At 75.1% G+C, this 47,495-nt stretch carries 12 protein-coding genes and 1 pseudogene; 6 read left to right on the forward strand and 7 right to left on the reverse strand.

From position 1 onward, the window contains the following. A partial coding sequence (locus tag AB0B33_RS45800; RefSeq protein ID WP_360784250.1) for a class II fructose-bisphosphate aldolase occupies positions 1 to 237 on the forward strand: 237 nt, incomplete at its 5' end. Positions 238 to 244: 7 nt separating this feature from the next. On the opposite strand, the gene AB0B33_RS45805 is transcribed toward AB0B33_RS45800, so the two are convergent. Further along, entirely contained in the window at positions 245 to 685 is a 441-nt protein-coding gene (locus tag AB0B33_RS45805; RefSeq protein WP_360784253.1) for a PTS sugar transporter subunit IIA, read from the reverse strand. A 316-nt stretch (positions 686 to 1,001) separates the two neighbouring features. Between AB0B33_RS45805 and AB0B33_RS45810 the strand changes: the two genes are divergently transcribed. From AB0B33_RS45810 to AB0B33_RS45825, 4 genes are all read left to right on the forward strand, one after another. Next, positions 1,002 to 3,824: an AAA family ATPase gene (locus tag AB0B33_RS45810; protein WP_360784255.1), complete on the forward strand. Its 2,823-nt coding sequence runs from the start codon at positions 1,002 to 1,004 to the stop codon at positions 3,822 to 3,824. 159 nt (positions 3,825 to 3,983) lie between these two features. Continuing rightward, positions 3,984 to 6,200: an AAA family ATPase gene (locus tag AB0B33_RS45815; RefSeq protein WP_360784257.1), complete on the forward strand. Its 2,217-nt coding sequence runs from the start codon at positions 3,984 to 3,986 to the stop codon at positions 6,198 to 6,200. Beyond that, the gene (locus AB0B33_RS45820) at positions 6,187 to 6,936 is read left to right on the forward strand and encodes a helix-turn-helix transcriptional regulator (RefSeq protein WP_360784260.1); all 750 of its coding nucleotides are present in this window, start codon (positions 6,187 to 6,189) and stop codon (positions 6,934 to 6,936) included. The genes AB0B33_RS45815 and AB0B33_RS45820 overlap by 14 nt, the downstream gene beginning before the upstream one ends. A 4-nt stretch (positions 6,937 to 6,940) precedes the next feature. Then, positions 6,941 to 9,613, forward strand: a complete 2,673-nt coding sequence (locus tag AB0B33_RS45825; protein ID WP_360784264.1) for an AAA family ATPase — start codon at positions 6,941 to 6,943, stop codon at positions 9,611 to 9,613. A gap of 32 nt (positions 9,614 to 9,645) precedes the next feature. Here the strand turns inward: AB0B33_RS45825 and AB0B33_RS45830 are convergent. Continuing rightward, positions 9,646 to 10,350 (reverse strand): annotated as a pseudogene (locus AB0B33_RS45830) (carbamoyltransferase C-terminal domain-containing protein); the annotation flags it as partial. 156 nt (positions 10,351 to 10,506) lie between these two features. After that, positions 10,507 to 37,929 carry an SDR family NAD(P)-dependent oxidoreductase gene (locus tag AB0B33_RS45835; protein WP_360784266.1) on the reverse strand — a complete coding sequence of 9,141 codons (27,423 nt, stop codon included), beginning with the start codon at positions 37,927 to 37,929 and terminating at the stop codon, positions 10,507 to 10,509. 338 nt (positions 37,930 to 38,267) lie between these two features. Here AB0B33_RS45835 and AB0B33_RS45840 point away from each other — a divergent pair, with 338 nt between their 5' ends. Then, the gene (locus tag AB0B33_RS45840) at positions 38,268 to 39,092 is read left to right on the forward strand and encodes a DUF2306 domain-containing protein (protein WP_360784269.1); all 825 of its coding nucleotides are present in this window, start codon (positions 38,268 to 38,270) and stop codon (positions 39,090 to 39,092) included. Between the two features lie 69 nt (positions 39,093 to 39,161). Here AB0B33_RS45840 and AB0B33_RS45845 read toward each other — a convergent pair whose 3' ends face one another. Genes AB0B33_RS45845 through AB0B33_RS45860 form a run of 4 tightly spaced genes read right to left on the reverse strand, consistent with a single transcriptional unit; the run spans position 39,162 to position 47,377 of the window. Further along, on the reverse strand, positions 39,162 to 39,569 hold the full coding sequence (locus AB0B33_RS45845; protein WP_360784272.1) for a hypothetical protein: 408 nt from the start codon (positions 39,567 to 39,569) through the stop codon (positions 39,162 to 39,164). A 1-nt stretch (position 39,570) separates the two neighbouring features. Further along, positions 39,571 to 39,981 (reverse strand): hypothetical protein, encoded by a 411-nt coding sequence (locus AB0B33_RS45850; protein ID WP_360784274.1) that lies wholly within the window; start codon positions 39,979 to 39,981, stop codon positions 39,571 to 39,573. Between the two features lie 10 nt (positions 39,982 to 39,991). Further along, complete coding sequence (locus tag AB0B33_RS45855) at positions 39,992 to 46,117, reverse strand: type I polyketide synthase (RefSeq protein ID WP_360784277.1); 6,126 nt, start codon at positions 46,115 to 46,117, stop codon at positions 39,992 to 39,994. Positions 46,118 to 46,120: 3 nt separating this feature from the next. Further along, positions 46,121 to 47,377, reverse strand: a complete 1,257-nt coding sequence (locus AB0B33_RS45860) for a beta-ketoacyl reductase (protein WP_360784280.1) — start codon at positions 47,375 to 47,377, stop codon at positions 46,121 to 46,123. Positions 47,378 to 47,495: the final 118 nt, after the last annotated feature.

The following is a 47,495-nucleotide window of genomic DNA, read 5'->3' on the forward strand; positions in this document are numbered from 1 at the left end:
GTGTCCTACGGCGTGGTGAAGATGAACGTCGACACCGACACCCAGTACGCGTTCACCCGCCCGATCGTGGACCACTTCTTCAAGAACTACGACGGAGTCCTGAGGATCGACGGCGAGGTCGGCAACAAGAAGGTCTACGACCCGCGCTCGTACCTGAAGGCCGCCGAGGCCGGCATGGCGGCGCGGATCGTCGAAGCCTGTGAAGCGCTCGGCTCGGCCGGCACCCGGCTGAAGTAACCGATTTTCACGCTTCCCGGAGGATCCGGGTGATTTCCCCCGGATCCTCCGACGCGCGCAGGACGTCCAGGTGCGTCGGGTGGACGAGCAGCGCGGTGATCCGGCAGAGGATTTCGACGTGCTCGGCGGCCGGCGCGGCGATCGCGATGCACAGCGAAACCCGTTCGCCGTCCCACGGCACGGGAGTGGTGAACCGGGTGAACGCCAGCCCCGGGTTCACCAGCAGGTAGTCGTGGACGTGCAAACCGTGCGGAACGGCCATCCCGTGCCCGAGGTAGGTCGACGCACGGCGTTCCCGCGCGTGCAGCGAGTCCCGGTATCCCGTGTGGACGGAGCCGGAGGTTTCGAGCGTTTTCCCGATGTGCGCCAAGGCTTCCCAGCGGGTGGCGGCCCGGACCCCGAGCTCCACCGAGCGCACGGACAGGGACAGCACTTTTTCGTTCGTCACTGAGGGTTCTTTCTGGGGGATGCGGAGAAAAGACGGCCGGGTCACGTCGTCGTGCGCGCTCACCGTACGCCACGCGAACGCGATCCGGCGAAAACCCGGTCGCGCGTCACACCATTCGAAAAAATTACGCGAAAATACTTCGAATCCGTTATCGGATGTCCTGTCAAGCATTTCCGCGGAAATCTGGGGAAAACCGGGCCCGCGCGGCCGCTGCCAGGCGCGCAGGAGCCCGGTGCCGCGCGCGTCGGGCCGATGGGCCAGGCTGGGAACGCCCGCCGGACTCCCGGCCGGGCCTGCGCGCGCGGACGGGAGAAACGTGGCTGTTCGGAGTGGGGTGCGGGGATCGGCCCGGCCGGAGCTGGCGGGCCGGGACTGGGAACTGCGGGTGCTCACCGACCGCGCTCGCGCCGCCGCCCTCGGCGAAGGGCAGGCGGTGCTGCTGCGCGGGCCCGCCGGGATCGGCAAGACCGGCCTGCTGGCCGTCGCGCTCGACGAACTGGACCGGACCGCCGCCACCGTGCTCACCGTGACCTGCGCCGACACCGGCGGCGGGGCCTACGAAGCGGTCCGGACGCTGTTCGGTCCACTGTGGCCACGCGGGGACGCCGGCGAGGCCGGCCTGCTCAGCGGCAGCGCCCGGCTCGCGCTGCCCGCGCTCGCGCCCGACCGCGTCGACGGCTCCGCCGACACCTACTCCGTCATGCACGGCCTCTCCTGGCTGGTGGCCGGCCTGGCCGCCCGCGGCCCGGTCGTCCTCGCGGTCGACGACGTCCAGTGGTGCGACGAGACCTCCTTGCGGTGGCTGAGCTTCCTGCTGCGCCGGGCCGAGGACCTGCCGGTGCTGGCGCTGATGGCCCAGCGCACCGGGCCGGGCGAACCGGGCCCCGCGGTGCTCGCCGAGATCGGCACGGCCGTGAACTGCCTCGCCGTCGACCTCGCGCCGCTGGCCGAGGACGCGGTCGCCCGCGTACTGGCGGCCGGGTTCGGCGTGCCACCGGACCGGGAGTTCGTCCGCCACGCCGTCGACATCACCGGCGGCAACCCGTTCCTGCTCGACCGCGTGGTCGGCGCGCTGCGCGACCGCGTGCCCCCGGACGCCGGGCACGTCGGCGTGCTCGACGAGCTCGGCCGGGAGGCGGTGGTCCGGCCGCTGCTGGACCGGCTGTCGCCGGACGCGCTGGCCGTCGCGCGCGCGATCGCGGTGCTGGGCGGCGAAGAGCTGGAGACGATCGCCGCGCTCGCCGGCACCCGGCCCGGGCCGGCCGGCCACGCCGTGCGCGCGCTGCGCGAGGGCGAGCTGCTCGAACCCGACCGGCTGGACTACGCCCACGACCTGATCCGCACGGCCGCGCTGAACACCGCGTCACCCGCCGACCTGGCCCGGCTGCGCGAACGCGCGGCCACGCTGCTCAACGACAGCGGCCGCTCCAGCGAGGAGGTCGCCGTCCACCTGCTGGTGCTCGACGGGCCGCCGCAGCCGTGGATGGTCACCGTGCTGCGGGAAGCGGCCGCGGCGGCGGAAAGCCGGGGCGCCCCGGCGGCGGCCGCGCGGTACCTGACGCAGGTGCTGCGCGCCCACGAGGACGACGTCACCGTGCTCGTGCACCTGTCCCGGGTGCTCGGGCAGACCGACCCGGCGGCGTCGCTGAAGCACCTCGAACGCGCGTTGCGGCTGGTGGCCGATCCGCGGCGGCGGGTGCCGATCGTCATGCAGTACGTCATGGTGTCGCTCGGCGCCCAGAACTCCCGGCGGTCCTACGCGCTGGCGACCGAGGTGGCCGACGCGCTGGACGCCGTCGCCGGTCCCGACCCCTCCCCCGCCGACCGGGCGCTGCGCATGGTCGGCCAGTCGGCGCTGCTGCTGTCCGGATTGGACGAGAAGGCCACCGTCGCCCAGGTCGGCGCCCGGTTCCGCGACGTCGTCCCGCCGCCGGGCGACACCGCCGAGGAACGCGAACTGCTGGGCATGCTCTCGTCGCTGGGCACGCTGCAGGGCCGCCCCGCCGCGGAAGTCACCGCCCAGGCCGCGCAGGTGCTGCGCATCGGCGACGTCGCCCCGGGCGGCTGGGCCGTGCTCGGCGCCGTGCTCACCCTCTACCTCGCCGACCGGCCCGAGCCGGCGCTGGCGGCGCTCGGCGGCGTGCTCGACCACGCGCAGCGCCGCGGCCAGGGCTGGACCTACATCCTCGGCGCGACCACGCGGGCGCTCGTCCACCAGTTCTGCGGCAACCTCACCGACGCGCTGGCGGACGCGCAGTACGCGTTCGACGTCATCACGCAGGAGCGCTGGGCGCCCGGGACCGCGATGCCGCAGGCGGTGCTGGGCTCGCTGCTGGTGCGTCACGGCGACCCGGCCGGCGCGGAGCGGGCGCTGGCCGCGATCGAGCGGCCCCGGCTCGAGCACTTCACGCTCGAGTACCACTGGTACCTGGTCGCGAAGGCCCGCGCCCGGGCCGCCGTGGGCGACGTCGAAGACGCGCTCGCCGTGTTGCGGACGTGCGGGGAAAGCCTGGCGGGCAACGGGATCGGCAACCCGGTGCTGGCGCCGTGGTGGTACGAATCGGCGGAGCTGCTGGCCGGGCTCGGCCGCCGGGCCGAGGGCGAGGCGGTGCTCGACGACGTCGAGCCCGCGGTCCGCCGCTGGGGCACGAACCGGGCGCTGGGCATGCTCGAGACGTCGCGCGGGGTGCTCGCCGACGGCGACGCGGCGATCGAGCGGCTGCGCGACGCGGCGGAGCTCCTGGCGGATTCGCCCGCGAAGGTCGAGCAGGCGAAGGCCGAGTACCTGCTCGGCAGGCGGCTGCTGGCGCGCGGCGACGCCGAGGGCGCGCGGGACCGGTTGCGCCGGTCGATCGACCTTTCCGTGCGCAGTCGTGACAAGCAGCAGCTCGGCCTTTCGCTGCCGGCGCTGGCCGAGGCGGGCGGCCGGATGCGCCACGGCACGGATTCGCCGTCCGACGCACTGACCGGCAGCGAGCGGCGGGTGGCCCAGCGAGCCGCGGAGGGCGCGACCAACCGGGAGATCGCGGAGTCTTTGTTCATCACCCAGCGGACGGTCGAGGTGCACCTGACGAGCGTCTACCGGAAGCTCGGCATCGGCGGCCGTGCCGAACTGGCGGAAGCGTTGCGCGACCACTGAGTCACGCAAGGTCGCGGATTGCCCGGCCGTCCCCGCGAATTCTGGCCGGGCGGGCAGAGCTCCGGCGTGCGGTGGCCGCCCCGGTGTCGAGACCGCTATGGCGGCTTAGGCTGCCCTCGGCCCGGCTCGACGTCGACCGGCCGCGGAGGAGGTCGTCCCGTGCGCGAACCGCGTCTCGTCGGCCGGGAGCGCGCGGTGAGCGTGCTCGACGACCTGGTGGCGGGGCTGGGCCGGGGGCTCGGGGCGACGGTGGGGATCTCCGGTGCCGCGGGAGTCGGGCGGACGGCGTTGCTGCGGCGGGCTCTGGGCGCGGCTCCGGGTGCGTCGGCTTCTTGTGTGCCGGACGGGGTTCCGTTCGGGGCGGTGACCCAGCTCGCGTCGGCTTTGGTGCCGCCGGCGGATTTCGGTGACCTGGTGGGTGCGTGCTTGGCCGACCCCGAGCGTGCCGCCGGGCTGCTGTGTGACGCGTTCGCCGGGTTGGCGCGCGAGCGGGCGCTGGTGCTGGCGGTCGATGATCTGCAGTGGGCGGACGAGTGGTCGCTGCGGTGGTTCACGGAGATGGCCGGGCGGACGGCACCGGTGCTGCTGATCGCGACCGCGTACGAGCCGGTTGCGGTGGGGCAGCGGATCGCGGTGGGGCCGTTGGGGCCGGCGGAGACGACGACGTTGGTGCGGCAGCTGCTGGGTGAGCTGCCGGCGGAGGTGGAGACGGCGGTGCTGGCGGTCGTCCGCGGACGACCGGCGGTGCTGCACGACCTGGCTGCGACGCACGGGCCCACGCCGGCGGAGTGGACCCCGGCTCGGGTGGCGGCCGCGGGGCGGGAAGTCGTGTCGGTGCGGGCGGCGCGGATCCGGCGTGGCCTGCCGCCGGGGGCGCTGGCGCTCGTGCGGGCGATGTCGGTTTCGGAGCGGCTGGACGTCGTCGCGGCGGTCGGGCTGGCCGAGTTGCCGGCGGCGGACGTGCCCGGTGCGTTGAGTGCGCTGGAGGCGAGCGGCCTGGTGGCGGACGGGCGCCCGGCGGAGCCGCACCTGGCGGCCGATGTGCTGGCGGAGCTGGCCGAGCCGGAGCGGGACGGGCTGTACCGCCGCGGTGCGGAACTGGCGCACCGGAGCGGGGCGGGTGCGCTGGTCGCGGCGGAGCTGCTGCGCGCCGCGCCACCGGTCGGCGAGCCGTGGGCACGAGCGGTGCTCGAAGAGGCGGCGGAACAGTGGTCGGCCCAGGGCAACCCGGTGGCGGCGGCCGATTCCCTGCGGCGTGCGCTGGCCGAGCCTGCCTCCGCGAGCGACCGGGCGGCGCTGCTGGTCCGGCTGGCTTCGGCGGTGGTCCGCCGCGAACCCGACCACGCCGACCGCCGGCTGGTCCAGGTCCTGGCGGAACCGGCACTGGCCACCCTCCCGGCCGCCACGACGGCCGCCGACCTCCTCCTGGCCCGCGGGGACGCGGAAACGGTGCACCGCCTGGTGGCGGAACCGGGCCGGGCGTCCACTGTGGACCCCGCATTGGTGGCGCTGGGGAGGCTCGCCCGCGAGGAAGCCGCGGCCGATCCGGAGATGCCGGTACCCCCGCTACCCGGCCCGGACGCGATCGACGGTGACGCGGGCCAGAACCCGGCCCCCACCGCACCGGCACCCGACCCGGCCACGATCGGCCCGCATGCATTCCGCGGCAGCACACCAGTACCCGAACCGCACGCATTCAGCGGTAGCGCGGGCCAAAACCACACCACCACGCCAGCACCCGACCCACACGAACTCGATCGCGACACGAACGAAAACCACACCACCGCGCCAGTACCCGAACCGCACGCACTCCGCAGCAGCACAGGCCAAAACCACACCACCACGCCAGCACCCGACCCACACACACTCGATCGCGACACAAACAAAAACCACACCACCGCACCCGCACCCGACCCGCACGCACTCCGCGGCAGCACAGGCCAAAACCACACCACCACGCCGGCACCCGACCCGCACGCCCTCAGCCGTGACGCGAGCGAAGACCGCATCCGCTTCGGCCGCCCAACGCGGGCACCATCCGCACCACCCGCCATCGGCACGCCCCCGGCCAGGGCGCTCCCACCCTTCCCCCGCGCGCAAGATCCCGCCTCCGCCGGGGTCACCGCCTTCCGGCTGGCTGTCCGGGGGGGAACAGCGGGGCGCCGTGCTCGACCTTGCCGCGCAGGCGCTCGTCGTGCGGGAGGAAGCTCCCCTCATGCCGCGGATCGCCGCTTGCCGGGCGTTGGTCTGCGCCGGGGTCCTCGCCGAGGCCACCGACGCCCTGACCGTCGTCATCGCGGCCGCCCGGCGGCGGGATGCCCGGGCCGCCGCCGCGCGGGCGTTGGTGCACCGGGCCGCCGCCGTGCTGAGGGATGACCGGCCTGAGGAGGCCCTCCGCGACCTCGCCGCCGCCGATCGGGAGCTGCCCGTTCGCTGCTGGCACCCGCTCGCCATGCCCGCCCGGGCCGCCGTCGAGATCACCGCGCAACTGCGGCTCGGACGGCTCGAACACGCCCGGCACCTCGCCGCCGAGCCACTCCCCCGCGGCAGCGAGCACGGAGCCGCAACTGCGTTCCTCCGGCACGCCGAGGCCGAACTCGCCCTCGCCGAAGACGACCCCGGCACCGCCCTCCACGCCGCCCTGGAGTGCGGCCGGGTGCTGCGCTCGCGCGGCTGGGTCAACCCGATGGTCGCCGCCTGGCGGACGACCGCGAGTCTCGCGCTGCGCCGGCTCGGAGACCACGGGGCCGCCGCCGCGCTCGCCGCCGAGGAGCTGGCCCTCGCCGAACGCTGGGGTACCGCCGCCGCGCTCGAGCCGTTGCGCGAGCGGGCCTCCGCCGGGCTCCGGCGGACCGTGCCCGCGCCACGGCGGCCCGCCGACCCGCTGCCCGCGCCGCGGTTCCCGGCCCGGCGCCCCGACGCGCTGTCGCCCGCCGAACGGGACGTCGCCGAGCTCGCCGCCCGCGGGCTGGCCAACCGGGAGATCGCCCGGGAACTGTCGATCGCGCTGCGGACCGTCGAACTGCGGCTGACCAAGGTCTACCGCAAGCTCGGCCTCAAGGGCCGGGCCGCGCTCGCGGATCACTGGCCCACCCGGACGCCGGGGAGCTGACGCGATGCTGTTCGAACGCGAAACGCAGGAAGCCGCGCTCCGCGAAACCGGTGAAGTCGTTGCCGTACGTGGGGAAACCGGCACTGGACGCTCGGCGCTGCTCCGGCTCTTCGGCCGCCTCGCCGCCGACGGAGGTGCGCGGGTGCTGCGGGCGGGTGGGGCGCCCGCCGAGCGGGACCTCCGCTTCGGCGTCGTGCGGCAGCTCGTCCTGCCCCTGGTCGGCGACCCGTGCGCGACCGGCCTGCCACCGATCGCCGCGAAACTGCTCCAGTCGGCGGCCGGGCCGGACTGCAGCGGCGCCGTGCCGCTGCTCCACGGGCTGCACGTCCTGCTGGTCTCGCTCGCCGCCCGCGAGCCGGTCGTCGTGCTGGTCGACGACGTGCGCTGGGCCGACGAACCTTCGGTGCGCGCCTTGGCTTTCCTCGCCGGCCGGCTGCGCGGGACGCGGGTGCGGCTCGGGGTCGTGCTGCCCGACAGCCCGCGTGCGCCGGCGCTGCAGGAGATCGCCCGGATCGCCGGACCGGGCGTGCGAGCCCACGCGCTGTCGCGAAACGGCACGCGCCGGGTGGTCGACGCCCGGCTGGACGCCGACCCCGCGTTCGCGACCGCCTGCCACGAGCTCACCGGCGGCCGGCCGAAGGACCTCGACGAGCTGTTGTCCCGCGCGTTCGCCCACCGGCTCACCGGCCGGGCCGTGGACTGCGTGCCGCTGCGTCAGCTCGGAGCCTCCGTACAACGGGAACGGCTGCGGCTGCTGGTGCGGCGGGAACCGGAGGTCGGAGCGCTGGCGCGGGCCGTCGTCACGCTCGGGCGGCACGCGGAACCCGAGCTCGTCGCGCGGCTGGCCGGGCTGGACGCGGCCGCGTGCGCCGAAGCTCGCGCCCTGCTCGGTGCCGCGTGGCTGGGCACCGCCGTCGACGAGCGGCTGGTGCCCGAGCCCGCGCTGGTGCGGGTGGTCGAGGAGACGCGGAGCGCGGCGGACACCGCGGCCGCGCACCGGGCCGCGGCCACTTTGCTTGCCTCACAAGGGTTTCCGCCCGAGCACGTCGCCGCGCAGCTGCTCAGCGTCGACGCCCTGCGCGGTCCCGAAGACGTCACGACGCTGCGGACGGCGGCCGTCGCGGCCCAGCGCCGCGGCGCCCCGGACCTGGCCGCGCGCTACCTGCGGCGCGCCTTGCTGGACCTGCCGCCCGACGACCCCGGCCGCGCCCGGCTGCTGACCGAGCTGGCCGCCGCCGAACCCGATCCGCGGGCGGCCGTGCGGTACCTGGTGCAGGCCGCGCCGCTGCTGCCCGCGGGCCGCGAACGGGCCGAAGCGGTCGCCCGGATCCCGCTCACCGCCGCCGCGCGCGGGCCGCTGGTGACCGACCTGGTCCGGACGGCGACCGGCGTCGACGACCCCGACCTCGTGCCGCGCCTGGAAGCCCGGGAGTGGTTCGCCGCGCTCGAAGAGCCGGGCCGGGCGGCCGCGGCGGCGCGGCGGCTGCAGCAGCTGCCCGACCGGCCGCGCAACCCCGGCGACCGGGAGCTGCGCGCGGTGCTGCTGCTGGCCGCCACGCTCGGCGGGCGCGTCACCGCCGCCGAAGCCGCCCGCCACGCCGGTGTCCTGCTGGACCACGAGCCGGCCCGGACCGTCCGGGCCGGCACCGCGCTGCGGATCGTCCCGCTCGTGCTGATCGCCGCGGGCCGGCCGGACGCCGTCGCGCCGTGGCTGGCGTCGGCGGGCGGGCCGCGGGCCACGACCGCGACGCGCGTGCTCGTCGACGTCCACCAGGCGCTGGCGCTGCTGTCCCGCGGCCGGTTCGCCGAAGCCGCGGACCCGGCGGAGCGGGCGTTCCGCGCGGCCGAGCCGGGCGGCTACGACGTCTTGGCGCTGCCGGCCACGACGGTGGCGCTGGTCGCGGACTCGGCACGCCGCCGCGACCTGGCGCGGCAGGTGCTCGAAGACCTCCCCGACAGCGACGACCTCGCCGTGTTCGCGGTCCGCCGCGGCCTGCAGGGGATGCTGGCCGCCCGCGAGAACCCGGACGCGGCGCTCGCGCAGTTCCTCGACCGCGGCCGCCTGCTGGACCGGGCGGGCTGGCGCAACCCGGCGATCTACGCCTGGCGCGGGTCGGCGGCGCTGCTGGCCCGGCGGCTCGGCCGGACCGAGCAGGCGCGGCAGCTCGCCGAGGAGCACCACCGCCACTCCGTCGCGTGGGGCGCGCCCGCGATCGTCGGGCGGTCGCTGCGGGTGCTCGCCGCACTCGCCGGCCGGCGGCACGCGATCGAGCTGCTGCGGGAAGCGGTCGAACTGCTGGACGGCGCACCGGACGAACTCGAAGCGGCGAAGGCCTGCGCCGACCTCGGCACCTGCCTGCGCGAGACGGAACCGGAGGCGGCACGGCGGTTGCTGTCCCGCGCGCGGGAGCTGGCCGAAAGCTGCGGCGCGGGCCGGCTCGAAGCACGCGAGGACGGCACGTTCGGCCACGCGGAGCAGCCCCGGCCCACGGTGGAGCTGACCGCGGGCGAGGCGACCGTCGCGCGCCTGGCGGCCGGCGGGCGGACGAACACCGAGATCGCGGGCGAGCTGAGCATCAGCCGCCGGGCCGTCGAGAAGCACCTGACGAGCCTGTACCGCAAGCTGAAGATCGACGGCCGCGCCCAGCTCGCCTCGGTGCTCGGCGCCGGGTCGTGAGTGAGAAACAGGGTTGGAACACTGTTTCTCACTCACGAGCTCTTTGGAGCACGGGCGGTCGTGGTCCTCCCGGCACTGGTGGTACGCGTCGGGGCCAGGTCCGGCGCCAGGTCGCCGAGCCGCGTGCTGCCGTCGAGCCGGGTCAGCAGCTCGTGGGTCTCCGCCAGCACCGGGCCGCCCGGGTGGTCGAGGTACACCTGGTGCACGGTCTCGCCGCCGGTGCGGGTCGTCGTGCGCAGCCGCGTCACCGGGCGGAACGCGAAGACCAGCTCGGCCGGCGGCGCCGCCCGGTCGAGGCCCGGGCGGACGACGAAGGCGCCGACCACCAGGTAGTCCAGGTCGGTGGTGAGGAACGTCGTCACGGCGTCGGCGACGGTCTGCACGATCGGCTCGGCGTTGTTGTCGAACGACGTGTTGAGCACCACCGGCGTGCCGGTCGCGCGCCCGAACCCCTCGATGAGCGCGGGTTCGCGTCCGCTTCGACGACCTGCACCCGCGCGGTGCCGTCGACGTGGGTGACCGCGCCGAGCTCCTCACGGCGGTCGGGACGCACCTGCAGCGCGAACGACATGAAGTCGAAGTTGCCGCGCGTCGCGGGGATCTCGAAGTACTCGGCGGCGGCTTCGGCGGCCACCAACGGCGCGAACGGCCGGGTCGGCGAGGATGCTGCGGTAGCCGAGCGAGCGCGGCCCGAACTCCGACGCGCCCTGCACCCAGCCGAGCACCGAGCCTTCCGCGAGCCGCTGCGCCGACCGCGGCGATCTCCTCGGGTCTCACGTCCGCCTTCGCCCGGCAAGGCTCGCACCGCTCCGGCCGGGAACTTCGTGGTCTGCTCGATCCGGTTGAGCCGTTCCTCCTCGACCGCGGCGACGAGTTCGCCGTCGCGGATGCGGTCAGTCGCCGGCTCCGAGCTTCTCGTCCAGCAGCGCGAACATCTCGTCGTCGCTGGCCTCGTCGAAGTCGAAGCCGTCGTCGACGTCGTCGCGCCCGCTCCACGCCCCGCGCACCTGCTCCAGGCGCGCGGTGATCTCCTCGTGGGCGCCGGGGTCGATCGCGGTGTCCCGCAACGCCTTCTCCAGCCGGGCCAGGTCCGCGAGGATCGCCTGCTCCGGCTTCTCGTCCGGGGCGAGCAGTTCCGCCAGGTGCGCGGCGAGATCGCGGGGGGTCGGCTGGTCGAAGGCCAGCGTCGCGGGCAGGGCCAGGCCGGTCACCGCCGTGAGACGGCGGCGCAGCTCGACCGCGGTCAGCGAGTCGAAGCCCAGCTCCGTGAACGCCTGGTCCGGCCCGACGCTGTCCTGGTCGCCGTGCTCCAGTACGACCGCGACGGCGTCGGCGACCACGTCCAGCAGCAGCTCGATCCGCTCCGCCGCGCCGAGCCCGGCGAGCCGGGGCGCGAGGTCGGGCACGGCCGCCGCCGGACGGGCCGTGGCCGGCCGCGGCGGGACGAGAGCGCGCAGCACCGGCGGGACGTCGTCGAGGGCGCGCAGCGCGGGCAGGTCGAGGTGCACCGGCACGACGAGGGGGTCGGTGCACGCGCGCACGGCGTCGAACGCGGCCAGGCCGTCTTCGGGAGCGAGGAGCCCGACGCCGGCGCGGGCCAGCCGCCGGATTTCCGCTTCGGGCAGGGCCGCGGTCATGCCGGTCTCGGCCGTCCACGGTCCCCACGCCAGCGACACCGCGGGCAGGCCGCGGCGCTGCCGGTGGACGGCGAGCGCGTCGAGGACGGCGTTCGCGGCCGCGTAGTTCGCCTGCCCGGCCCCGCCGAACGTGCCCGCCAGCGAGGAGAACAGCACGAACCCGGCGAGGTCGCGCCCGGCCGTCAGCTCGTGCAGGTGCCGGGCGCCGTCGGCCTTGGGCCGCAGCACGGTGTCGAACCGCTCCGGCGTCAGCGCGCCGACGACGCCGTCGTCGAGGACGCCGGCCGCGTGCACGACGGCGGTGAGCTCGAGGCCGTCGAGCAGCGCCGCGACCGCCGAGCGGTCCCCGACGTCGCAGGCCCGCACGTCGGCTTCGGCACCGAGCTCGGCGAGGTCGTCGAGGAGGCCGGGTTCGGCGCGGCCGGACCGGCTGACCAGGACCAGGTGCCGGTGCCCGCCGGCGGCGAGGCGGCGGGCGACCAGCGCACCGAGACCGCTGGTGCCGCCGGTGACGAGCACCGCCCGGTCGCGGTCCCACTCGGTGCCGGGCTCGCCCGGGGTGGCCCGGCCGACGCGCGCGGCCGAGACGGCGCCGTCCTTGATGGACAGTTCCGGTTCGCCGTCGCCGAGGAAGTCCCGCGCCGGCGCGGATCCGTCGGAGTCGACGAGTACGAACCGGCCCGGGTTCTCCTGCTGCGCGGACCGCACCAGGCCCCAGACGGCGGCCGCGGCGAAGTCTTCGCCGTCGAGCGCACCGGCGGTCCGCACGACCAGCTTCGCCGCGGCGAACCGCGGTTCGGCCAGCCACGCCTGCACGAGCGCCAGCACGTCGGCCGTGGCAGTGCGGACGTCCGCTCCCGACGGGACGGTCACCTCGACGAACTCGGGCACCACGGCCAGTCCGTCCAGCGCGTACCCCGAAACCGTGACGACTTCGGCGGGTGCGGGCACGACCGGCACCCAGTCCAGCCGGTAGAGGTGCGCGGCCTGCGGCTGCCCGGCTTCGCGCACGGTGAGCCCGTCGACCGACGCCACCGGTGCGCCGGACGCGTCGGCGATGGCGAGGCTGATCGTGTCCGGGCCCGCCGGGGCGAGCCGGACGCGCAGGTCGGCGGCGCCGGCGCGGTGGACGGACACGCCGCGCCAGGTGAACGGCAGCGCGGGCGGCGCGCCGGGGTCGGCCACCAGCTGGGCGTGCAGGACGGCGTCGAGCAGCGCCGGGTGCAGGCCGAAGCCCTCGGCCTCGTCGACGCGGACTTCGGCGAACAGCTCGTCGCCGCGCCGCCACAGCGCCTTCAGGCCCTGGAACGCCGGGCCGTAGGTGAACCCGCGGTCGGCCAGCGCGTCGTAGGCACCGTCCACAGTGACCGGTACCGCGTCCGCGGGTGGCCACTCCCCCGCCTCGAACGCAGGCGCCGGATCCGGGGTGACGACGCCGGTCGCGTGCCGGGTCCAGGTGCCGTCGTCGCCGCACGAGTGGATCTCCACCGGGCGGTGGCCGTTCGCGCCGGGCGCGCCGGCCGCGACCTGCACGGTGACCCCGCCGGTCAGGACCAGCGGCGCCAGCAGCGTCAGGTCGTCGACGCGCGGGCAGCCCGCCTGGGTGCCGGCGTGGCGGGCCAGTTCGAGGAACGCCGTGCCGGGCACGAGGGTCGCGCCGAAGACGGTGTGGTCGGCCAGCCACGGCTGCGCGGACGCCGACAGGCGGCCGGTGCTGACGAGCGTGCCGGTCCCGGCGACCTCGACGGCCGCACCGAGCACCGGGTGCCCGCCCCCGCGCCGGTCACCGGCCGGGCGGGCCGGCGGCCAGAACCGCCGGTGCTCGAACGGGTACGCGGGCAGGTCGGCCCGCGGCCCCTCGGTGGCCCAGCCGACGTCGAGCCCGGAGACGTGCAGCCGGGCCAGCGCGGTCAGTAACGTCCGGTCTTCGGCGCGGTCGCGGCGGGCGACCGGGACGACGACCGCGTCGGGGACGTCGACCAGGCCGGCCAGCACGGCGTCCGGCCCGACCTCGACGAACCGGGTCACCCCGGCCAGCCGCTCGAGGGCGTCGGCGAAGCGGACGGTGTCGCGCACGTGCCGGACCCAGTACGCCGGGTCGGTCACGTCGCCCGAAGCGATCAGCGGGAGCTTCGGCTCGGCGAAGCTGAGCCCGGCGACGACTTCGCCGAACTCCGCCAGCATCGGGTCCATCAGCAGCGAGTGGAACGCGTGCGAGACGCGCAGCCGGCGCTGCTTGCCGAACCGGGCCGCGACGGCGGCGACCGCGTCTTCGTGGCCGGACAGCACCACCGACGCCGGCCCGTTGACCGCCGCGAGGTCGGCGCCCTCGCCCAGCAGCGGGCGGATGTCGGCTTCGGCCGCCTGGACGGCGATCATCACGCCGCCTTCGGGCAGCGCGCCCATCAGCCGGGCGCGGGCCGACACCAGCGCACAGGCGTCGTCGAGGGTCAGCACGCCGGCGACGTGCGCGGCCGCGATCTCCCCCACCGAATGCCCGGTGACGAAGTCCGGGCGCACGCCCCGCGACTCGAGCAGCCGCGCCGCGGCGACCTCGAACGCGAACAGCGCCGGTTGCGTGTATTCGGTGCGGTGCACGCGTTCGTCGGCCAGCGCGGACCGGACGGCCGGGTCGAGCCGGTCGAGGACGTCGTCGTAAGCGGCGGCGAAGACCGGGAAGCGCGCGGCCAGCTCGCGGCCCATGCCCGGCCGCTGCGCGCCCTGCCCGGAGAACAGGAACGCGGTCGGCCCGGCGGTGGCCACGCCGTCGACGACGTCCGGCGACGGTTCGCCGGCGGCGAAGGCGGCCAGCGCTTCGGCGGGCCGTTCGGAGACGACGACCGCGCGGTGCGCGAACCGGGAGCGCAGGCTCAGTGCCCGGCCGACCGCACCGGCGGGCAGGTCGTCCACTGTGGACGTCAGGCGGATCGCGTGGGCGCGCAGCGCCGCGGCCGAGCGCGCGGACAGCGACCAGATCGCCGGCCCCTCGAGCTCTTCGGCCGGGGCGGCCACCTCGGGCGCCTGTTCGATGATCACGTGCGCGTTCGTGCCACTGATCCCGAACGACGAGATCCCGGCTCGCCGCGGCCGGGCCGCCGACGGCCAGGCCCGGCTCTCGGTGACGACCTCGACCGCGCCCGCCGCCCAGTCCACATGGGACGACGGAGTGCCCGCGTGCAGGCTCGCCGGGACGACGCCGTGCCGCATCGCCTGGATCATCTTGATGATGCCCGCGACGCCGGCGGCGGCCTGGGTGTGGCCGATGTTCGACTTCACCGAGCCCAGCAGCAGCGGGGTTTCCCGGTCCTGGCCGTAGGTCGCCAGGAGCGCTTGGGCCTCGATCGGGTCACCCAGCGCGGTCCCGGTGCCGTGCGCCTCGACGACGTCGACGTCCGAAGTGGACAGACCGGCGCCCGCGAGCGCGGCGCGGATGACCCGCTGCTGCGACGGGCCGTTCGGGGCGGTGAGGCCGTTGGACGCGCCGTCCTGGTTCACCGCGGAACCCTTGACCACGGCGAGGATCCGGTGGCCGTTGCGGAGCGCGTCGGACTGCCGTTCCAGGACCAGCAGGCCGACGCCTTCGGCCCAGCCGGTGCCGTCGGCGTCGTCGGAGAACGCCTTGCAGCGCCCGTCCGGTGAAAGCCCGCGCTGACGGGCGAATTCGACGAACGTCGCCGGGGTCGCCATCACGGTGACCCCGCCGGCCAGCGCCAGGGTGCACTCCCCCGACCGCAGCGCCTGGCTCGCCCAGTGCAGCGCCACCAGCGACGACGAGCACGCCGTGTCCACGGTGACCGCCGGGCCTTCCAGGCCGAGCGTGTAGGCGACGCGCCCGGATGCGACGCTCGGCGCGCTGCCGTTCCCTTGCTGGCCTTCGTAGTCGCTGCCGGCGAGCAGGCCGCCGTAGTCGCTGTACATCACGCCGGCGAACACGCCGGTCGCGGACCCGCGCAGGGTCGCCGGGTCGATGCCCGCGTGTTCCAGTGCCTCCCACGACGTCTCGAGCAGCAGCCGCTGCTGGACGTCGGTCGCGACGGCCTCCCGCGGGCTCATGCCGAAGAACGCGGCGTCGAAGTCCGCGGCGCCGGCCAGGAACCCGCCCGCCCGCGCGTAGGTCGTGCCCGGGTGGTCGGGGTCGGGGTCGTAGAGCGCGGACAGGTCCCAGCCGCGGTCGGCGGGGAACGGGCCGACGGCGTCGCGCCCGGCGGCGACCAGCTCCCAGAACTCGTCCGGCGACGCGGCACCGCCCGGGTAGCGGCAGCCCATGCCGACCACGACGATCGGGTCGTCGTCGCGGGCGCGGACCGGGCGGGTCCCGGCGGCCGGTGCGTCGGCGCCGGTCAGCTCGGCCAGCAGGAACGCGGTGAGCGCCGCGCTGTTCGGGTGGTCGAACACGAGCGTCGTGGGCAGCCGCAGGCCGGTCGCGGTGGCGAGCCGGTTGCGCAGTTCGACGCCGGTGAGCGAGTCGAAGCCCAGCGCGGAGAACGCGCGGGACGGCTCGACGGCCGCGTGGTCGGCGTGCCCGAGCACGGCCGCGACCTGCGCGGTGACGACGTCAGCGACGACTTCGTGGCGCTCGGCTTCCGGCAGTCCGCGCAACCGCTCGGCGAGCCCGCCGGTGGCGGCCCGGCGGGTGGTCGCGCGGACCAGCCCGCGCAGCGGAGCCGCGATCTCGCCGGACGCGGTCGCGGCGAGCCGGACCGGCACCAGCGCCGGCGTCCCGGCACCGACGGCCGCGTCGAACAGGGCGAGGCCGTCTTCGGCGGTCAGGGCTGTGATGCCGGCCCGGGCCATCCGCGCGACTTCGGCGCCGCTCAGCTCGGCCGTCATGCCGCCGACCCCGGCCCACGGGCCCCAGGCGAGCGACACCGCGGGCAGCCCGCGAGCGACACGGTGCTCGGCGAGGGCGTCGAGGTAGGCGTTGGCGGCGGCGTAGTTCGCCTGTCCCGCGCCGCCGATCGTGCCCGCGACCGAGGAGAACAGCACGAACCCGTCCAGGTCCGCGGTCAGCTCGTGCAGCAGCCACGCGGCTTCGGCCTTCGGGCGCCACACGCGCGCGAACCGCTCGCCGGTCATCGTTTCGACCGTGCCGTCGTCGAGGACGCCGGCCGCGTGCACGACGGCGGTCAGGCGGTGGCCGTCGAGGACCGCGGCGAGCGCGGCGCGATCGGTGATGTCGCAGGCGGCGACGGTCACGTCGGCCCCGGCTTCGGTCAGCTCGGCGACGTCGGCCTGTCCGCTGCGGCTCAGCAGCAAGAGGCGGCGCATACCGTGCTCGGTGACCAGGTGCTTCGCCAGGAGGCGGCCCAGGCCGCCGGTGCCGCCGGTGATCAGGACGGTGCCGTCGGGGTCCCAGCCGAGCGGCGCCGGTTCCGCGGGCGCCTTCGCGAGCCGCGGGACTTCGACGACGCCGTCCCGCACGCGGGCCTGCGGCTCCCCCGTGACCAGGGCGACGTCGGCCGGATCGGCGCTGTCGACCAGGGCGAACCGGCCCGGGTGCTCGGACTGCGCCGCGCGGACCAGGCCCCACACCGCGGCGGCGTCGAGGTCGGTGCCGTCGGTGGCGCCGGTGGTGTGGAAGACGAGTTCGGCGTCGCGGGGCTCGGCGAGCCAGTCGCGGACCAGGTCCAGAGCCCGCGCGGGACCCTCGGCCGTGACGACGACCCGCTCCGGCCGCTCGACGCGGGCCGGGGTGGCCGGGACCCAGTCGAGCCGGAACAGCGCGTCCTGAGTGCGGGTTGCCGTCGCGGGCCGGAACGTCACCGCGTCGACCTCGGCGACCGCTATGCCATCCATGTCCACAAAGGACAGGGAGACCGTGTTGTCGCCGACGGGGGTGATGCGGACGCGCAGGACCGGCTTGCCCGTGGCGTACCGGCGGACCCCGCGCCAGCTGAACGGGACGTGCGGCCGGTCGTGCCCGGCGGTGAGCGCGACCGCGTGCAGGGCGGCGTCGAGCAGGGCCGGGTGCAGCCCGAACGCCGCGGCCGGCTCGTCGCCGAGGCTCAGCTCGGCGAAGACGTCGTCGCCGTGACGCCAGGCGCGGCGCAGGCACTGGAACGCGGGCCCGTAGCCGAGGCCGAGCGCGGCGAGGCGGTCGTAGGCGTCGGCGAGGTCCAGGACCTCGGCTGCTTCGGGAAGGGTGGCGTCCCGTCGCACCGCCGAGGTTTCCGGTTCGAGGACACCGGTCGCGTGCCGGGTCCAGGCACCGTCGCCGCCTTCGGGGCGGGAGTACACGCCGAAGTCGCGCAGCTCGTCGATGCCCGGTTCGGCCACGCGGACCTGCAGGTGCACGGCCGTGTCCGGCGGGATGACGAGCGGTTCGAGGACGGCCAGCTCGCGCACGGCGCCCATCGTCAGGGCCAGCTCGGTGAAGGCCGCGCCGGGCAGGACGGTCGAGCCCAGCACGGTGTGGTCGGCCAGCCACGGCTGCGCGGCCAGGGATAGCCGGCCGGTGAGCAGGCGGCCGGTGCCGTCGGCGAGGTCGACCGCGCCGCCGAGCAGCGGGTGGCCGGTCGCGCCGAGCCCGAGTCCCGCGGGGTCGCCGGCGCCGTGGCGGGGCGCGGGCCAGAAGCGTTCGTGCTGGAACGCGTAGCCCGGCAACGGAACCGCGCGGCCGTCGGCGAGGCCGGGCCACTCGACCGGCAGGCCGGCCGCGAAGAGGCGGGCGAGCGCGGTGCGGAAGGTGCGGGGTTCGTCGCGGTCGCGGCGCAGCAAGGGCACGACCACGGCGTCGTCGTCCGCGGCGAGCCCGGCGAGGACGGCGTCCGGGCCGACTTCGACGAACTTGTCGACGTGCCACGCCCGCAGCGCACCCAAGGCGTCGGCGAAGCGGACCGTGTCGCGGACCTGCCGCACCCAGTACGCCGGATCGGTGACGCTTCCGTTCGCCACCACGGGAATCGCGGGTTCGCGGTAGGTCACCCCGGCCGCGGCTTCGCCGAACTCGGCGAGCATCGGGTCCATCAAGGACGAGTGGAAGGCGTGCGAGACGGAAAGCTGTCTGGTGTCGACGAAATGCGCCGCGATCGCCGCGACGGCGTCCTCGGGCCCGGAGAGCACGACCGAGCGCGGGCCGTTGACGGCGGCCAGGCCGACCCCGCCGGTGAGCAGCGGCCGGACGTCGTCCTCGGCGGCCCGCACGGCGACCATCGCCCCGCCGGGCGGCAGGGCCTGCATCAGCCGGCCGCGGGCGGTGACCAGCCGGGCCGCGTCGGCCAGGGAGAACACCCCGGCGACGTGCGCGGCCGCGAGCTCGCCGATCGAGTGCCCGGCGACGTAGTCCGGGCGGACGCCCCGCGCGGTCAAGGTGTGGAACAGCGCGACTTCGACGGCGAACAACGCCGCCTGGGCGTACTCGGTCCGCTCCAGCGCGGCCGCGTCTTCACCCCACATGACGTCGCGGACCGCCGGGTCGAGTTCGGCGAGCACGGTGTCGAGCGCGGCCGCGAAGTCGGGGTCGGCGGCCAGCTCGCGGCCCATGCCGAGGCGTTGGGAACCCTGACCGGAGAACAGGAACGCGGTCCTGCCGGGCGCGGGCGTGCCGGTGACGACGTCCGGGTGGTCGATGCCCTCGGCGAGCGCGATCAGTGCGTCCTCGCCGAAGACGACGGCCCGCTCGTCGAAGCGGGCGCGGCCGCGGGCGAGGGTCCACGCGGCGTCGCGCGGGTCGCGGTGTCCGATGTGGACGCCAAGCCGTTTTGCCTGCGCGCTCAGTGCTTCCGGCGTTTTGGCACTGACCAGCCACGGCACCTCGGGCGCCGGTGAGCGCTCGGGTGCCGGACGCGGCGCGGGCTGTTCCAGGATGACGTGGGCGTTCGTGCCGCTGATCCCGAACGACGACACGCCGGCCCGGCGCGGACGTCCGGCGTCGGGCCAGGCCGTCTCCGCGGTGGCCAGCTCGACGGCGCCCGCGGTCCAGTCGACGTGCCCGGACGGTTCGGTCACGTGCAGGGTCCGCGGCACGACGCCGTGGCGCATCGCCTGGACCACCTTGATGATCCCGGCGACCCCGGACGCGGCTTGCGTGTGCCCGAGGTTCGACTTCACCGACCCCAGCAGCAACGGCGTTTCGCGGTCCTGGCCGTAGGTCGCAAGGAGAGCCTGGGCTTCGATCGGGTCGCCGAGGGTGGTGCCGGTGCCGTGCGCCTCGACGACGTCGACGTCCTCTGTGGACAGGCCGGCGCCGGCGAGCGCGGCGCGGATGACCCGTTGCTGCGACGGGCCGTTCGGGGCGGTGAGGCCGTTGGACGCGCCGTCTTGGTTCACCGCGGAACCCTTGACCACGGCGAGGATCTCGTGGCCGTGGCGCTCGGCGTCGGAAAGCCGTTCCAGGACGAGGATGCCGACGCCCTCGGACCAGCCGACGCCGTCCGCGCTGTCCGAGAACGGCTTGCAGCGGCCGTCGGTCGCGAGGCCGCGCTGGCGGGAGAACTCGACGAACGCGGTCGGCGTCGACATCACCGTGACGCCGCCGGCGAGGGCGAGGTCGCAGTCCCCGGAGCGCAGGGCCTGCGCGGCCCAGTGCAAGGCGACCAGCGACGACGAGCACGCCGTGTCCACGGTGACTGCCGGGCCTTCGAGGCCGAGGGTGTAGGCGACCCGGCCGGAGGCGACGCTGCCCGCGCTGCCGCTGGTCTTGTAGCCCTCGGCGTCTTCGCCGCCGTCGAGCAGGCGGCTGTAGTCGCCGTACATGACTCCGGCGAACACACCGGTGGCGGAGCCGCGCAACGATGACGGGTCGACGCCCGCGCTTTCCACCGCGGCCCAGGAGGTTTCGAGCAGCAAGCGCTGCTGGACGTCGGTCGCGACGGCTTCGCGCGGGCTCATGCCGAAGAACCCGGCGTCGAAGCCGGCGGCGTCGTGCAGGAAACCGCCGTGGCGGGTGTAGGACGTGCCGGGGTGGGCCGGGTCGGGGTCGTAGAGGGCGTCGAGGTCCCAGCCGCGGTCGGCAGGGAAGCCGGTGACGGCGTCGCCGCCGGCGCGGACCAGCCGCCACAGGTCCTCGGGCGATTCGACCCCGCCCGGGTAGCGGCAGGCCATGCCGACGATGACGATCGGGTCGCCGTCGACGGCCTTCGCGGTGGGTGCCGCTTCGGCCGGTGCGTCGCCGGCGAGGTGGTCGGCGAGCGCGCCGACGGTCGGGTAGTCGAAGACGAGCGTCGCGGGCAGCCGCAGCCCGGTGGCGGCGGTGAGCCGGTTGCGCAGCTCGACGGCGGTGAGCGAGTCGAACCCGAGCTCGGAGAACGACTTGGCGGGGGTGATCCGCTCGGTACCGCGGTGGCCGAGGACGCGCGCGACCTCGTTCGCGACGACGACCGCGGCCTCGGCCCGGCCACGCAGCCGCCGTTCCGCCACTCGGCGCGCGGTGACGCGCACGAGACCGCGCAAGGGGTACGGGAGGTCTTCCCTTCGGCGCAGGACGGCCTTGTCCAGGCGGACGGGCAGCACCACGGGCGCGCCGTCGGCGAGCGCGGCGTCGAAGAGCGCGGTGCCCTGCTCGATCGTGAGCGGCGGGTAGCCGGCGCGGGCGAGCCGGTTCACGCCGCTGTCGCCGAGGTCGGCGGTCATGCCGGAGGTGGGGACCCAGGGGCCCCAGGCGAGGCTCACGGTGTGCGGGCGGTGGCGGGCGAGGGCGTCGAGGAACGCGTTGGCAGCGGCGTAGTTGCCCTGGCCGGGGAGGCCGAGGGTGCCGGAGACGGAGGAGAAGAGGACGAGGGTGGTGGTTTCGCCGACGAGTTCGTGCAGGTACCAGGCGGCTTCGGCCTTGGGCCGGTGGACGGCGGCCAGGCGCTCGGGGGTGAGGTCGGCGAGGAGGGCGTCGTCGAGAACCCCGGCGGCGTGGACGACCGCGGTGACGTCTCGGCCGTGGAGGAGTTTTCGGAGCGCGTTCCGGTCGGCGACGTCACAGGCGGCGATGCTGACTTCGGCGCCGGCTTCGGTGAGTTCGGCCGCCAGTTCGGTGGCCCCGGGGCTGTCGGTTCCGCGGCGGCTGACGAGGAGCAGGCGGCGCGTCCCCCGCTCGGTGACCAGGTGCCGGGCGATGACGGCACCGAGTCCGCCGGTGCCGCCGGTGATGAGGACGGTGCCGTCGGGGTCCCAGGAGGCGGCACTTTCACGTGAAAGTGCCGGGGTCAGGCGGGCGGCGAGGAGGGATTTGCCGCGGAGGGCGAGCTGGGGTTCTTCGCTCGCGAGGGCGGCGAGGAGGAGATCGCCGGAGACGGACAGCGGCTCGGTCGAAGGGAGGTGGCCCGCGGCAAGGTCCGTCGGCTGCGGGTCGGCCGAAGCGAGGTCGCCCGCGCCAAGGTCTCCCGACGGTGGCTTGGCCAGCTGCGGCTCGGCCGGCTGGCGCTTGGCCTCGGCGAGGTCACCCGGCTGCGGATCGCCAGCGGAGACCGGCAGTGGGTCGGCCTCGGAGAGGGCGCCCGGCAGCAGCTCGCCCGCGGAAACCGGCAGCGACACGGCCGCACCCACGTCGCCCGGCAGCAGCTCACCCGCGGAAACCGGCAGCGACTCGGCCGCACCCACGTCACCCGGCAGCAGCTCGACCGCGGCCGAGGCTGTCAGCTGCGGGGCCGGGGCCGGCTGGCTTGGCAAGTCCACCAGGCCGAAGCGGCCCGGGTGCTCAGACTGTGCCGCGCGGATCAGGCCCCATGCCGCGGCCGCTGGGATGTCCGTTCCGTCCGTTGCGCCGCGGGTCAGGAAGACCAGCTTGCCCGTCTCCGACTCCGCGACCCAGCGCTGGGCCAGCTCCAGCGCCCGGCAAGTCAGGTCGTGCGCTGAAGCCGGGACGTCCGCCTCACCGGCGAGGCACGTCACCACCAGCGGCGCTCCGGTGAGGTCCGCGATGGTGGGCAGCGCCAGCCCGAACGGGTTGTCGCCCCAGAGGAGCGCCGAGGGCGTCTGTGCGGGGGACGGTACGGGGGTCCAGTCCAGCGTGAACAACGCGTCCGTGCGCTGCGCCGCCGCCGGGCGGTGTTCTCGCAGGTCGAGGGCGTCGATTGTGGCCACTGGGGTGCCGTCGGGGGCCGTCAGTGACAGGGCGTCGCCGCGTACGTGGACCCTCAGCGCCACCGCGCCCGACGCGTGCAGGGACACGCCGCGCCACGAGAACGGGAGCACCCGGGTGGGTGTGCCGGGGCGCAAAGTGAGGGCGTGCAGGGCCGCGTCCAGCAGGGCCGGGTGCACGCCGAACTCCGCCGCCTCCTCGTGGTGCTCGGCGTCCAGCTCCACCTCGGCGAACACCTCGCCACCACGGCGCCAAGCCGCGCGCAGGCCGCGGAACCGGGGGCCGTACTCGAAGCCGTCCGCCGCGAAGTCCGGGTAGAAGTCCTCCAGGGCGACCGGCTCCGCGTCCGCGGGCGGCCACTCCTCGGGGCCGGGAGCGGGAGAAGGCGACGCCGGGCTCAGGGTGCCGGTCGCGTGCTCGGTCCAGGAGTCCTCTTCGGACTGTCGCGAGTGGATGGCGACCACACGGGTACCGCCCTCCCCCGGCTCTCCGACGCGCACCTGCACCCGCGCGGGCACCACCAGCGGGACGGCCATCGTCAGCTCGTCGAGCCGCGGGCAGCCGCACTCGTCGCCCGCGCGGATCGCCAGTTCGGCCAGGGCCGTGCCCGGCAGGAGCGTCGTGCCCGCCACCACGTGCTCCGCCAGCCACGGCTGTGCGGCCACCGACAGCCGGCCCGTCAGGACGAGTTCGTCCGAGCCGGCCAGTGCGACGACGTCGTCGAGCAGCGGGTGCGCCCTCGTCCCCGGTGCGCGGACCGGTCGCGGCGCGGGCCAGAACCGCTCGCGCTGGAACGGGTACGTGGGCAGCTCCACCGGCCGGCCGGGAGCCGTCGCGGATCGCCAGTCGACGTCGACCCCGGCCACGAACAGCCGGGCCGCGGCCTCGGTGAACGCGGCTTCCTCGCCGCGGTCGCGCCGCATCAGCGGCACCGCGAGACCCTCGGGCACCAGCGCGGACAGCACGCCGTCCGGCCCCGCCTCGACGAACCTCGTCGCGCCGGATCCGGTCAACGTCGTGACGGCGTCGGCGAACCGGACCGCCTCCCGCGCGTGCCGCACCCAGTAGTCCACAGTGGTCGGTTCCACCGTGGAATCCACAGTGGAGACGAAGGGAATTCGCGGAGAAGAAAAAGTCAATCCACGAAGGACTTCGGCGAACTCCGCGAGCATCGGCTCCATCAACGGCGAGTGGAACGCGTGCGACACCGCAAGCCGACGCGTCTTCTCGAACCGGGAGGCCACCACGCCGACCGCCGAGGTCGTTCCGGAAAGGACGATCGATCGGGGCCCGTTGACGGCGGCGATCGCGACGTCCGGGCCGAGCAGCGGCCGGACCTCCTCCTCGCTCGCCACCACCGCGACCATCGCGCCGCCGTCGGGCAGTGCCTGCATCAGCGCGCCGCGCGCGACGACCAGGCGGCACGCGTCGGACAGCGAGAACACCCCGGCGGCGTGCGCGGCCGCGATCTCCCCGATCGAATGCCCGGCGACGACGTCGGGCGCGATGCCCCATGACTCGGCCAGCCGCACCAATGCGACCTGCAGGGCGAACAACGCCGGTTGCGCGAATTCCGTGCGGTCCAGCCGGGTCTGGTCGTCGCCACGCACGACGGCCACGACCTCGGGGCCGAACTCCGCGAGCACGGCGTCGTACGCCGCCGCGAAGACCGGGAACCGGCGGGCCAGTTCGCGGCCCATGCCGGTGCGCTGGCCGCCTTGGCCGCTGAACACGAACGCGGTCTTCCCGGGCACGGCGGCGCCCGTGACGGCGGCCGGGTGGTCGAGCGTCAAGGCCTCTCGGGTGGTCGCCGGGTCGGTGGCGAGCACCACGGCCCGGTGCGCGAACCGCGACCGGGCGGCCAGGGTGTGCCCGGTGTCGAGAGGCGCGTCCGCGAACGCGGCCAGGGCTGCCGCCTGCGCGTGCAACGCCGTCTCGGACTTCGCCGACAGCGGCCACGGTACGACCGCGGGCGTGGGCACCGGTGACCGGTCGGGGCCGGCCGGGGGTTGTTCGAGGACGACGTGGGCGTTGGTGCCGCTGATCCCGAACGACGAGACCGCCGCGCGCCGCGGCCGGCCGCTTTCGGGCCACTCGGCCGGTTCGCCGAGCAGTGTGACGCCGCCGTCCGCCCAGTCGATGCGTGACGACGGGGTGTCCGCGTGCAGGGTGCGCGGCAGCACGCCGTGCCGCATCGCGAGGACCATCTTGATCACGCTCGCGACACCCGCGGCGGCTTGCGTGTGCCCGATGTTGGACTTCACCGAACCCAGCAGCAGCGGGGTCTCCCGGTCGCGGCCGTAGGTCGCGATGAGCGCCTGCGCCTCGATCGGGTCGCCCAGCGGGGTGCCGGTGCCGTGGCCGTCCACCGCGTCGACGTCCGAAGTGGACAGCCCGGCGTCGGCCAGCGCGGCGCGGATGACGCGTTGCTGCGAGGGGCCGTTCGGTGCGGTGAGGCCGTTCGACGCGCCGTCCTGGTTGAGCGCACTGCCCCGGACCACGGCCAGGACCCGGTGCCCGTTGCGCTCGGCGTCGGAAAGCCGTTCCAGCAAGAGCATTCCGGCTCCTTCCGCCCAGCCGGTGCCGTCCGCGCCGTCACCGAAGGAGCGGCAGCGGCCGTCCGCCGACAGGCCGCGCTGGCGGGAGAACTCGATGAACGTCGACGGCGTCGCCATCACCGTCACACCGCCGGCGAGCGCGAGGTCGCACTCCCCCGAGCGCAGGGCCTGCGCGGCGAGGTGCAGCGACACCAGCGACGACGAACACGCCGTGTCCACGGTGACCGCCGGACCTTCGAGACCGAGCACGTAGGACACCCGGCCGGACGCGACGCTGCCCGCGCTACCGCTGGTCAGGTAGCCCTCGGCGTCCTCGCTGCCGCTGAGCAGACTGCTGTAGTCGTGGTACATCACGCCGGCGAAGACGCCGGTCGCGGTGCCGCGCAGGCTCGCCGGGTCGATGCCCGCGCGCTCGACGGCCTCCCACGACGTCTCGAGCAGCAGCCGCTGCTGGGCGTCGGTGGCGAGGGCTTCGCGGGGGCTCATGCCGAAGAACTCGGCGTCGAACTCCGCCGCGTCGTGCAGGAACCCGCCGTGGCGCGTGTAGGACGTGCCGGGGTGCGCGGGGTCCGGGTCGTAGAGTGCGTCGAGGTCCCAGCCGCGGTCGGCGGGGAACTCCGAGACGGCGTCGCGGCCTTCGCGGACCAGGTCCCAGAGCCCCTCCGGCGTGCGGACCCCGCCCGGGTAGCGGCAGGCCATGCCGACGATGACGACCGGGTCGCCGGTGGCCGCGGCCGGACGGCGGACCTCGGCGGCCGGGGCGTCGGCGTCGAAGAGCTCGGCGAGCAGGTGCGTGGCGAGCGCGGTGACGGTCGGGTGGTCGAACACCAGCGTGCTCGGCAGGCGCAGCCCGGTGGCGGCGGCGAGGCGGTTGCGCAGGTCGACGCCGCTGAGCGAGTCGAAGCCGAGGTCGGAGAAGGCGCGGGCGGGGTCGATCGCGGCGGCGTGGGCGTGGCCGAGGGCGAGCGCGACGTGCGTGGCGACCAGCCCGGCGAGGGCTTCGGCGCGCTCGGCCGGGGGCAGCGGCGCGAGGGTGCGGGTCAGGTCGCCGGCCTGCGCGGACCCGGCGGCGGCGCGACGGCGACCCGGCCGGACCAGGCCGCGCAGGACGTGCGGGATCTCCGGCTGCCGCCGGATCGCGGCGAGGTCGAGCGGGAGCGGGAGGAGCGCGGGCTCGCCGGCGCCGCGGGCGGCGTCGAACAGAGCGAGCCCGGCTTCCACGGCAAGCGGCGGCATCCCGGCTTCGGCGAGCCGTCGCAGGTCCACTTCGGACAGGGTCGACGTCATGCCGCTGCCGGATTCCCACGGCCCCCAGCCGAGGGACACGGTGTGCGGGCGGTGGCGGGCGAGCGCGTCGAGGAAAGCGTTTGCGGCGGCGTAGTTCGCTTGCCCGGCACCGCCGTACGTGCCGACGACCGAGGAGAAGAAGACCAGTTCGGTGCCGGGCGCGGTCAGTTCGTGGAGGTGCCAGGCGGCGTCGGCCTTGGCGCGCAGGACGTTCTCGAAGCGCTCCGGGGTGAGGGCGGCGAGGGTGCCGTCGTCGAGGACGCCGGCGGCGTGGACGACGGTGGTGATCTCGCGGCCGTCGAGGAGCCGCGCGAGGGCGTCGCGGTCGCCGACGTCGCAGGCGGCCACCTCGACGCGGTCGCCGAGCTCGGCGAGGAGGGCGGGGTCGGCGACGCCGGAGCGGCTGACGAGCAGCAGGTCACGGCCGCGGGCGGCCAGGTGGCGGGCGACGGCGCTGCCCAGCCCGCCGGTGCCGCCGGTGATGAGGACGGTGCCGTCGCGCTCGGCGGGTTCGGCGGGCGGTGCGGTGACGCGGGCGAGGCGGGCGGCGTGGAGACGGCCGCCCTCGATCTTCAGGACGGGCTCGTCGCCGGCTTCGGCCGGGTCGAGGGAGCCGTCGGTTTCGACGAGCACGAACCGGCCCGGGTGCTCGGCTTGGGCGGCGCGCACGAGACCACCGGCGGCGGCCGCGACCGGGTCGGCGGCGGGGATGACGACGAGCAGGGTGCGGTCGTGGGTGACGGCCTCCTGAAGCTGGGTCAGGACGCGGGTGGTGACTTCGCGCAGGGATCGCGGGACGTCGGTGAGGTCGCCGGTGACGGTGAGGATGTCGGCCCGGGCCGGCTGGGGTGTGACGGGGATCCAGTCGAGGCGCAGGAGCGGCTGCGGGGCTTTGGTGGTGCCGGGACGGCGCAGGACGAGGCGGTCGACGTCGACGACGGGGGTGCCGGCGGGGTCGGTGGCGGTGACGCGGAGGCCGCCGTCGGCCGGGGTCAGCCGGACGCGGAGGGCCGCGGCGCCGGTGGCGTGGAGGGTGATGCCGTGCCAGGAGAACGGGACGCTGCCGGCGAGGCCGGGGGCGAGGAGGGAGACGAGCCGGAGGGTCGCGTCGAAGAGGGCGGGGTGGAGGCCGTACGCGGTGGCGTCGGCGCGTTGCGGCTCGGCGAGGGCGACTTCGGCGAAGATCTCGTGGTCGCGGCGCCAGGCGGTGGTGGGGTTGGGGAAAGCGGGACCGTAGCCGAGGCCGTCCGCGGCGAGGCGGCCGGTGAGGCCGGTGAGGTCGAGGGGTTCGGCATCGGCGGGGGGCCAGACGTCCGTCGCGGCGCCGTCGACGAGCGCGGTCTCCGGGCCCAGGCGGCCGGTCGCGTGCCGGATCCACGGCTCGTCCGCGCCTTCCGGGCGCGACGACACCGTGAACTCGCGGGCGCCTTCGCCGTCCGCGGCGCTCACCCGGACCTGCAGCCGGTGGTCCGCGGTCAAGGCGAGGGGCGACTCGATCGTCAGCTCCTCGACGCCCAGGTCCGGAGCCGCCGCCAACGCCAGCTCCACGAACGCCGTGCCGGGCAGGACCGGGGTGCCGTGGACCGTGTGGTCGGCCAGCCACGGCTGGGTCGCCGTCGTCAGGAGGCCGGTCAGGACCGTGCCGCCGTCGGTCAGGTCCAACGAAGTTCCCAGCAGCGGGTGGCCCGGGGCGGACGGCCAGAAACGCCGGTGCCGGAACGGGTACGTCGGCAGTTCGACCAGCCGCGCGCCGGAACCGGCGAACCACGCGGTCCAGTCCACAGTGGACCCCGACACGTGCTGGCGACCCAGGGCCTCGAGGAGCGCGACCGGCTCGGAACGGTCGCGGCGCAGGACCGGCGTCACCACCGCGGCCGGGTCGTCGACCAGGCCGGACAGCACCGCGTCCGGGCCGATCTCGACGTACGTCGTCACGCCCGCTTCACCCAGCGAGCCGAGCGCGTCGGCGAACCGGACCGTCGAGCGCACGTGGCCGACCCAGTACTCCGGGGACGTGACGTCGCCGGCCGCGATCAGCGGGATCTCCGGCGGCGCGAAGGAAAGCTGCTCCACGACCGCGCGGAAGTCGGCCAGCATCGGGTCCATCAGGTGCGAGTGGAACGCGTGCGAGACCGCCAGCCGCTTGGACTTGCCGAAGCGGGACGCCACTTCGAGGACCGCGGCCTCGGTGCCGGAGACCACCACGGACCGCGGGCCGTTCACCGCCGCCAGATCGACGCCGTCGACCAGCGCCGCGCGGACGTCCACTTCGGACGCTTCGATCGCCACCATCGCCCCGCCGCGCGGCAGGGCCTGCATCAGGTTTCCGCGCGCGGAAACCAGGGTGCACGCGTCGGCGAGGGACAGCACGCCGGCCACGTGCGCGGCCGCGATCTCCCCCACCGAGTGCCCGGCGACGAAGTCCGGGCGGACGCCCCACGACGCCAGCAGCCGGGCCAGCGCCACTTCGATCGCGAACAACGCCGGTTGCGCGACGCCCGTTTCGGCCAGCGCTTCGGCGTCGGTACCCCACACCACCGAGCGCACCGCGGGATCGAACGCCGCCAGCACTTCGTCGAAGGCGTCCGCGAACACCGGGTACTCCGCGGCCAGTTCGCGGCCCATGCCGATCCGCTGGGCGCCCTGTCCGGTGAACAGGAACGCCCGCGGTCCCGGCGCCGCGACCCCGCGAGCGACCTCGCGCACGCCGTCGGCACCGGCCACCAGCGCGGCGCGGTGCGCGAACCGGGCCCGGGCGGTCGCCAGGGTGAATCCGGTGTCGAGCGCGGAGAAATCGCCTGAGGTGACGCGCGTGATCTGCTCGGTCAGCGCCTCCTCGGACCGCGCCGAGAACACCCACGGCACCACCGGACGCCCGGCGGCCGGCTCAGCGACGACGACCGGGGCCTCGAGGACGACGTGGGCATTGGTCCCGCTGATCCCGAACGACGAGACACCGGCCCGCCGCGGCCGGTCGAGCGCCGGCCACTCGCGCGCGTCGGCGAGCAGCTCGACGGACCCGGCCGACCAGTCCACGTGGGACGACGGCGTACCCGCCCACAACGACTTCGGCACGACGCCGTGGCGCATGGCGAGGATCACCTTGATGATCCCGGCGACCCCGGCGGCGGCCTGGGTGTGCCCGATGTTCGACTTCACCGACCCCAGCAGCAACGGCGTCTCACGGTCCTGCCCGTACGTCGCCAGCAGCGCCTGCGCCTCGATCGGATCGCCCAGCGTCGTCCCGGTACCGTGCGCCTCGACGACGTCGACGTCCGAAGCGGACAGACCGGCGGTGGCGAGCGCGGCGCGGATCACCCGTTGCTGCGACGGGCCGTTCGGCGCCGTCAGGCCGTTCGAAGCCCCGTCCTGGTTGACCGCGGAACCGCGCAGCACCGCCAAAATGCGATGTCCGTTGCGGACCGCGTCGGACTGCCGTTCCAGCACGAGCAGGCCGACGCCCTCGGACCACCCGGTGCCGTCGGCATCGTCCGAAAAGGACTTGCAACGGCCATCGCCCGCGAGACCGCCCTGGCGCGCGAAATCGAGGAACGTCGCGGGGGTCGACATCACCGTGACCCCGCCGGCCAGCGCCAGCGAGCACTCCCCCGAGTTCAGCGCCTGTGCCGCCCAGTGCACGGCGACCAGCGACGACGAACACGCCGTGTCGATCGTGACCGCGGGGCCTTCCAGGCCGAGCGCGTAGGCGACCCGGCCGGACGCGACGCTGCCCGCGGTGCCGTTGACGTCGAAGCCGCGCGTCTCCGGATCCCGCGCGATGGCCGCGTAGTCGTGGTACATGACCCCGGCGAACACGCCGGTGTCCGAGCCCTTCAGCGACGTCGGGTCGATGCCCGCCCGCTCGAACGCCTCCCACGAGACTTCCAGCAGCAGCCGCTGCTGCGGGTCGGCGCTGAGCGCGTCGCGCGGTGAGATGCCGAAGAAGTCCGCGTCGAACCCGGTGGCCTCGTGCAGGAAGCCGCCCGCGCGGGTGAAGCCGGCGTCCGGCACGTGCCAGCCGCGGTCGGCCGGGAACGGGGTGATGCCGTCGCGGCCCTCGGTCAGCAGCTCCCAGAAGTCCTCCGGCGACGCCACCCCGCCCGGGTAGCGGCAGGCCATGCCGACGACGACGATCGGGTCGTCGCCGCGCGGCGCGGCGGCCCGCGTCGGGCGCAGCGAAGGGCCGTCTTCCAGGAACGCGGTGACGGCGTCCGGGGTCGGGTGGTCGAACACGAGCGTCGCGGGCAGCCGGCGCCCGGTCGCTTCGGCGAGGCGGTTGCGCAGTTCCACCGACGTCAGGGAGTCCAGGCCCAGCTCGCGGAAGGTCAGCGACGAGTCCACCGACGCCGCGGACGCGTGCCCGAGGACGTTCGCCACCGTCGCCACGACCAGCGCGCCGAAGTCGGTCGCCGCCGCGGCCGCACGGCGCGGGCGCGGCGGGGCCAGGCGGTGGAACACCGGCGGCACGACGTCGAGCGCGCGCACGGCGGCGCGGTCCACGTGCGCCGCGACGACCGCGGGTTCGGCCCCGGCGAGCGCCGCGTCGAACCAGGCCAGGCCTTCCTCTACGGTGTGCGCCGGCAGCCCGGCGCGGGCCATCCGCCGCACGGCCGCTTCGGACAGCGTGCCCGTCATCCCGCTTTCGCGCGCCCACGGACCCCACGCGATCGCACGGGCGGGCAGCCCGGCCGCGGCACGGGTGCGGACGAGGTCGTCGAGGGCCGCGTTCGCCGCGGTGTAGGCGCCTTGGCCGCCGTTGCCGAGCACGCCGAACACCGACGTGAACACGACGAACGCGGACAGCTCCGGTGCCAGCTCGTGCAGGTGCCAGGCCGCGTCGACCTTCGGGGCGAGGACGCGGGCGAGCCGGGCGGGGGTCAAGGCGTCGAGCACGCCGTCGTCCAGCACCCCGGCCGCGTGCACCACGCCGGTGACGTCGTGCGCGGCGAGCAGGGCGGCGACGGCGTCGCGGTCGGCGACGTCGCAGGCGGCCAGCTCGACCGAAGCGCCGAGCGCGGTCAGCTCCCCGGCCAGCTCGCGGGCACCGGGGGCGTCGGCGCCCCGGCGGCCGGCGAGGACCAGCCGCGTGACGCCGTGGGTCGTCACCAGGTGCCGGGCGACGTGCCCGCCGAGGCCCCCGGTGCCGCCGGTGATCAGGACGGCGCCGTCGCCCCAGCCGGCCGGGCCGGGCTCGGCGGCGGTCACCGGCGCGAGGCGCGGCACCTCGACCCGGCCGTCGCGGACGCGGACCTCGGTCTCGCCGGACGTCGGGAGCGCGGCCAGCTCCGCCGCCGTGGGCACGCCGGACAGCAGGAAGAACCGGCCCGGCCGTTCGGCCTGCGCCGAGCGGACGAGCCCCTCGACCGCCGCGGCGACCGGGCCGCCGCGGGTGACGAACACCAGCCGCTTGTCGTCCTCGAGGTGCCCGCGCAGGTGGCTCAGCACCGTCGACGTCGCCAGGCGGACGCCCGCCGGGACGGGCACGCCCACCGGCTCCGGGACGGGGACGAGCAGCACGTCGGCCGACGACGGCACGGCGTGCCGCCCGGCCAGCAGCGCACCGAAGCCGTCTTCGTCGGCGCCGACGACGGCCCAGGTCAGCTCGGCCGGGGCGCCGAGGTCCTTGGGCGTCCACTCGACGTGCAGCAGCGGTGGCGCGGCCGGGGCCGCGTCGGCCGGCGGCCGCAGCACGAGGGAGCCGACGGTGGCGACCGGCGCGCCTTCGGGGTCGGTCACGGACAGCGTCACGGTGTCCGGGCCGAGCCGGCGGATCCGCAGCCGCAGGGCGGACGCGCCGACCGCGTGCAGGCCGACGCCGGAGAAGACGAACGGCAGCCGGGCGCGCGGGCGCGGGTCGAGCCCGAGGAACGGCACCAGGTGCAGGGCGGCGTCGAACAGCGCCGGGTGCAGCAGGTAGCCCGCCGGATCGCCCGCCTCCTGGGGCAGCACGAGGTCCGCGCACAGGTCGTCGCCTTCGTGCCAGGCCGCGCGCACCCCGCGGAACGCCGGCCCGTAGGCGAGCCCGGCCGCGGCCAGCGTCGGGTACAGCTCGTCGACGTCGAGCGCGTCGCCGCGCTCGGCGGCCGGGAGCACCGGCGCCGCGACGGCCGGGACCAGGCGGCCGGTCGCGTGCTCGGTCCACGGGCCGCCGGCGGCGCGGGAGTGCACGGTGACCGGGCGGCCGCCGTCGTCGGCGCCGACGCGGACCTGCACGGTCACGCCGTCGGCCGGCAGGGGCAGCGGCGCGGTCAGCGTCAGCTCGGCGAGCGCGCCGCACCCGAGTTCGGCACCCGCGCGCAACGCGAGTTCGACGAACCCGGTGCCGGGGAACAGGATCCGGCCTTCGACGACGTGATCGGCGGGCCACGGCAGCGCGTCCGGCGAGACGTGCCCGGTGAGCACGACGCCGTCCTCGCCGGGCAGTTCGACGGCCGCGCCGAGCAGCGGGTGGTCCGAGCGCTCGAACGGGCGGGCCGCGGGCCGCGCGGTGACCCAGAAGCGTTCGTGCTGGAAGGCGTAGGTGGGCAGGGCGACGCGGCGGGCGCCGGTGCCGGCGTAGAACGCCGTCCAGTCGAGGTCGGCGCCGAGGACGTGCAGGCGGCCGAGCGCGGTCGCGAAAGCGGTTTCTTCCGGGCGGTCCGAGCGCAGCAGCGGCACCGGGGACGCGTCCGGCAGCGTGCGCGCGACCAGCCCGGACAGGGTGCTGTCCGGGCCGATCTCGACGAACGTCCCGATGCCGTCGTCCCGCAACGACTCCAGCGCGTCGGCGAAGCGCACGGTCGCGACGACCTGGGCGACCCAGTAGCCGGGATCGGTCAGTTCGCCGGGTCCGGCCGGGCGCCCGGTGACCGTCGAGACGACCGGCAGCGCGGGCTCGTGGAACGTCAGCCCTTCGGCCACGCGCCTGAAGTCGTCGAGCATCGGCGTCATCAGCGGCGAGTGGAACGCGTGCGACACCGAGAGCCGCCGGGCTTCCTCGAACGACGCCGCGAGCCGCAGCAGCGCGTCCTCCTCGCCGGAGACCACGAGCGACTCGGGCGCGTTGACGGCGGCGATCGCGACGCCGCCGGTGAGCAGCGGCCGGACCTCGTCTTCGGTGGCCTGCAACGCGATCATCGCGCCGCCTTCGGGCAGCGCCTCCATCAGGCGGCCGCGCGCGACGACGAGCGCGCACGCGTCCGGCAGGTCCAGCACGCCGGCGACGTGCGCCGCGGCCAGCTCGCCGATCGAGTGCCCGGCGACCCGGTCGGCGCGCACGCCGAGCGACTCGGCGAGCCGGAACAGCGCGACTTCGAGGGCGAACAGCGCGGGCTGGGCGACGCCGGTGCGGTCGAGCACTCCCGGGTCGCCGGTGGCGATCGCCGCCGCCACCTCGGCCGGGAAGTGCGCGCGAACGTCGTCGTACGCGGCGGCGAAGACGGGGAACCGCGCGGCCAGTTCGCGGCCCATGCCGGGCCGTTGGGTGCCCTGCCCGGCGAACACCGCGGCCACGGCCGGTTCGACCGCGGGCGCGGTGCCGCTCGCGATCTCGGCCCCGCCCAGCAGCACGGCGCGGCGGTCGAACGAAGAACGGGTGGTGAGCAGGGAATGGCCGACGTCGACCGGGTCGGCGTCGAGCGTCCGGATGCGGTCCACGGCCGCCCGCAGCGCCGCTTCGGACTGCGCCGAGACCACCCACGGAACGGCGGTGGCGGTGACTTCGCGAGCGGGTTCGGCGGCGGTTTCCGCCGGGGCCTGCTCCAGGATCAGGTGCGCGTTCGTGCCGCTGATGCCGAACGACGACACGGCCGCGCGGCGCGGACGGCCGGCCTCGGGCCACTCGCGGGCCGCGGTGACCAGGTCGATCGCGCCCGCCGTCCAGTCCACGTGGGACGATGGCGTTTCGGCGTGCAGCGTCCGCGGCACGACGCCGTGCCGCATCGCGGCGACCATCTTGATGACGCCGGCGATCCCGGCCGCGGCCTGGGTGTGCCCGATGTTCGACTTCACCGATCCCAGCAGCAGCGGCGTTTCCCGGTCCTGGCCGTACACGGCGAGCGCGGCGCGCGCTTCGATGGGGTCGCCGAGCCGGGTGCCGGTGCCGTGCGCTTCGAGGACGTCGACGTCGGCGGGCGCGAGGCCCGCGTCGCCGAGCGCCTCGCGGATCACGCGCTGCTGGGCCGGGCCGCTGGGCGCGGTGAGGCCGTTGGACGCGCCGTCGGAGTTGACCGCGGAGCCGCGCACGATCGCGAGAACGTCGTGGCCGAGTTCGCGGGCGCGCGAAAGCCGTTCGACGACGACCATGCCGACGCCCTCGGCCCAGCCGGTGCCGTCCGCGCCGTCGCCGAAAGCCTTGCAGCGGCCGTCTTCCGACAGGCCGCCCTGCTTGGCGAACTCGACGAAGATGCCCGGCTCGGCCATCACGGTGACCCCGCCGGCGATGGCCAGCGACGTCTCCCCCGAGCGCACCGAGCGGACGGCCAGGTGCAGCGCGACCAGCGACGACGAGCACGCCGTGTCCACGGTGACGGCGGGGCCGCCGGTGCCGAGCACGTAGGCGACCCGGCCGGAGACCAGGCTCGGCGAGGTGCCGGTGAGCACGTACCCCTCGGCTTCGCCGGTGCCTTCGGCCAGTCGCGGGCCGTAGTCCTGCGCGGTGGCGCCGACGAACACGCCGGTCCGGGTGCCGCGCAGCGACGACGGCGCGATACCGGCGCTTTCCAAGGTCTCCCAGACGACTTCGAGCACCAGTCGCTGCTGGGGTTCCATCGCCTGGGCTTCCCGCGGCGAGATGCCGAACAGGCCGGCGTCGAACCCGGCGACGTCGGCGAGGAACCCGCCCGGCCGCCCGGTGCCGAGCACCGACGCGGGCCAGCCGCGGTCGGCGGGCATCGCGGTGATGGCGTCCACTTCGGACTCGACGAGCCGCCAGAGTTGTTCGGGGGAAACGGCTCCGCCCGGGTACCGGCAGCCGAGGCCGACGATGACGACGGGATCGGCGTCACCGGAGGAGACGAGCTCGGGTGCGCTCACCGGCGCGGTACCGGCGAGGTGCTCGGCGAGCGCGCGGGCGGTGGGGTGGTCGAACAGCTCCGTCGTGGCCAGCGTGCGGCCGGTGGCGGCGCCGAGGCGGACCGCCAGGTCGACGTTCATCGCCGAGTCGAAACCCAGTTCGCGGAACGACGTCCCCGGGTCGACTTCGGCGCCGAGCACGGCGGCGGCTTCGGCGCGGACGAGCTTCAGCAGGTCGCGGTCGACGGCCGGGGTCGTGACGGGGTCCGGCCGGGGGGCGTCGAACCAGTGGCGTTCGCGGTCGAAGGCGTAGGTCGGCAGGTCGAGCGCGCGGCCGCCGCCGGTGAGCTTCGTCCAGTCGACGTCGATGCCGTGGACGTGCAGCTCGGCCAGCGCCGCGACGGCGCCGAAGTCCTCCGGGCGGCGGGAGCGGGACGACCGCACGGTCACCGCGTCGCCCTCGACGCAGCCCCGCACCAGCGAGGTGAGCGTGCCGTCCGGTCCCAGCTCGAGGAACGCCGTGATCCCCTGGCGGGACAACGTGGTGACGGCGTCGGCGAAGCGGACGGTGTCGCGCACCTGGCGGACCCAGTGCTCGGGGGTGCACAGCTGCGCGCGGCGGATCTCGCGGCCGGTCACCGTCGAGACCACCGGCAGCCGCGGCGGGCGCAGGTCGAGCTGCTCGACGACCCGGCGGTACTCGGCCAGCATCGGGTCCATCAGCGGCGAGTGGAAGGCGTGCGAGACGTCGAGGCGGCTGACCTTGCGGCCGTCGGCCTCGAGCCGGGCGGCCAGCGCCAGCACCGGCTCCTCGGGCCCGGCGAGCACGACGGCGGCGGGCCCGTTGACCGCGGCGAGCACGACGTCGTCGCCCAGCAACGGCTCGACCTCGGCGGCGGCGGCGCGGACCGACACCATCGCGCCGCCCGGCGGCAGGGAGCCCATCAGCCGGCCGCGGGCGGTGACCAGCACGCAGGCGTCGTCGAGGGACAGCACGCCGGCGACGTGGGCGGCGGCGATCTCGCCGACCGAGTGCCCGGCGACGTACGCCGGCTCGACGCCCCACGAGGCGAACAGCCGGTACAGCGCGACTTCGTAGGCGAAGAGCGCGGGCTGGGTGTGCCCGGTCTCGGCGAGCACGGCGGCGTCGGCGGACCCCGGCTCGGCGAACAGCACGTCCCGCAGCGGGCGTTCGGTGTCGCAGCGCGCGCAGATCTCGTCGAGCGCTTCGGCGAAGACGGGGAACCGTTCGTACAGCTCGCGGCCCATCCCGGGGCGTTGAGAACCCTGGCCGGGGAACAGGATCGCGAGGCGGTGCTCCCCCGCCGTCCCGGCGACGACGTCGGCCGACGGTTCGCCGGCGGCGAGCGCGGGCAGGGCGGCGGGGTCGAGCACGACGGCCCGGTGCGGGAACGCGCTGCGGGTGGTGGCCAGGGAATGCGCGACGTCGAGCGGGTCGGCGTCTCGTCCGGCGAGGGCGCCGGCCTGGCCGCGGAGGGCGCCCGGGGTGCGGGCCGACAGCACCCAGGGGGCTTCGTTCGGGGTGCGCGGGGGCGGCTCCGGCGCCGGGGGCGCGGCGGAGAGGACGAGGTGGCAGTTGGTGCCGCCCATGCCGAACGAGGAGACGCCGGCGTAGGCGGCTTCGGGCCAGGGAACCGCTTCGAGGGCAACGCGCAGGCGCCAGTCGTCGAACCGGATGGCCGGGTTCGGGTGCTCGTGGTTGCGGCTGGGCGGGACTTCGCCGTGGGACAGCGAAAGCGCGACCTTGAGGAGGCCCGCGATGCCCGCGGCGCCTTCGAGGTGGCCGATGTTGGTCTTGACCGAGCCGACCCACAGCGGGTCTTCGCCGCGGCCGGGCGCGAAGACGGCACCGAGCGCGGCGGCTTCGAGCGGATCGCCGACGCGGGTGCCGGTGCCGTGCAGTTCGACGTACCGGACGGCGTCGGCGGAGACGTCCGCGCGGCGCAACGCGGCCCGGATGACCGCTTCCTGGGCCTCGGCGCTGGGTGTGGTGAGGGTTTCGCTGAAGCCGTCGTTGTTGACCGCGCCGCCTTCGATGACGCAGTGGATGCGATCGCCGTCGGCCAGTGCGGCGGCGAGGGGCTTGAGGACGACGAAGCCGCCGCCTTCGCCGCGGACGTAGCCGTTGGCGCGTGCGTCGAAGGTGTAGCAGCGGCCGTCGGGCGAGAGCCCGCCGAACCGGTCGGCGGCGATCGTGCTCTCCGGGGCCAGGTTCAGCTGCACGCCGCCGGCGAGTGCCAGCTCGGCTTCGCCGCTGCGCAGAGCTTCGCAGGCGAGGTGCACGGCGACCAGCGACGACGACTGCCCGGTGTCCACCGACAGGCTCGGCCCGCGCAGGCCGAAGGCGTAGGAGATGCGGTTGGCGACGACCGCGCGGCTCTGCCCGGTGAGCGTGTGGTGCCCGATCGCGTCCGCGCCGCGCTGCTTGAGCAAGGTGGCGTAGTCGTCCGCGCCGGCGCCGACGAAGACGCCGGTCGAGGAACCTTCGAGGGTCTTCGGGACGATCCGCGCGTCTTCGAGGGCCTCCCAGCCGAGTTCGAGGGCGAGGCGCTGCTGCGGGTCCATGGTCGCGGCCTCGCGGGCCGGGATGCCGAAGAACGCGGCGTCGAAGGTGTCCACTTCGGACAGGAACCCCCCGCGCCGGGTTCCGGGCGGGACGTCGGCGCGGCGGTTCGGCGGGACGTCGCTGGTGCCGTCGGCACCGTCGCGCAGCAGGGTCCAGAAGGCACCGGGCGCGGGCGCCGCGGGCAGCCGGCAGGCCAGGCCCACGATCGCGACGGCACCTTCGCGGACAACGTGCTCGGCTCGATCCACCGCGGCGCTCCCAGTGATCCGGTTCGAGCGGCCGCCCGGCCGCCTCGCGACGCCGGAGCCACCGCCGGGGTTCAGGTCGAAGGCGACTATGCCGGGGGTGGGGCCGGTTTTTCCCCAGAGATCGAGGCGGGCCTGGTCCGGGTCCTGGTCCGGACGTCATGAACGACCCTTTCACCGCGTCCGGTGAGGTGAACGACCCGTTCATGACGTCGGTCACGCCCCCTCTGGCAGGACTTGAGCCGAAGGGCCGCGCAAACCGGCCGAGACGAAGTCTGCGGTTTTCCGTGGTTTCCCGGCGCCATGCTCTTCGCGCCGGATGACCCGAAGGAAGGCAGGCCATGGCAAGCATCGGACGGGCGTTGAGACGCCCCTGGATCGTCCCCTTCTACTTCCTGGTGTTCGGGTTCCTCGCGTTCCGGCTGCCCAACTACCTGGGCTTCGACCCGAGCAAGTCGACCGCCGCCACGCGGCTCGACCTGCCGTTCTACTACCCGTTGCTGGTCGCGCACATCGTGTTCGGCTCGGTCGCGTTCGTGACCGCGTCGATCCAGGTGTGGCCGTGGCTGCGCAACCGGTACCCGAAGCTGCACCGGATCTCGGGGCGCGTCTACGTCCTGGGTGGCGCGCTGCCGGCCGGGCTCGCGATCCTCACCATCACGCCGTTCCTCACCCACGGCGCCGGGCAGAAGGCGGGCAACGCGCTGCTGGGCCTGCTGTGGCTGGGTACGACGATCGTCGGGTTCCGGCGGGCGCGGCAGGGGCGGATCGTCGAGCACCGGGAGTGGATGCTGCGCAGCTTCGCGCTGTGCTTCTCGATCCTGGCGTCCCGGTTCTGGCTGGGCCCGGCCATCCTGTGGCTGGAGCCCGAGGTCTTCACGATGGGCGTCGACGGCCCGGCGGCGGTGCAGGACCAGGTGTCCACGCTGACGTCGTGGATCCCGTGGGTGGTCAACCTGCTGATCGCGGAGTGGTTCAACCACCGCGCCCGCTACAAGGCACTGGGCCGCCAGGCGGCCAAGCGCGCGGCGGCGAAGATGACAGCGGCCGCACCCGCGCCGGCCGTCGCGGTCGAGCCCGTGCACCACGCAGCCCCGGAACCCGCATTGGCGCCGAACACGAAGACCCCGGTCCTCGAGCGGCCGGCCCCCGACCCCGTCCCCTAGTCTCGCGGCTGCCTTCCCGCGGCGGGGAAACCCCGGCACTACCCCAGGTGCCGGGGTTTCTTCGCGCGCTCAGGTCAGCGGGACGTACTCGCCGCCGGGGCGGGTCGCGTGCGTCGAGGCGCTCGTCAGGAAACGCCCGCGCACGACGCGGACGTAGGCCCCGTCCAGCGGGAAGACCAGCACGAACTTCCGTCCGGCGTGCCCGCACAGCACGAGGCCGTCGCGCAGGTTGCCGAGGAATTCGACGATGTCGCGTTCGACTTCCGCCGCGTGGTCGCGCTGGCCGTCGAGCGAGATGTCGTAGGTGGCGTGCCGGCCGGTCGCCGGGTCGCGCGCCGAGAACTCCAGGCCGAGCCACTGCCCCGGCTCGACGACCACCGTCGCCTGCCACGTCGAGCCGCTCAGCCGCCACTTCGACGACGCGCCGTTCTCGTCGGTGACCGCCGCCCCGGGGAACTCGCGGAGGAAGTCCAGCACTTCAGTCCGCTTCGATGCCGCGCGACGTCAGTTCCGCTTGCAGCGAGCCGCTCAGGAACTCCGACCCGAGCACCCGGCGCAGGTTCGGCAGCAGCGGCAGGTCGGCCAGGGACCCGACGTCGAACAGGTCGTCCTCGCCGTCCCAGACCGGGGCGCAGTGCTGGTACACGGTCAAGCCACCGTCCAGCACCAGCTCCTCCACCGTCGCCAGCAGGTCCGGGGCGATCTCCAGCGCCGTGAAGTACGCGCGGGCCTCCGGCAAGACCTGGTAGGCCAGCCCGCGGTCGTACGCGTACTGCCACGGGTCGGCCGCCGGCAGCGCCTCGGCGATGTCGAACGCCGGGGTCAGCGTGCGGTCGCCATACATCAGTTTCTCGACGACGACCAGCTTGAAGTTGAAGTCCTGGAACACACCCCGCAACCTAGCCGACCGGGGGCAGCCAGGCCTGGACCGCCGCCACCGCGTCCGCGATGTGCTCCTCCACGATCGTGAAGTGGTTGCCCGGCACGTCCGTCACCGTGTCCGCGTGGGGCCACGACGAGCGCCAGTCCACCGACTCCTGCTCCGCGACGATCGGCTCCGACGCGCGGACCAGCAGCGTCGGGCACGGCAGCGGCCCCAGCTCCCAGCCCTCCATCAGGTCGAAGCACCAGGCCATCGCCGACAGCCCCGCGCTCGTCACCTCGGTGTACTGCTGGTTGCGCTTGTACAGCCCCTGCATCAGCCCGCCACCCGCGCTCGCGACGAACTCGCTGTCCACCGCGTACGGGTCCAGCAGCGCGACGCCGGCGGGGGGTGTGCCGCGGCGGCAGAGCTCCGTCGCGATCGCGTGCACCAGCAGGCCGCCGGTGGAGACGCCGAGCACGATCGCCGGTTCGCCGCCGGTGTACGCCGAGATCGCGTCGGCCTCCGCCGCGACCAGTGACTGGCGGTCGGCCGGGAGGGCTTCGCCGTCGGTGAAGCCCGGGATCGGGACCGCCGAGACGTCGTGGCGGCCGCGGCAGGACGCCGCGAACAGCGAGTACTGCTGCACCCCCGCCATCGCCACCAGCGCCGGGACGCAGATCAGGTGCGGGCCGGGTGCCGCGTCCGGGTCGCGGCGGGCCAGCCGCAGCGGGCGGATCGGGCGGGTCAGCTCCGCCGACGTGCGGAACTTCGGGCGCAACGTCGCCGCCGCGCGCAGGAACGCGATCGCGTCCGCCTGCTGCCCGGCCTTGAGCGCGTCGGTGAACAGGCCCGCGATCGTCTCCGGGGCCTGCACGGACACCGTCGTGGTGATCTCCCCGGACGTCGGTTCGGCCGCCAGCTCGGCGGCCAGGTGGCCCGCCAGCTCTTCCGGCGTCGGGTGGTCGAACACCACGCCGACCTGCAGGATCAGGTCGGTCGCGGTCTGGAGGCGGTTGCGCAGGTCCATCGCGGTCAGCGAGTCGAAGCCCAGCTCCGGGAAGCTGCCGTCGACCGGCACGGCGGCCGCGCTCGGGTGCCCGAGCACCGCGGCGGCCAGGCCGCGGACCAGCTCCAGCACCGCTTTGGGCCGGTCGCCTTCGGGCAGCTGCGCGTACGTCCGCGCGAACGAGCCCGTGTCCTGCTCGGCCGTGGCCGCCGAGCGGCGCGACGGCGGCGGGAGGAGCGCGTACATCATCCGCGGCACCTCGCCGGCCGCGCGCATCGCGGCCAGGTCGAGGCGGATGGCGGCGAGCACCGGCTCCGGGCGGGCCAGCGCGGCGTCGAACAGGGCGACCCCCTGCTCGGCCGAAAGCGCCAGCGCTCCCCCGCGTTCCTGACGGCGGCGGCCGGCCTCGTCCAGCCGCGCCGCCATCACGCTGCTGTCCCCGGCCCAGGTGCCCCACGCGATCGACGTCGCCGGCAGGCCGAGCGCCCGCCGGTGGTGGGCGAGCGCGTCGAGGAAAGCGTTTGCGGCCGCGTAGTTGGCCTGGCCCGCGTTGCCCGCCAGCCCGGCGAACGACGAGAACAGCACGAACGCTGTCAGCTCGCGGTCGCGGGTCAGTTCGTGCAGGTGCCAGGCCGCGTCGAGCTTCGGCGCGAACACCGTGTCGAGCTTCTTCGGGGTCAGCGAGCCGAGGACGCCGTCCTCCAGCGCGCCCGCGGTGTGGACGACCGCCCGCACCGAAGGTTCCGCGTCGAGCAGCCGGGCGAGAGCGTCCCGATCGGACACGTCGCACGCGCGGATGTCCACAGTGGCGTCGAGCTCGAGCGCGAACTCCGCCGCACCGGGCGCGTCCGGGCCGCTGCGGCTGACCAGCAGCAGTTCGCGGACGCCGTGCTCGGCGACCAGGTGCCGGGCGACCGCCTTGGCCAGCGCTCCCGTCCCGCCGGTGACGAGGACCTTGCCCGCCGTCCAGTCCACAGTGGATTCCTCACCGCGGACCCGGGTCAGGCGGCCGACGTGCGGGACGCCGTCACGCAGCACGACCTGCGGTTCGCCCGAGGCGAGCAGGCCGGGCAGCAGCGGCAGCAGGTCGCGGATGGACTGGTCGCCTTCGCGTTCGAGGTCGGCCAGCACGATCCGGCCGGGGTTCTCCGTCTGCGCCGAGCGCAGCAGGCCCCACGCGGTCGCGCCGGCGAGCGCGTCTTCCGTCGCGCCGCGGGTGACGAACACCAGCCGGGTGGTGCGCAGCCGGTCCTCCTCGAGGAACGCCTGGACCTCGCCCAGCACCCACTTCGTCAGGTCGCGGGCCGCGTCGCGGTCGTTCTCCGGCCGCACCGGCACCAGCGGCATGAGGATCACCTGGGGTGCGGGCAGGCCGTCGTCGAGGGCCCGGGACAGCGCGCCGATGCCGAGGAACGTCTCGACCGCGCGGCCGAGGGTGTAGACGGCGCCGGTCAGCCCGAACTCGTCGGCGCCGGCGACGACCCACGTGCCGTCGGCGAGCCGGCCGGGCTCGGGGGCCGGCACCGGCTGCCACTCCCAGCGGAAGAGGCTGTCGCCGTGCGCCGGGGCAGTCTCGATGGCGCCGGCCGCCCGCAGCAGCAGCGAACCGACCGAGACGATCGGGGTGCCGGTGGTGTCGGCGAGGTCGACGCGGACGCTGTCCGCCCCGGTCGGGCTGATCCGCACCCGGGCCCGGGACGCGCCGACCGCGTACAGCTCGACGTCGGTCCACGAGAACGGCAGCCGGCTGCGGCCCTCGCCGGTGAACGACGCCGCGTGCAGAGCCGCGTCGAGCAGCGCGGGGTGCAGGGCGCACGCGGCCGCCTCGGGCCGGTTGGCCTCCGGCAGCGCCACTTCGGCGTAGACGTCTTCGCCGTGCCGCCACGCCTTTTCGAGGCCGCGGAAGAGCTTGCCGTACCCGAACCCGTTCCCGGCGGCCGTTTCGTAGAAGCCGGTCAGGTCGATCGGTTCGGCACCAGCCGGCGGCCACTCGGCGGGGAACTCCCCCGCCTCCGGCACATCTCCGGCGCGCAGGACGCCGGTGGCGTGGCACGTCCACGGCTCGTCACCGGCGTCCGGTCGCGCGTAGACCGACAGCGTGCGGCGGCCGGCCGGGGTCAGCGGGCCGAGCACGACCTGGGTCCGCACGGCCTGCCCGGGCGGGACCACCAGCGGCACGGCCAGGGTCAGCTCGTCGACGACCGGGCAGCCGGCCTCGTCGCCGGCGCGGACGGCCAGCTCCAGGAACGCGGTGCCGGGCAGCAGGACCGCGCCGCCGAAGGTGTGCTCGGCCAGCCACGGGTGGGTCGGGACCGAAAGCCTCGAGGTGAACAGGAAACCTTCGGTGTCGGGCAACGCCGTCACGGCGCCGAGCAGCGGGTGCTCGGCGGAGGCGAGACCGAGCGCGGTGATGTCGCCGGTCGCCTGCATCGTGCCGCGCGGCCAGAAGTCCGTGCGCTGGAAGGGGTACGTCGGAAGTGCGACGCGCGCACCGTCGGGGAGCTGCCAGCCGACGTCGGCGCCGCGGGCGAAGGCGGCGCCGAGCGCGGCCAGGAACCGGTCGGGGCCGCCGTGGCCGAGCAGCAGGGTCGCCGACGCCGTCGCGCCGGTGCCCGACTGCTCCAGCAGCGCCTGCAGGCCGAGGCTGAGCACCGGCTGCGGGCTGATCTCGACGAAGTGACGGGCGCCGCGGTCGAGCGCGGCGAGTACGCCGGCGTCGAACCGCACGGTGCGTTCCAGGTTGCGGTACCAGTATTCGCCGTCCAGCTCGGGGCCGTCGAGCCAGCGCTGGTCGGCGGTGGAGTAGAACGGGATCGCCGACTCGGCCGGGTGCAGTTCGCCCAGGACGTCGAGGAGTTCGTCGTGCAGCACGCGCACCTGGGGGCTGTGCGCGGCGAAGTCGACGCCCTCGACGCGCCAGCGCATCAGCCCGGCCGCCGACAGGCGCTTTTCCAGCGTGGTCAGCGCTTCCGGTTCGCCGGCGACGGTGACCGTGCGCGGCCCGTTGACCGCGGCGATCGACAACGTGCCTTCGAAGTCGCCGAGCAGCTCGCCGACTTCGGCTTCCGACGCCATCACCGACAGCAGGCCGCCGTGGCCGGCCAGCCGCTCGCCGATCAGGCGGCTGCGCAGGGTCACGATCCGCGCGGCTTCGGGCAGGGAGAGCACGCCGGCGAAGCAGGCGGCGGCGATCTCGCCCTGCGAATGCCCGAGCACGGCGGCGGGCTGGACGCCGTAGGAGCGCCAGAGGTGCGCGAGCGACACCATCACCGAGAACAGCACCGGCTGCACGACGTCGACCCGGTCGACCGAAGGCGCGCCCTCGACGCCGGTCAGGACGTCCAGCAGCGACCACTCGACGTACGGCTTCAGGGCTTCGGCGCACTCTTCGATCCGGGCGCGGAAGGCCGGCTGGGTGGCCAGCAGCCCCATTGCCATCTCCGGCCACTGCGAACCCTGGCCGGGGAACACGAACACCGGGCTGGGCGCGGTGGTCACCGTGCCGGTGGCCACGGTCGGCGCCGGCACGCCGGCCGCGAGCGCGGACAGTCCTTCGCGGAAGGTGGCGTGATCGGTCCCGGCCACGACGGCCCGGTGGTCGAAGCGGCTGCGGGCCAGCAACGCGCGGGCGATGCCGGACAGCGGCTGGGCAGGGTGCTCGTCGAGGTGCGCCAGCAGCCGGGAAGCCTGTGCGGCCAAGGCTTCCGGCGACTTCGCCGACAGCACCCACGGGATCGCGGCCGGTTCCGCGCCCGCCGGGGCGGGCTCGGCGGGTGGGGCCTGTTCGAGGACGACGTGCGCGTTGGTCCCGCTGACGCCGAACGACGAGACGGCGGCCCGGCGCGGGGCCCCGGTCCGCGGCCACGGCCGGGGTTCGGTGAGCAGCTCGACGTCGCCGGCCGTCCAGTCGATCTTGGTGGACGGCTGGTCGGCGTGCAGGGTGCGCGGCAGGACGCCGTTGCGCATGGCGAGGATCATCTTCAGCACCCCGCCGACGCCGGCCGCGGCCTGGGTGTGCCCGATGTTCGACTTCAGCGAGCCGAGCCACAGTGGACGGTGCTCGGGCCGGTCCTGGCCGTACACCGAGATCAGCGCCTGCGCTTCGATCGGGTCACCGAGCGACGTGCCGGTGCCGTGCGCCTCGACGACGTCCACATCGGATGGTGAGAGTTTCGCGTCGGCCAGCGCGGCGCGGATCACGCGTTGCTGCGACGGGCCGTTGGGCGCGGTGAGGCCGTTGGACGCGCCGTCGGAGTTGACCGCGGACCCGCGCAGCACGGCGAGGACCTCGTGGCCGTTGCGCCGCGCGTCGGACAGCTTTTCCAGCGCCAGCATGCCGACGCCCTCGGACCAGCCGGTGCCGTCGGCACCCTCGGCGAACGCGCGCGAGCGGCCGGTCGGCGAGAGCGCGCCCTGACGGCTGTACTCGATGAACACCATCGGCGTCGACATGATCGCGACCCCGCCGGCGAGCGCGAGCGAACATTCGCCGCGGCGCAGGGCCTGTGCGGCGAGGTGCATCGTGACCAGCGACGACGAGCAGGCCGTGTCGACGCTGACGGTCGGGCCTTCGAAGCCGAAGGTGTAGGAGATGCGTCCCGAAGCGACACTGCCGGCGCTGCCGTTGCTCTGGTAGCCCTCCAGGTCCTCGGTGACGCCCTGCAACGCGATCGCGTAGTCGTTGTACATCACGCCGACGAACACGCCGGTGTCGCTGCCGCGCAGGGAAAGCGGGTCGATGCCCGCGCTTTCGCAAGCCTCCCATGCGGTTTCGAGCAGCAGCCGCTGTTGCGGGTCGGTGGCCAGCGCCTCGCGCGGGCTCATCCCGAAGAACGCGGCGTCGAACCCGCCCGCGCCGTGCAGGAAGCCGCCCTCGGCGGTCGCCGACGTGCCGGGCCCGCCGACGTCGCCGAGCAGGTCGGCCAAGGGCCAGCCGCGGTCGTCCGGGAAGCCGGAGATCGCGTCGGTGCCGTCGTCGACCAGCCGCCACAGGGCTTCGGGGGTGTCGACGTCGCCGGGGTAGCGGCAGCTCATGCCGACCACGGCGATCGGCTCGTCACCCGCGGACTCCGCGGCGACCAGGCGCTCGCGGGTGCGCTGCAGGTCGGCGGTCACCCGGCGGAGGTAGTCGAGCAGCTCGGCTTCGGTCGCCACGGGTCACTTCACCCCCAGATCGTTGTCGATGAACGCGAGGAGCTCGTCGGCGCCCAGCGCGCCGGCGGCCGGGGTCTCCCCCGGGTCGCCGGGGCCGGTCCACTTGACGAGCAGGGCTTGCAGCCGCACGGTGATCGCGGCGCGGGCGTCGTCGTCGGCGGCGACGGCGGACAGCAGGCTTTCCAGCTTCTCGATCTCGGCCAGCGCCGGGCGGGCGGCGGCGCCGTCCCCGAGCGCGGCGGCGACGAGGAATTCGGCGACCCGGGTGATCGTCGGGTGGTCGAAGACCAGCGTCGCCGGCAGCCGCAGGCCGGTGCGGGCTTCCAGGCGGTTGCGCAGCTCGACCGAGGTCAGCGAGTCGAAGCCGAGGTCGGTGAAGCTGACGGCGGGCCCGACCGCGCCGTCGTGCCCGAGCACGGCCTCGACCTGCTTGCCGACCAGGGCGATCGTGACGGGCAGCCGTTCTTCGGACGGCAGCGGCGCCAGCCGGGCGGCCAGGTCGCCCCCGGGTTCGACGGCCGCGGCCCGCTTCGGCGCCGCGGTGACCAGGCCGCGCAGAGCGGGCAGGAGCGGGTCCTGGCCGCGCAGCACGGCGAGGTCGAGCCGCAGGGCCGCGACCACGGGCGAGCCGGCGTCCAGCGCGGCGTCGAACAGCGCGACACCGTCCTCTGTGGACAGCGGGGGCAGGCCGGAACGGTGCATCCGGGCCAGTTCGGCGTCGGAGAGCGTGCCGGTCATGCCGCTGCCGGCGTTCCAGGCGCCCCAGGCGATCGAGACCCCGGCCTTGCCCTCGGCGGCTCGCTGGTGGGCGAGCGCGTCGAGGAAGGCGTTGGCGGCGGCGTAGTTGGCCTGGCCGGCCGCCCCGAGGGTGCCCGCGATCGAGGAGAAGAAGACCAGCCGGGTGCCGGGTGCGGTGAGTTCGTGCAGGTGCCAGGCGGCGTCGACCTTGGGCGCGAAGACGGTGTCGAGGCGTTCCGGGGTCAGGGCCCCGAGGACACCGTCGTCGAGCACACCCGCCGCGTGCACGACGGCGGTCAGTTCGACCTCTGCCAGCACCTTGGCGAGTGCGTCGCGGTCGCTGACGTCGCAGGCGACGACCTGGGCTTCCGCGCCCAGCTCGGCCAGTTCGGCGACGAGGTCACCGACACCGGGCGTGTGTTCGCCGCGGCGGCCGAGCAGCACCAGGTGCCGCACCCCGCGCCCGGCCAGGTGCCGGGCGAAGGTGGCACCCAGCCCCCCGGTGCCACCGGTGATGAGCACGGAATCCCCCCAGTCCGCACTTTCACGTGAAAGTGCGGGCCCCGGGTGGGCACTTTCACGTGAGAATAGCTCCCGACTGTACTCCAGGAAAATAAAAACCAATATAGAATGAGGTAGT

The sequence above is a fragment of the Amycolatopsis sp. NPDC049159 genome (genome assembly GCF_040648295.1).
Classification (GTDB): domain Bacteria; phylum Actinomycetota; class Actinomycetes; order Mycobacteriales; family Pseudonocardiaceae; genus Amycolatopsis; species Amycolatopsis pretoriensis_A.

Excerpts from the sequence above, each read along its gene's own strand:
- AB0B33_RS45825 (WP_360784264.1), top strand. The coding sequence starts at position 6,941 with ATGCTGTTCGAACGCGAAACGCAGGAAGCCGCGCTCCGCGAAACCGGT.
- AB0B33_RS45840 (WP_360784269.1), top strand. The coding sequence starts at position 38,268 with ATGGCAAGCATCGGACGGGCGTTGAGACGCCCCTGGATCGTCCCCTTC.